This window comes from Prevotella micans F0438 (genome assembly GCF_000243035.1).
Taxonomy (GTDB): domain Bacteria; phylum Bacteroidota; class Bacteroidia; order Bacteroidales; family Bacteroidaceae; genus Prevotella; species Prevotella micans.
This window is the reverse complement of the sequence record NZ_JH594521.1, coordinates 909,504-967,174: the sequence shown is the minus strand read 5'-3', so window position 1 is coordinate 967,174 and position 57,671 is coordinate 909,504. Positions and strand designations below refer to the sequence as shown.

Annotated in this window: 52 protein-coding genes (1 of these 52 only partly in view); 22 read left to right on the top strand and 30 right to left on the bottom strand. The window is 45.2% G+C overall.

The genetic code is table 11. From position 1 onward, the window contains the following. From HMPREF9140_RS04015 to HMPREF9140_RS04000, 5 genes are all read left to right on the top strand, one after another. Positions 1–182 carry the 3' end of a hypothetical protein gene (locus tag HMPREF9140_RS04015; RefSeq protein ID WP_006951938.1) on the top strand. 1,411 nt of this gene lie to the left of the window's left edge, so the window shows 182 of its 1,593 coding nt (coding positions 1,412–1,593); its start codon lies off the left edge, out of view; it ends in the stop codon at positions 180–182. A 318-nt stretch (positions 183–500) separates the two neighbouring features. Next, positions 501–677 (top strand): hypothetical protein, encoded by a 177-nt coding sequence (locus HMPREF9140_RS10575; RefSeq protein WP_006948310.1) that lies wholly within the window; start codon positions 501–503, stop codon positions 675–677. A 90-nt stretch (positions 678–767) separates the two neighbouring features. Then, entirely contained in the window at positions 768–3,104 is a 2,337-nt protein-coding gene (locus tag HMPREF9140_RS04010) for an outer membrane beta-barrel protein (protein ID WP_004364870.1), read from the top strand. Positions 3,105–3,170: 66 nt separating this feature from the next. Continuing rightward, positions 3,171–5,384 carry a peptidase domain-containing ABC transporter gene (locus HMPREF9140_RS04005; RefSeq protein ID WP_004364871.1) on the top strand — a complete coding sequence of 738 codons (2,214 nt, stop codon included), beginning with the start codon at positions 3,171–3,173 and terminating at the stop codon, positions 5,382–5,384. Between the two features lies 1 nt (position 5,385). After that, complete coding sequence (locus tag HMPREF9140_RS04000; RefSeq protein WP_004364872.1) at positions 5,386–5,871, top strand: hypothetical protein; 486 nt, start codon at positions 5,386–5,388, stop codon at positions 5,869–5,871. Between the two features lie 16 nt (positions 5,872–5,887). On the opposite strand, the gene HMPREF9140_RS03995 is transcribed toward HMPREF9140_RS04000, so the two are convergent. The 7 genes from HMPREF9140_RS03995 to HMPREF9140_RS03965 form a co-directional block, all read right to left on the bottom strand. Next, complete coding sequence (locus HMPREF9140_RS03995; RefSeq protein ID WP_004364874.1) at positions 5,888–6,313, bottom strand: plasmid mobilization protein; 426 nt, start codon at positions 6,311–6,313, stop codon at positions 5,888–5,890. Positions 6,314–6,523: 210 nt separating this feature from the next. Then, entirely contained in the window at positions 6,524–7,030 is a 507-nt protein-coding gene (locus tag HMPREF9140_RS03990; RefSeq protein WP_004364875.1) for a DUF3408 domain-containing protein, read from the bottom strand. Then, a complete protein-coding gene (locus tag HMPREF9140_RS03985; protein ID WP_004364876.1) occupies positions 7,018–7,332 on the bottom strand; it encodes a helix-turn-helix domain-containing protein in 315 nt (104 codons plus the stop codon). The genes HMPREF9140_RS03990 and HMPREF9140_RS03985 overlap by 13 nt, the downstream gene beginning before the upstream one ends. A gap of 3 nt (positions 7,333–7,335) precedes the next feature. Then, positions 7,336–7,605, bottom strand: coding sequence for a helix-turn-helix domain-containing protein (locus HMPREF9140_RS03980; RefSeq protein WP_004364877.1), 270 nt, complete (start codon positions 7,603–7,605; stop codon positions 7,336–7,338). Positions 7,606–8,284: 679 nt separating this feature from the next. Further along, positions 8,285–8,752: a DUF1896 domain-containing protein gene (locus tag HMPREF9140_RS03975; RefSeq protein ID WP_004364878.1), complete on the bottom strand. Its 468-nt coding sequence runs from the start codon at positions 8,750–8,752 to the stop codon at positions 8,285–8,287. 52 nt (positions 8,753–8,804) lie between these two features. Further along, entirely contained in the window at positions 8,805–10,073 is a 1,269-nt protein-coding gene (locus tag HMPREF9140_RS03970; protein WP_006948290.1) for a site-specific integrase, read from the bottom strand. 4 nt (positions 10,074–10,077) lie between these two features. Further along, on the bottom strand, positions 10,078–11,298 hold the full coding sequence (locus HMPREF9140_RS03965; RefSeq protein ID WP_006951934.1) for a site-specific integrase: 1,221 nt from the start codon (positions 11,296–11,298) through the stop codon (positions 10,078–10,080). 818 nt (positions 11,299–12,116) lie between these two features. On the opposite strand from HMPREF9140_RS03965, the gene HMPREF9140_RS03960 reads away from it, so the two are divergent. After that, complete coding sequence (locus HMPREF9140_RS03960; RefSeq protein WP_006951930.1) at positions 12,117–13,199, top strand: DUF6261 family protein; 1,083 nt, start codon at positions 12,117–12,119, stop codon at positions 13,197–13,199. A gap of 126 nt (positions 13,200–13,325) precedes the next feature. Here HMPREF9140_RS03960 and HMPREF9140_RS03955 read toward each other — a convergent pair whose 3' ends face one another. The 3 genes from HMPREF9140_RS03955 to HMPREF9140_RS03945 are packed head-to-tail and all read right to left on the bottom strand — an operon-like array spanning position 13,326 to position 16,260. Then, positions 13,326–14,435 (bottom strand): glycosyltransferase family protein, encoded by a 1,110-nt coding sequence (locus HMPREF9140_RS03955; protein ID WP_006951928.1) that lies wholly within the window; start codon positions 14,433–14,435, stop codon positions 13,326–13,328. Further along, positions 14,432–15,415 carry a glycosyltransferase family 2 protein gene (locus tag HMPREF9140_RS03950; protein ID WP_006951926.1) on the bottom strand — a complete coding sequence of 328 codons (984 nt, stop codon included), beginning with the start codon at positions 15,413–15,415 and terminating at the stop codon, positions 14,432–14,434. The genes HMPREF9140_RS03955 and HMPREF9140_RS03950 overlap by 4 nt, the downstream gene beginning before the upstream one ends. Then, positions 15,364–16,260, bottom strand: coding sequence for a glycosyltransferase family 2 protein (locus HMPREF9140_RS03945; protein WP_006951924.1), 897 nt, complete (start codon positions 16,258–16,260; stop codon positions 15,364–15,366). The genes HMPREF9140_RS03950 and HMPREF9140_RS03945 overlap by 52 nt, the downstream gene beginning before the upstream one ends. Before the next feature lie 58 nt (positions 16,261–16,318). On the opposite strand from HMPREF9140_RS03945, the gene HMPREF9140_RS03940 reads away from it, so the two are divergent. The 6 genes from HMPREF9140_RS03940 (at position 16,319) to ccsA (ending at position 23,683) form a co-directional block, all read left to right on the top strand. After that, on the top strand, positions 16,319–17,818 hold the full coding sequence (locus HMPREF9140_RS03940; RefSeq protein WP_006951922.1) for an oligosaccharide flippase family protein: 1,500 nt from the start codon (positions 16,319–16,321) through the stop codon (positions 17,816–17,818). Then, positions 17,811–18,812 (top strand): glycosyltransferase family 2 protein, encoded by a 1,002-nt coding sequence (locus tag HMPREF9140_RS03935; protein WP_006951912.1) that lies wholly within the window; start codon positions 17,811–17,813, stop codon positions 18,810–18,812. Before HMPREF9140_RS03940 ends, HMPREF9140_RS03935 begins: the two co-directional genes overlap by 8 nt. Before the next feature lie 538 nt (positions 18,813–19,350). Beyond that, on the top strand, positions 19,351–19,998 hold the full coding sequence (gene nrfH / locus HMPREF9140_RS03930) for a cytochrome c nitrite reductase small subunit (protein ID WP_006951908.1): 648 nt from the start codon (positions 19,351–19,353) through the stop codon (positions 19,996–19,998). Between the two features lie 29 nt (positions 19,999–20,027). Further along, positions 20,028–21,524: an ammonia-forming cytochrome c nitrite reductase gene (gene nrfA / locus HMPREF9140_RS03925; protein ID WP_006951907.1), complete on the top strand. Its 1,497-nt coding sequence runs from the start codon at positions 20,028–20,030 to the stop codon at positions 21,522–21,524. An 84-nt stretch (positions 21,525–21,608) separates the two neighbouring features. Then, on the top strand, positions 21,609–22,901 hold the full coding sequence (locus HMPREF9140_RS03920) for a cytochrome c biogenesis protein ResB (protein WP_006951906.1): 1,293 nt from the start codon (positions 21,609–21,611) through the stop codon (positions 22,899–22,901). Beyond that, positions 22,898–23,683, top strand: a complete 786-nt coding sequence (ccsA, locus tag HMPREF9140_RS03915; protein WP_006951905.1) for a cytochrome c biogenesis protein CcsA — start codon at positions 22,898–22,900, stop codon at positions 23,681–23,683. The genes HMPREF9140_RS03920 and ccsA overlap by 4 nt, the downstream gene beginning before the upstream one ends. Before the next feature lie 427 nt (positions 23,684–24,110). Here ccsA and HMPREF9140_RS03910 read toward each other — a convergent pair whose 3' ends face one another. The 10 genes from HMPREF9140_RS03910 to HMPREF9140_RS03865 all read right to left on the bottom strand — a co-directional run bounded on the left by HMPREF9140_RS03910 (position 24,111) and on the right by HMPREF9140_RS03865 (position 34,017). After that, on the bottom strand, positions 24,111–24,332 hold the full coding sequence (locus tag HMPREF9140_RS03910; RefSeq protein ID WP_006951904.1) for a hypothetical protein: 222 nt from the start codon (positions 24,330–24,332) through the stop codon (positions 24,111–24,113). Continuing rightward, a complete protein-coding gene (locus HMPREF9140_RS03905) occupies positions 24,329–25,915 on the bottom strand; it encodes a right-handed parallel beta-helix repeat-containing protein (RefSeq protein WP_006951903.1) in 1,587 nt (528 codons plus the stop codon). The genes HMPREF9140_RS03910 and HMPREF9140_RS03905 overlap by 4 nt, the downstream gene beginning before the upstream one ends. Before the next feature lie 21 nt (positions 25,916–25,936). Then, a complete protein-coding gene (locus HMPREF9140_RS03900) occupies positions 25,937–26,818 on the bottom strand; it encodes a hypothetical protein (protein ID WP_006951902.1) in 882 nt (293 codons plus the stop codon). Positions 26,819–26,886: 68 nt separating this feature from the next. After that, positions 26,887–27,798, bottom strand: a complete 912-nt coding sequence (locus HMPREF9140_RS03895) for a hypothetical protein (protein ID WP_006951901.1) — start codon at positions 27,796–27,798, stop codon at positions 26,887–26,889. Positions 27,799–27,831: 33 nt separating this feature from the next. Continuing rightward, a complete protein-coding gene (locus HMPREF9140_RS03890) occupies positions 27,832–28,935 on the bottom strand; it encodes a hypothetical protein (protein WP_006951900.1) in 1,104 nt (367 codons plus the stop codon). A 97-nt stretch (positions 28,936–29,032) separates the two neighbouring features. Beyond that, positions 29,033–30,175 (bottom strand): SPFH domain-containing protein, encoded by a 1,143-nt coding sequence (locus tag HMPREF9140_RS03885; protein ID WP_006951899.1) that lies wholly within the window; start codon positions 30,173–30,175, stop codon positions 29,033–29,035. A 237-nt stretch (positions 30,176–30,412) separates the two neighbouring features. After that, the gene (locus tag HMPREF9140_RS03880; protein WP_006951898.1) at positions 30,413–31,867 is read right to left on the bottom strand and encodes a bifunctional metallophosphatase/5'-nucleotidase; all 1,455 of its coding nucleotides are present in this window, start codon (positions 31,865–31,867) and stop codon (positions 30,413–30,415) included. Positions 31,868–31,873: 6 nt separating this feature from the next. Then, the gene (locus HMPREF9140_RS03875) at positions 31,874–32,422 is read right to left on the bottom strand and encodes a hypothetical protein (protein WP_006951897.1); all 549 of its coding nucleotides are present in this window, start codon (positions 32,420–32,422) and stop codon (positions 31,874–31,876) included. 16 nt (positions 32,423–32,438) lie between these two features. Continuing rightward, on the bottom strand, positions 32,439–33,020 hold the full coding sequence (locus tag HMPREF9140_RS03870; RefSeq protein ID WP_006951896.1) for a hypothetical protein: 582 nt from the start codon (positions 33,018–33,020) through the stop codon (positions 32,439–32,441). 127 nt (positions 33,021–33,147) lie between these two features. Continuing rightward, entirely contained in the window at positions 33,148–34,017 is an 870-nt protein-coding gene (locus HMPREF9140_RS03865) for a DUF6261 family protein (RefSeq protein WP_006951895.1), read from the bottom strand. A gap of 773 nt (positions 34,018–34,790) precedes the next feature. Here HMPREF9140_RS03865 and HMPREF9140_RS03860 point away from each other — a divergent pair. From HMPREF9140_RS03860 to HMPREF9140_RS03850, 3 genes are read left to right on the top strand one after another with little or no spacing between them, the layout of a single operon-like run. Further along, positions 34,791–36,041: an S-adenosylmethionine:tRNA ribosyltransferase-isomerase gene (locus HMPREF9140_RS03860; protein WP_006951893.1), complete on the top strand. Its 1,251-nt coding sequence runs from the start codon at positions 34,791–34,793 to the stop codon at positions 36,039–36,041. A 28-nt stretch (positions 36,042–36,069) separates the two neighbouring features. Beyond that, positions 36,070–37,254 (top strand): DUF2027 domain-containing protein, encoded by a 1,185-nt coding sequence (locus tag HMPREF9140_RS03855; RefSeq protein WP_006951892.1) that lies wholly within the window; start codon positions 36,070–36,072, stop codon positions 37,252–37,254. An 11-nt stretch (positions 37,255–37,265) separates the two neighbouring features. After that, positions 37,266–39,188 carry an NAD(+) synthase gene (locus tag HMPREF9140_RS03850; RefSeq protein WP_006951891.1) on the top strand — a complete coding sequence of 641 codons (1,923 nt, stop codon included), beginning with the start codon at positions 37,266–37,268 and terminating at the stop codon, positions 39,186–39,188. 35 nt (positions 39,189–39,223) lie between these two features. Here the strand turns inward: HMPREF9140_RS03850 and HMPREF9140_RS03845 are convergent, their stop codons facing one another. Then, positions 39,224–40,357, bottom strand: coding sequence for a DUF4369 domain-containing protein (locus HMPREF9140_RS03845; protein ID WP_026253250.1), 1,134 nt, complete (start codon positions 40,355–40,357; stop codon positions 39,224–39,226). A gap of 100 nt (positions 40,358–40,457) precedes the next feature. Continuing rightward, positions 40,458–42,119 (bottom strand): nucleoside kinase, encoded by a 1,662-nt coding sequence (locus tag HMPREF9140_RS03840; protein WP_006951889.1) that lies wholly within the window; start codon positions 42,117–42,119, stop codon positions 40,458–40,460. Positions 42,120–42,208: 89 nt separating this feature from the next. On the opposite strand from HMPREF9140_RS03840, the gene HMPREF9140_RS03835 reads away from it, so the two are divergent. The 4 genes from HMPREF9140_RS03835 to HMPREF9140_RS03820 all read left to right on the top strand — a co-directional run bounded on the left by HMPREF9140_RS03835 (position 42,209) and on the right by HMPREF9140_RS03820 (position 46,174). Then, positions 42,209–43,924, top strand: a complete 1,716-nt coding sequence (locus HMPREF9140_RS03835) for a Na/Pi cotransporter family protein (protein ID WP_006951888.1) — start codon at positions 42,209–42,211, stop codon at positions 43,922–43,924. Between the two features lie 84 nt (positions 43,925–44,008). Then, on the top strand, positions 44,009–44,494 hold the full coding sequence (locus tag HMPREF9140_RS03830) for a regulatory protein RecX (RefSeq protein ID WP_006951887.1): 486 nt from the start codon (positions 44,009–44,011) through the stop codon (positions 44,492–44,494). Then, complete coding sequence (locus HMPREF9140_RS03825) at positions 44,469–45,191, top strand: ComF family protein (protein WP_006951886.1); 723 nt, start codon at positions 44,469–44,471, stop codon at positions 45,189–45,191. The genes HMPREF9140_RS03830 and HMPREF9140_RS03825 overlap by 26 nt, the downstream gene beginning before the upstream one ends. Positions 45,192–45,208: 17 nt before the next feature. Then, positions 45,209–46,174, top strand: coding sequence for a helix-hairpin-helix domain-containing protein (locus HMPREF9140_RS03820; RefSeq protein ID WP_006951885.1), 966 nt, complete (start codon positions 45,209–45,211; stop codon positions 46,172–46,174). Between the two features lie 103 nt (positions 46,175–46,277). Here HMPREF9140_RS03820 and dacB read toward each other — a convergent pair whose 3' ends face one another. Further along, a complete protein-coding gene (gene dacB / locus HMPREF9140_RS03815) occupies positions 46,278–47,576 on the bottom strand; it encodes a D-alanyl-D-alanine carboxypeptidase/D-alanyl-D-alanine endopeptidase (RefSeq protein WP_006951883.1) in 1,299 nt (432 codons plus the stop codon). 276 nt (positions 47,577–47,852) lie between these two features. Here dacB and HMPREF9140_RS03810 point away from each other — a divergent pair, with 276 nt between their 5' ends. From HMPREF9140_RS03810 to HMPREF9140_RS03800, 3 genes are all read left to right on the top strand, one after another. Beyond that, positions 47,853–48,710 carry an enoyl-ACP reductase FabI gene (locus HMPREF9140_RS03810; RefSeq protein WP_006951881.1) on the top strand — a complete coding sequence of 286 codons (858 nt, stop codon included), beginning with the start codon at positions 47,853–47,855 and terminating at the stop codon, positions 48,708–48,710. Positions 48,711–48,715: 5 nt separating this feature from the next. After that, positions 48,716–49,120, top strand: a complete 405-nt coding sequence (locus tag HMPREF9140_RS03805; protein WP_006951879.1) for a hypothetical protein — start codon at positions 48,716–48,718, stop codon at positions 49,118–49,120. Positions 49,121–49,348: 228 nt separating this feature from the next. After that, positions 49,349–49,777, top strand: a complete 429-nt coding sequence (locus HMPREF9140_RS03800; RefSeq protein WP_006951878.1) for a lysozyme family protein — start codon at positions 49,349–49,351, stop codon at positions 49,775–49,777. Between the two features lie 167 nt (positions 49,778–49,944). On the opposite strand, the gene glyA is transcribed toward HMPREF9140_RS03800, so the two are convergent. The 7 genes from glyA to HMPREF9140_RS03765 form a co-directional block, all read right to left on the bottom strand. Then, positions 49,945–51,225 carry a serine hydroxymethyltransferase gene (gene glyA, locus HMPREF9140_RS03795; protein ID WP_006951877.1) on the bottom strand — a complete coding sequence of 427 codons (1,281 nt, stop codon included), beginning with the start codon at positions 51,223–51,225 and terminating at the stop codon, positions 49,945–49,947. Positions 51,226–51,406: 181 nt separating this feature from the next. Next, positions 51,407–52,672: a hemolysin family protein gene (locus tag HMPREF9140_RS03790; protein WP_006951876.1), complete on the bottom strand. Its 1,266-nt coding sequence runs from the start codon at positions 52,670–52,672 to the stop codon at positions 51,407–51,409. Between the two features lie 13 nt (positions 52,673–52,685). After that, positions 52,686–53,333: an LPS export ABC transporter periplasmic protein LptC gene (gene lptC, locus HMPREF9140_RS03785; RefSeq protein ID WP_006951875.1), complete on the bottom strand. Its 648-nt coding sequence runs from the start codon at positions 53,331–53,333 to the stop codon at positions 52,686–52,688. A gap of 12 nt (positions 53,334–53,345) precedes the next feature. Beyond that, a complete protein-coding gene (locus HMPREF9140_RS03780; protein WP_006951874.1) occupies positions 53,346–54,653 on the bottom strand; it encodes a hypothetical protein in 1,308 nt (435 codons plus the stop codon). A 244-nt stretch (positions 54,654–54,897) separates the two neighbouring features. Then, the gene (locus tag HMPREF9140_RS03775; RefSeq protein ID WP_006951873.1) at positions 54,898–55,791 is read right to left on the bottom strand and encodes a DUF6261 family protein; all 894 of its coding nucleotides are present in this window, start codon (positions 55,789–55,791) and stop codon (positions 54,898–54,900) included. 297 nt (positions 55,792–56,088) lie between these two features. Beyond that, entirely contained in the window at positions 56,089–56,283 is a 195-nt protein-coding gene (locus HMPREF9140_RS03770; protein WP_025073421.1) for a hypothetical protein, read from the bottom strand. 17 nt (positions 56,284–56,300) lie between these two features. Beyond that, positions 56,301–57,566, bottom strand: a complete 1,266-nt coding sequence (locus HMPREF9140_RS03765) for a hypothetical protein (protein ID WP_006951870.1) — start codon at positions 57,564–57,566, stop codon at positions 56,301–56,303. Positions 57,567–57,671: the final 105 nt, after the last annotated feature.

Below are 57,671 nucleotides of genomic sequence, written 5' to 3'. Positions count from 1 at the left end.
CTGGTGGGCAATCTTTAGTATGGTATTTGCCTTCAATAAGTGATTGGAAAATAGCTGTTGCAGTATTGGGAAAAGTAAACCAAGAACTCAAACTGTTTAATGCTGAATACAATTTCAATAAAGGTTTTGCAAATACTGCCTTTGCCAGAAAAAGATTCAAGAATATTGTATCTTTCAGATAATCAATAAAATAAGAATGAATAAAGGGTAAATGGGTTACGAGATGGAAACGAGCGAGTTTCTTTCCCTTTCTTTATTTTGCAATGCTTCAATGAACACTTAATTTATAGTTGCAAAGATAGTCATTTCATTATGAAAAACGACACAAAATAATGGAAATCGCAAAAAACGTGGCGAAAAATTTGTTTTTCTCGTTTTCTTTTCGTAATATTGCAATTGAATGTCTGTTAATATGCACATCGTGCGAAACTCTGACATCCAAATTTTAATTAACGGTTCGGAGAATACCGAGCCAAGTATAAACTTTATTCTATTTAGTTATGAAAGCATTAGCTTTAGAAGTCTTTTCAAAAGACGAAATGGGTTTTATCAATGGTGGCGGTGATGTAACTGCAACTAAAACCATTATCAATGCAGATGGTTCAACAACCACCATTACAACAACGATTAAGGATGATGGGACTGTCATCATTGACAGAGTAACAACAAAGCCTTAAGAGTTTCTGTGTCTGACTATGCTCTTTCGTTCATAGTCAGACATTTTATTTTTATTTACAACTTTATATCTCTATAACTTTCTTGTTGTAATGTTTCGTGTTTTAATTTTAATTTTAATTTCTGTTTTCAGTTTTCAATCTCAAGCAGCAATAGTACCTCAAGATACATTGATGTTATCAGCTACCGTAGTTGATGAGGTACAAGAACCTTTACCCTATGCCACCGTACTATTAATTACAGAAGAAGGAGAAATTTTAAAAAGTACAACAACTGATTCAAAAGGGGTGTTCAATATAAGCAAAGAAGGAACTGATGGTAAATTTATTGCTGTCAGATTTATGGGATATAAACAAGCACGAGTCTCTATTCCTCTTCCAACTGTTATCCAGTTAGAACCGAATTCCAACACGTTGCAAGAGGTTATAGTTAAAGGAAAAAGAGCAGTCTATAAAGTTTCAGAAGGAACATTTGAAATAGACGTCTCAAAATCAGAGTTAAAAAAATTACCCGAAGTTGCAGATGTTCTTGCTTTTCTTCCAGGAATGTTGGCGACCGGTGGAAGAGTTGTACCTATATCAGGAGGCACACCTTTGTATATATTGAATGGAGTAGAACAAAAATCATACGATAGAATCGGTACGCTCCGTCCTGAACAAATAAAAACGGTAAATGTTAATTACTATCCACCAGCTAAATATTCGGCTCAATATGGTTGTATTATTTCTATTACAACAAACCAACAATTAACAGATTACTTTTCTGCTCAGGTGGAACATAATTCTTTGTTCGGACGGCGGTATACAGAAGAGGATGTATTGAGAATTTCTTTATCAAAAAAGAAATGGGATAATTTATTGTCTTATAATTTTTCATACCTCAATGAAGATAACACAGGTACCAATCAATACGATGTATTAAGCCCTAAAGGGAAAACGGAACGGTCTTCCATCTCTTACAATAATGAAATTCTTTCCAAGCCTGCTCACCATATTGTCGAAAGTTTCAGTTACAGACCCAATCAAAAATTTAATATAACATTTCAGGGTGATATAAATATCTCCAATAAGAAAGCGAATACCCAAGGAGATGAGTATAACTATGAATATGGTCTGAATACACTATATTCCAACACTCATCAAGATGAAAGAAGTCGTAATATTTCTGCCAATGCCGATTTGTTGGTAAATTATACAATGACAGATAAGCAACAACTATCTGTTTCTGGCGGTTATTTCTACGCTAAAACAAAATCAGAGATAGATTTAGTATCAAACAGTAAAAACCGTTCTTGGATAAATGGTAAAAATGACTATAACGCATTTAATACAAAGATAGAGTACGACTACAACTCGAAAAAGGGTTTCTCTCTAAATATGGGCTTTCAAGGAAATTCTATTCTGAACAAAGGCTATTCAAATTACATTTTTGAGAATACTACGACTCCATTCTATAATATAACGAGTAATCTTCAAGATGATGAACTCAGTTTATTTGCAACTATAAATCAAAAATGGAATAAACTCTTTATCACCGCAGGGGTTAGAGGAAGCATTTTTCATTCTGAATATGAGCAAAATAAAACAAATAGTATTACTGATACATACTTTAAACTCTTTCCTCGTATAACAGCCCAATGGCAGATAAATCCCGATTTGCTATTCATTGGAAGTATTATTACTCAGAATTCACGACCAATGTTTAGGGATATTTCCCCTCTTTTGCATTATATAAATCCTTATTTATATGAAAAAGGTAATTCATCTCTTAAATCTAATGATAGATACATTTATTCCTTATCTATGGTATGGAAGAATAAATTTGTCTTACAGGGAAGATACATACATGACGCTAATGCTGTTTTGTGGAAGTTCACCGAAAATTCTGAATTAAATGGAGCTCTATTGAATTCTCCCGTCAATGTAGATTACAATACATGGTTGTTTAATGCAAGTTATTCAGATAAATTCGGTATATATAGATTTGCTTATAATGCTTCATTTCGTTATATTCCAACAAAAATTAAATACTTAGATACTTATGCACCTAGAAATCCAAATATTGCATTTACCTTGGTCAATCAATTTGACATTACTAAGCAAATGATGGCGTCTATAGATTTATCTTACTCTTCAAAAAATGGTTTCTTGGGAGTATTGGAATCACCTAAGTATGGTTTATCTTTTTGGATACGGCAAAATTTCTTCAAAGATAATCGTTTACAAATTATCTTGAGAGGTAACGATTTATTACATAAATCTATATCAAAAACAAATGTATTCATAGATAATATCAAAGTACAAACAACTCCTGATTTCGATAGTCGCTTTCTTTTACTGACCATTAAATATACATTCAATGGATTTAAGGATACATTTAGAAGATTGAACACCAATGAAAGCAATCAGAAACGATTGAATTTGCAGTGATAATATTTTTGCAAATTTAATATTTACTTTAGTATAGTATTTTTAGTATAGTTTTATATATCATAAATGTACACCTTAGTTAGACAACGTGACGCAAAAGATTGTGGACCTTCTTGCTTAGCAATGATAGTTAAGCATTATGGTCGCGATTTTAATATTGATTCAATTAGAACAGTTTGTTCATTAAATCGAGAGGGAGTTTCTTTGCTTGGTATCAGTAAGGCTGCAGAAACTATCGGTTTCAAGACTGTTGGAGGTCGATTAAGTTTTGATACACTTGCATTTGAAGTTCCTTTGCCCTGCATTGTTCATTGGAATCAAAATCATTTTGTTGTTGTCTATAAAATAAAAAAGCACAAAAAAGGAAAATATACCGTATATGTTGCCGACCCTGGCAAAGGACTTGTTTCCTATACCCAAGAGGAGTTCTGCGAGCATTGGGTAAGTACTAAGACCAACGGTGAGGAGAAAGGTGTCGCCCTTCTTCTTGAACCGACAGAACAGTTCTATGCTCAAAACGATACAGAAACAGCACCGACTCAAAGCCGCGCGAAGTTCCTTTGGAACTATCTCAAAAAGTACAAGAGATTCTTTACGCAACTCATTCTCGGTCTGTTGCTCGGCTCGCTCCTGCAACTCATTTTCCCCTTCCTCACTCAAGCCATCGTTGATACAGGTATAGGAGGAAAGGATATAGGCTTTGTATGGTTAGTGCTCTTGGCAGAAATGATGCTACTTTTCAGCCGTACCGCCATCGACTTTATCCGCTCCAAAATACTCCTGCACATCTCCACACGTATCAATATCTCGCTCATCTCGGATTTCTTCATCAAATTGATGAAACTACCGATGAAGTTCTTCGACACCAAACTGATGGGCGACCTCTTGCAACGTATTGAAGACCACCGACGTGTGGAGCAGTTCCTCACCTCAAGCAGTCTGAGCCTGCTATTCTCGTTCTTCACCTTCCTTGTCTTCGGTGTCGTCCTTGCAGTCTATAATCTTGGCATCTTCCTTGTATTCCTCTCGGGGACATCGCTTTATGCCGGATGGATTATCCTTTTTCTCAAAAAGCGCAGGCAGTTGGACTACAAATATTTCGAGCAGGCAGGGCGAAACCGCAACGTTACCTACCAACTCATAGGTGGTATGCAGGAAATCAAGTTGCAGGGATGTGAGCAGCGCAAGCGTTGGGAATGGGAGGACGTGCAAGCCGACCTTTTCAAGGTCAATCTGCAAAGTCTTAATCTTCAGCAAATACAACAGGCAGGAAGCATCACCATCAACGAGATAAAAAATATCTTGATTACCGTTTTTGCTGCAACTTCTGTCATACAAGGCAATATGACGCTTGGTATGATGCTGGCAGTGCAGTACATCATTGGACAGCTCAACAGCCCCGTGGAACAGCTCATTCAGTTTATCTATTCTTGGCAAGACGTGAGCATCAGCCTTGACCGTATGAACGAAATTCATACAGAGACTAACGAGGAGAATGCGAAAAGAACACGGAATGCCTACATTGACGAAACACTTGAGGGACATTCCCTCAAGATAAAAGACCTCTCTTTCAAATACGACATCTACAGCCCAAAAGATATTCTCTCAGACATCAATCTCTCCATACCTAACGGCAAAGTAACCGCAATCGTGGGGGCGAGTGGAAGCGGAAAGACCACACTCGTTAAACTCTTGTTGGGGTTCTATGAACCTCTGAAAGGAAGCGTTCAAGTCGGCAGTGCCAATCTGAATGAATATAATCTCGGCTGGTGGCGAAGCCAATGCGGTGCGGTAATGCAGGAGGGGTATCTCTTCTCCGATACCATTGCGAGGAATATTGCCATATCGGATGATGAACCCGACATCGAACGTATCCGCCATGCTGCCCGTGTGGCAAACATCGCTGACTACATCGAAGCCCTGCCTTTGGCTTACAACACGATGATAGGACAGGACGGACAGGGCATCAGTCAGGGACAACGACAACGCATTTTGATAGCAAGGGTAGTCTATAAGAATCCAATGTTTGTCTTTCTGGATGAAGCGACCAATGCCCTCGATGCCAACAATGAACGAGCCATTACAGAAAACCTCTCGGAGTTCTACAAGGGAAAAACAGTTGTAGTAGTGGCACACCGCCTTTCCACTGTTCGCGATGCCGACCAAATTGTAGTTTTGGATGAAGGTAAAATTGTAGAGGTAGGTACACACGAGGATCTGACTGCTAAACGTGGTAAATATTTTGCCTTAGTGAAGAATCAATTAGAATTGGGTAACTGATATGGAAAACCAGGAAAAGAAACAGGAACGGAGTTTTGAGCTCCGCAGCGAGAAAGTACGCAGCATCGTGGGGCAGATACCCTCATCTCTCGTTCGTTATGGTATTACTGCCATAGGAGCTGTTTTGCTTTGTCTGTTAGCCGTAGCCTATTTCCTGCCTTATAAACAAGTGTATTCGGGAACGGCTACCGTACACGGAGCAACAACCGCAACACCAGCGGACAGCACAGATATAACCATCTTATTAAAGTTCGAGAATAAACGCCCCGACAATGTAAACAGACAAATGATTTATCTGCAATCTCCCTATGGAACGTTTGCAGGGCAGATACAGGACCTTTCTTCCGTCCGTGACACATTGGAGCGTCAGGAAGCCCTTTGTCGTTTCAAGCCAGCCGACATAAAAACAGTAGAAAACCAAACCATAGACTTCCAAATAACACGAACATCGGGCAATCTGCTGCAAAAAATGCTTGGGGGAATATAATTCCATCGCACATTCCTTATCTCTCCCGATAGTCAATGGTTAAACTCACTGCTTTCTCTTGGAAGGTAGTGAGTTCTTTTGTTAGTTGGATAAGTTCCTGCAACAAAGCTTTTACACTTTTCTCTGCCGTATAAAGGTGCATCAAGCGGACGACTTGATTATAGTTTATGCCAATCTTATGTACTTGGGCTGTGAGTTCAGAGAGCTTGCGGTAATACTCAACTGCGGACTTATCCACCATTATCACCTTGAATCTCTCTCCAAGGATACGGGCACGAACGAAATCGGACTTGCTCACTGCCCCCGACTTGTTGTACAGGTCGATGGCTCGCAGTTGGTCTTTCACATCTGGCATACGGGTGTCCCATCTGTCCCAGCGTGGCACTTCTTCTATCCTACGATGACCGTAGCGGTTGTTGTTGGCTATTTCTAATTTAGGCATAATCTTAACTTGTTTTGTTTGTTGTCTAATCACGACTTTGGAGTGATTTAATCCCCTTCGGGGCAAGGGTTTTTGTGGGACAAACGGTAGTTTGTCGGACAAAGACACACCTTGCTGATGTAGAAAATGGGATTATAAGCCCATGCCGTGTTACTGCATTCACTGAATACAGTAACTCAGCGTAGGCTTGCATTCGAGGAATGCAGTACTTCAGAGTTTCCGCCATCTTTCCACATCATCTTTGTATTGGTCGAGATGTTCTCGAAGCACCTGCTCCACATATCCTGAAACGCTTGCTCCCTGTTCACCGATTTTCCTCACCACGAAGTCCAACTTTCGTTGAGTTTCCTCTGATACATACACGGCTTTGCGGTGGCTGTTGCGAAAGGGCTGGAGATATTTCCCCTGAAACTCGGATAATTGCTTCCTGTCCCTTGTTTTTCCCATTCGTTGATGATTCTCTTCAGTAGAAGTAGCCCTTTCCTTTGGTGACAACTCTGTTTCTTGATTGGACGGTTGAGAATAGTCCTTGTGACTCTCCTTGTCATTTTGTTCCTCAACTTTAACAGGCTCAAATCTTTTCTTTTCCTCTTCATAATCTATGGGCTGATCAAAATCGGGCAACTCTTCTGGCTTGCGGAGCTTAACGCCATAATTGCCCATATCTCGAAGGGCTTGTTCCAGACGCTGTTTCCTTTGTTCATCTATTCTTGCCATAATTTCTTGGGTATTGCGTTATAATGCCTTTCAAGCATTGTTTGTATGTCGCTCTGTTTGTAAAGTATCTTCCCTCCGATTTTGTAGAAAGGAAGTGTTCCTAAGTTTCTGTACTCTTGGAGCGTGCGTGTGCTGAGCCGTAATTGGCTGCAAACCTCCTCGCCAGTGAGGTAAACCTCTCCGCCCAGCATCGGACGGGCGGTAGCGCAATAACGCTCCAGTTTCTTTAAGATGCCCTCCATCAGTTGTGCAAACATCTGCATCTGAGGGGCTTGCTGTGTAATGATTTCGTTCTCTGTCATAGTTCATTCATTGTTTGCGTTCAGTAACTCCGTGATGTCGCTCTCCTTGTAATAGCACTTGTGTCCAATCATTGAGAAAGGGATTTTCCCCGTATCTCTGTATGATTGCAGGGTACGTTTGCTGATGCCCAAACGCTTGCACACGGCTTCGTTGTCAAGCCATTCGTCCGTTTCGGGCGGATTGCCGATGAGTTGTTCGATACTGTGGATAAAGTCTGCAAATTCGGAGTGGTGTCGCTCCCACGCTTTGCGGTCGATGATAATGAGTTTCATTGCCTTGATTTTGTTTTGATTACTTTATTGTTACTCGGCAAACAAACTGTTATGCAGTCCATTGCCGTACTTATCGAGTGCAAAAGTAAACCCTCGGAAGCACCGCTGCAAGAAATGAGGAAAAGCAGGGAAATAGAGAGAAAACAAGAGAAAAGACCAAAGGAGATCCATCTGTGTTATTGCGGTAATGAGATGAGGTGCCGGCTCTTTCCTTTTATTATTTTGTTGTTTTATCGATAATTCGATAGTTCGACAAATCGAGATATCGAAGTGTCGATAGATAGTTTTATCGATAGATTATTTTGACGATATATAGTTTTGACAATAGATAGTCATGACAACAAATTGTACAAACAACAGATTGTCCGTATTATCGTCAGTCCTATCTGTTGTTGGTTGTTACGCCTTGCGTCCAAAGAGCCTGAGTATGCCGTATTCTTGTCGTGCCTATACTCTCTACGGCAGCCCTGCTCTGCAAGGTTGGGAGAGATGAATACAACCGCATGGCTATTGAAAATGGCAATACCACCTTGAAAAAGAAAAATCCTGCGGTGGAGATTCTTCTCTCCATCCGCAGGACTTGACCTTGTCAGGGCAGATTAGCTGCCGTTGTACCTTTGCACGATAAGAAACGGCATCAGGGACTTTGCGTGTGCCTTTGCTTACAACGCCTTTGGACTTACCCCTCCGTCTGACCGATTATTGGCAAATGATTGCTCTCGATGAGCAGCACAATCGTGCCTGTGAGTTCGGTGTAAAGACGGTCGTATTGCTCGTCAGAAGCAAATGTGTCCGTCAAACCGAACTTGTCGAATGTGGCTTGAACAGCCTCATTCGACAACAATATGGGTGCAAGCTTCTCAGGGAGTGGTGCAGGCAGTTCCCTCTCAAACTCGTTCTCTAAGACAGAAACAAGCGTGTCGTACTTGGAAAAGTGCAAACCTTGATACAACACCTCACTTGCTATGTTCTCTGCTTCGAGGTGCGAAAAACCTTGTGCCACAGCATCGCAGTAGGCAGTGAGAGCCATGTCTGCTCGTGTGGTGATAAACTCCGTGTCGTGCAATTTTTCGGGGTGATGCTCACTCATATAACTTCTTAATTTCAATCGAAAGTAAGAAAGTTCCTGTTTGTTGTTCTCTTTCATAATCGTTTGGTTTTCAATCGTGAATAATAAATGTTTGGTAATTACTTCCTTTTTATGCTTGTTGCAATGGAACGTTCTGCCGTGCTATCGACTCACAATAACCCTCAAATACAGAATGCTCCCTGTCAGTGAGTGCAGTCATATCCTCCTGTATCTTGTGGTCGGTTATCTTTCCGTAGATTTGTGTCGTACCTATATTGCTGTGTCCGAGCATCTTGCTGAGCGTTTCCATCGAAATACCATTGGAAAGGCAAATCGTGGTTGAGAATGTGTGGCGAGCCATGTGAAAAGTCAAGCCCTTATCTATCCGGCATATCTGCCCGATGTTCACACACGCAAAGGATGCTTTCCTTATTGTAAGATTGGGAAATATCAATTCGTCTGCTTTCTTGTCCTTGATATAGAGCGAAAGTATTTGTTTGGCAATGGGCAGAAGCGGAATGATGGCTTCCACGTCTGTTTTCTGCCTTTTGATGCGGATTTCCTCTGTGCCGTCTGCATTATGGATGATGTGTTTTGGTTTGAGCCGTTGCATGTCCACACGAGCCAAACCAGTGAAGGAACAGAAAAGGAAGAGTTGTCTTGCTCGCTCGAATTGTCTGTCAATGATAGGTGTTTGCAATACCCGTTGCAGTTCCTCCGTAGTGAGATAACGCCTTGTGCGGTGTGGAAGTTCTGCTTTGTAGTCTGCAAACGGATCGATGCGGATATACTTCTTCTGCTGACCTATGCCGATGAGTTTTCTAAGGAAGATGACCGCTACCTGAATAGTGGCAAGAGAAAGGTTGCGCTCTGATTTAAGGTAGAAGTCCATCCCTTCGATAAAACCATAGTCAAGCGATGAGTAGCGAATATCCTCCAGCCCCAAGCGTTCACGCAAATAAGCCTCAATGAGTTGTGTGGCATAGATGTAGTTGGCAAAGGTCGGCTTGGCAACCGTTATTCCCACACAAGGACGCTTTTCTTCAATAAATAGTTGGGCTTCCTCCAAAAGAAAACCTTTGGGCTTGTCTTCTTCCATGAGTTCACGCTTCAGTAACTCGGCGGTGATATAGCCACGTTGCCAAACTAATTCTTGGTATTTGCCTTTGGCTTGTTCCTCTTTGGTTTGTAAATAGCGGTTGATTTCCTTTGTCTCTTCGCCTATACCCTTGCACCGTCCCTTACGACTGTCCCAAAGTTCGGGAGCGATTTCCTTTCCCGTGCTGTATTGTACCTGTTCTCCGTCTATGGTGATGCGCCCCATAATCGGGCATTTTCCGTTCTTCTTCTCTTTGGAGCGGTTGATATAAAAGAGTGTCTTGAATGTACTTCGTGCCATGATGTCAAAGTTTTAGGGTGAATGTATCTTGTATTCGCTGCTGCACTATCTGCATATCCCTATGTATTCTTTCGGAGGAAACCGCTGCATATACCTGTGTTGTTCTCAGGTTGGTGTGTCCGAGCATACGGCTCACCGTTTCAATAGGTACACCTGCCGAAAGCGTGATAAGCGATGCAAAGGTGTGTCTTGCCATGTGAAAGGTCAGCGGAGTTTCCATACCGATATTTCGCTGTATATAGTGCATGCCATTGAGGATAACGTCGGTGGTTGGAACGTCAAAGACAAAGCCTGCCCTTATCCCTCTATAACGATTCATGATAGTCTGCGCAGGGGGAAGCACCTGTACACGATACGGAGTTTTGGTTTTCATTCGCCTGCCCTTGATGCAGAGTTCGCCCTCTTCCAAGACGATATTTTCCTCCCGAAGATTACGGACATCGGAGATAGCCAGCCCTGAAAAGCAGGAGAAGACGAACAAATCACGGACAATGCGGTAGTTTTCCCATTCAATCTCCAAGTCGATGATGTGCTCAAGTTCTTCCTGCGTAATGCTTCTCGGTTCGCCTTTTGGTCGCTCGTAACTGTAGCCCAAGAACGGATAGAAGTCCAGCACACCTTTCTTCACCGCCATGCGGACGATGGTCTGCAAAGTAGACACGGTACTCGATATGCTGCTGCGTTTCAGTCTGCGGTCGATGGTAAGATAATACTCAAAACCCTCGATAAATGCTTTGTCCAGCTGTGAGAGTGGAATGTCGCTTACCTTGTGCTTCTTCTGCACATACTCACGAAGCAGGGATAGCTGGTAGGTACGGAGTTTGAATGTCTTTAAAGCTCTATCAATGCCTATGCGCTCCTTTGTCTGTGTGAGATACTCCCCGAAACTCTCCAAGAGCAAGGCTTGACAGTGGATTTGCCCCTGATAGGCATCCCTCACGTCTGTGGCTGTGAAAGTTTCTTTCCTTTCACTGAGTTCGTGAAAGCGTGTGTGAATAAGTGCGGTGCATTCACCGAGTTTCTGATTGACTGACACAGCCATGCTACTCTTGCCGATAAGCCTTTGCTTACGGCTGTCCCAAAGAGCGAGCGGAGTCTTACACTTGGTGGAGAAGCCCGAATGGGTTCTGCCAACGGAGATTCGCCCAATGACAGGCACAAGTCCTTTCTTGTCGGTTCGTTTCGCCTGAACGAAGAACGATACTTTGAGTTTGTTTTCTTTCATTTTTCTGTCGTTTTTTCTAAATTTCCTTTGCTTGCAAAGGTACAGATGAACAAGTATTCCTGAGCGATGCAGAAAAATGAAAGATGAAGAATAAAAACCTATGACACAGTTGTTTACATTCAATTCGTAACCCCTTTTTGCTTTTCCCTTGATGGGTTACGATTTGGTAACGGAACTCCTGCCGCTTGATGCTCGTTTTCGCTTACTACTATAATAGCAGGAAAATGCTAAATAGTACTATTTCAAATAGTTATACTCCTTGCTTTTCCCTCTGTTTCCCTTAATTCTTAGCTACTGATTATGCGCAAGTAGGGTACCGTCCTTTATTTATGAATACATTTAATATATTCTATACAAGTACAGAGGTTCGTAATACTAAGGCTTACTCCTATCCTTTGCTATTTTTGGGTAGTGCCATAGGGTTCAAGTATGATAATAAATTCTATCTTGGAACGGCATACAAAGATGGAAGTAATGCTCAACATCAAATTCTTCCATTTGTAGCTTATTGATAGGGTATATTTAGTGGAAGGTGTGTTATTATCTATAAATAACTATCAGAAAACAGAAAAAATAACGCTTCCCCCACGAGGGAAACCTGGAAAATGGCCCTGGCAGCGTTTCCCCCTAGAGGGAAGAATAGAAAATCGAAAAAAACTATGTTTCCCCCACGAGGGAAACCTAAAAAATGGCCCTGGCAGCGTTTCCCCCTGGAGGGAAGAACAAAAAATTGAAAAAACTATGCTTCCCCCGCGAGGGAAACCTCGGAAAGCATTATCAGACAAACTTTTTACATTATAATCAAACACTTATTTCTTATGTCAGTTAAAAGCATCCACAAGCAACTGCTCCAAAACATGGAGCACCTCAACTTCGCCCAACACGTGTTGATAATGAACAAGGAGGCGAATATCGACAAAATCAAACCACTTCTTCCACCACTCGAAAAGGCTATCAAAGACGAGGAAGAAGCACTAAATCAGCCCACAAAACTCGAGGGAACACGGGAACTTATCGCACTCGACGAGGAACGCGACCGCGCATATCGAGCCATGCAATTCATGCTCAATTCGAAGCTGCTCGACGCCGATAAAGATACGGCCAAGGCGGCGCAGGATATTCAGGACGTGCTCGACCGCTACCCGGGTTTGGCCGCCGCGAACTACACAAAAGAAAGTTCGCTAATCGACAATCTCGTGGCCGACCTCAAAACGCCCGACGCGATGGCCGCCATGGGGCTTACCGGACTGACGGCTGCCATGGGACGGCTCGAGCAGGCCAACCTCGCCTTCGCCACCGAATTTCGCGCCCGATACAAGAAAGTCATCCCAGTAGGAACGTTCAACATAAAAGCCCTTCGCACGGCGGTCGACAAGGCCCTCAACGCCGTAGTTCGCCGCATGGAATCGCTAGCCGACCTCGAGCCCGAAACACCCAAACTGGCCGCGCTGATAACGGAATACAATGCCGTAATCGACGGTCGGAAGTTCATGCTCGCCCAGCGCAAAGGCACCAACAAATCGGCCCACGAGCGCGACATGGACAAATACGCCGCCCTTCTCGAGCCCCTCTTCGAAGCTCTGGAGAAAGAACGCGGCCTCTCGAGCGGTGCCCTCTCGTTCGCCCGCGAGTTCCGCGGAACAGGCAAGAAGCGCGCGTATCTACTGAACGTCGCCGGCAAGAGCCCCATCTGGGTCGTAATCTCTAAAGGCAAACTCGTCGTCGTTCCCGAGCCGAGCGGAAAATCAACCGGCTCCGGCTCTAAACACGGCGGCGGGAATGGTTCAGGCTCCGGTGGAAATGGCTCCGGCGGGAATGGTGGAAATAAACCCGGTGGCGGAACCGGCGGCGGCTCCCCCAAACCCGGACGAGAAGAAGACCCCGGAGAAGATAAAGTATAAGGGGAAATAATTCTCTCCATCCCTCCCCGAATCCGGGGAAGAAAGATAAATCGTTTATATAATCATTAAGACCTGCATCCGTCGTGACGACGCGTGCAGGTCGCTCGTTTTATACAAGCTTCAATTCTAGCAATTTTGTAGGAGGCGGAGATAGAATTGCTCGTATTGACGAGCTATTTTTTTATGGTCGTGATGCTTGACAATATAGGCTATGCTTTGTTTTTTTAGTTTAGGGATACGTTCGGGGTGGTTTATGAGTTGCTCGAGCTGATGGAGGCAACTTTCATATGTGGGTTCTACGTTTATGATTGGTCGCAAGGTGGGTTCATTGAGTATTTGGTAGTTTTCTGGTTCCCCTCCGCCTACGCATATTATTCCGCGGCTCATTGCCTCTAGGGGATTCATGGATGGTGTATAGCTGTAGAGCTGGTCGAGGATGATGTCGGCACCGTTCATCTTCTTTGTGTATTCCTCGAAGGGCAGACCTTCGGCGATAGTGAGTTTCACTTTATCGGGATATGTGGCGCGTAGGGTTTGGGCAGCGTGGAGCATGATGTCGGTGCCTTTATAGTGCGAGCGGCTGCGACTTATACCGATAAATATATTAATGGGGTAGGGGATAGATGAAAAAGTGTTTATGTGGGTGGAGTGGATGATGATGGGGTAGGGAATAAAGGTTATTTTCTGGGGATAGTGTGGAGTATAGGACACTAAATATTCATATAGTCCGGCTATGATACCGTGACATTCTCGAGCCATGAGTTTATTGAGATATTCTTTGTCGGTTCCAAGCCATTCATGTTGTTCTTTGATGGCTTCGGGGTTGTTGCGTAGTTGTTTGCCGATATTAAAGTCGCTGTATCGCAGGGGCATTTGGGTTATGTTGGTGCTAACCCAATAGTGGTCCATTCCATAGGCTCCGAGCACGAGTCGGCGGTTGTGTTTTTTTAGGTATCGGAAGATGGGTACAAGTCGGTGGGCTTTGAGTTCAAAGAATATGGGGTTGATGAATTGCACTATATCGTAGTTTCTTAGTCTGGGGAGGAGTAGGAGAACTTTTAGGAGGAGACATATTCCTCCTAGACGTCCGGGGCGACGCGCAAGATCAATATCGCGCGGATAGTTTTTCCAGAAATCGCCGTTCGATACCACGGTTACGGTATGACCGAGTTCGCGAAGCCCAATGGCGAGGGTGTTGTGAACGTTGCTGTATTCCCCGAGGAGCAGTATTCTCATTTTGCTTTGGGGAGCGCGGCGAGCAGTAGTTTCCGTCCGAGCTTATTGTTGGTGAGGAATCGAAAGTATTTGTATTTCTGGGTGTATTTCTTGTCGGGCAGCGGGAAGAGTCCTCTCTTTTCAAGTCGACGGAGTGCATGATTTAGATATTGCTCGTCGTGCGTCATGGTTATTATGTTGTAGATGTAGTCCATGGTGAGTTGAGCCACTCGTCGTTGCATGGCTGTTCGCTCTTTGCTTGGCATGAGGTCGGCTTTTTCTTGTAGTCGGATGATTATTTTCTCAGTGTCGGCAAGTCGTTTCACCTTCCATCGTTTGTCGGTTTTGTGTGTGATAGATTGGCTTCGTTCTCTGTAGAAGTAGGCTTGCGCGGGCGTTATGTAGAGATTCTCGGCTCGAATAACGAGTTGTGGTGTAAATTCTTCGTCTTCGTGGAGGAGTTCTTTTGTGAATCGTAGGTTCAGCAGCAAGCTGCGCTTGAAGATGTATCCGCATGCTGTTGCGCGAAGGTTGTTATGGCGCATGTATTCGGTTCCGGTGAGCGGTCCTTCGTACTGATGTTGTGTTTGTGCTTTGGGTATTCTGGTTTCATTGAAGAGTACGATGTCGGCTGCTTTATAGCGCACCAGGTCGAGACATTGCTCGTAGGTGTTAGGGATAAGTGCGTCGTCGCCGTCGACGAATTGAATGTAGTTTCCGGTGGCGAGTTCGATTCCAATGTTACGCGCCTGACTAAGTCCGCGGTTTGTTTGCCTGAGGTAGATGAAATCTGTTTCGTGGTCCATCAGACTTTCGAGTGGTGAAGTTTCGGAGCCGTCGTCGACGATAATTATTTCTCGTTCGCTTTTGCTCAGGGTTAGTGCGAGAATGCTTTCAAGGCATTCGCGAATCATTTCGTGAGGTTCGTTGAAGCAGGTGATGATGAAGCTCACGAGGGGTTTCTTTTCAGTCTTGCGTGTGTAAAATGATTGATCTGACATAAGCGTTTGATTCCTAAGAGTTGGAGTAATATGAGTTTCGGGGTGCTGAAGAATGGCATACGGGGTAGCCGAGGCGAAGCTTTCGTTGCATTGTATACGTCTAGCTGAATGTTGAGTAGCATTGCGTAGTAGTCCGAGTCAATGTTGGGCCATTGATTGAGGTAGCGTAGATGCGAGTCGAGTAGCTGAGTGAGTTCCTTGCCGGTTGCGGTTTGGGTTATTCCGTTGGGGTTGTGCGTATAGTAGTAGAGCCCCTTGTTTGTCGTTACCACCATCCGAGTTTCGTTTAACAGCTGGGGTAAGGTGAAGATGTCTTCAAATACTCTGCCTTCGGGATAGCGTATATTATTGAACAGTCGGCGGCGATAGATTTTGTTCCAAGCGTAAGCGTGCCGATAGGTTTGCGCTTTGAGCCAGTAAGCCGACATGTCGGTGTAGGTTGCCTCCGGGAAATTGAGGAGCTTTTCCTTAGGCGAACCATGATGCTCGAGCACGGGATATTCCAAAAGGTCAATTCCTTTTCGTGTCTCAAGAATATTCATCAGGGGAGTGAGCGTTTCGGGTGCTATGAAGTCGTCGGAGTCGATAAATGTTATATAGTTTCCCGTGGCTATTTCAATACCGGTGTTTCGGGCTGCCGATAGTCCTCGGTTCGGTTGATGAATTGCTGTGCATCTGTTGTCGGTTTCAGCGAGGGAATCAATCATCTGGCCCGACTTGTCGGTTGAGCCGTCGTCGATGAGGATTATTTCGTAGTTGGTGAATGATTGCTCGAGTACGCTCTTCACGCATCTTTGAAGTGTTTGCTCGACATTGTAAACCGGAATGATGATGCTTAGATTCATGAATTAAATGTTGATGCAAAAATAATAAAAAGTTTTAGGTGGCGTTTTAAGGCATGTGATGAAAAAAGAAGACAGCAAAGACCGTTACTCTCACATACTTCGTTACACCGGGCTCTTCGGTGGTGTACAAGGATTGAACATCCTTATCGGCATTGTTCGCAATAAACTTGTGGCAATGATTCTCGGCCCGAATGGTATGGGGTTGATTTCTCTTTTCAATTCAACCATCAAGCTTGTGAGCGATTCTACGAGCTTTGGTATTTCGATGAGCGCAGTTCGGAACATTTCCGAGGATTTCGACCGGCAGAATATTGAAAAACTCGAGGCCGACGTGGCGCTCGTGCGTTCGTGGAGCTTTCTAACGGCATTGCTTGGAATGTTTGTTTGCATAGCGTTCAGTCCGCTACTCAGCTCGTTCACCTTTTCGTGGCATGGGCACACGCTTCACTTTATTTTTCTTTCGCCCATCGTGGCAATGACGGCCATAACAGGCGGCGAGCTGGCAGTTCTCAAAGGTGTGAGAAGACTAAAGGCGCTTGCAGGCATATCGGTCTACAGTGTTATTGGTGCGCTGCTGGTTTCCGTCCCGCTTTACTATATATATAAGGAGAGGGCAATCGTACCATCACTCGTTATAATGGCCTTCATTCAGATGGCGCTCACGATTGCCGTTTCCTACAAGATTTTCCCACTCCGACTGTCGCTAAGCCGGAGTGTTTTGCGTCAGGGCTACAGCATGATTAGGCTCGGGATTGCTTTTGTCTTTGCGGGCATTCTTGGTTCGGGTGCCGACTTCGTCATCAGGAGCTACATAAGCAATGTGGCCGGAATAGATACCGTTGGCCTGTTCAACGCTGGCTATATGCTAACGATGACCTACGTAGGAACCGTTTTCTCGGCTATGGAAACCGATTTCTTTCCCCGTCTCTCGGGCGTAAGTAGTCTGGGATTCACTTTCAACCGAACGGTGAGCAATCAAATTGAGGTTATGCTTCTCTTGGTTTCGCCGCTGTTGGTTGTGTTCACCTTTACGCTGCCCATATTGCTGCCGCTGCTTTACACCGGGAAATTCCTGCCCGCCCTGGGAATGATTCAGATAATCGTGTTGGCTATGTATTTCCGCGCTTTAAAGTTGCCTGTTGAATACATTCCGCTGGCCAAGGGCGATTCTCTTTCCTATCTTTTTCTCGAAGCATTCTACGACATCGTGCTTGTAGTGCTCGTGATTATCCTTTTCAGAAAATTCGGACTCACCGGAGCCGGAGTTGCCGTAACGCTAGCCGGAATAATCGACTTTATCGTTGTGTTTATCTACGCCCGACTGCGATATGCATACAAACCCACTGCCGGGATTGTGAAATACACTCTAATCCAGCTGCCCATCGGTTTACTGGCCTATGCCAGTACATGGATTGCCGACCCTCGCCTCTATTGGAGCATCGGTGCGCTGCTTGCTATCCTCAGCATGACAGCCTCGCTTAGCATTCTCCGTAAGAAAACCCGACTTTGGGCCGCGCTGATGCGAAAACTCAACAAAGCGTTCCGTCGTGATGAGTAAGATTTCAGTACTCGTTGCAGTTTACAACACCGAGAAATATCTTCGTCAATGCCTCGATTCATTACTCGGTCAAACCCTCGACGATATAGAAATTATATGCGTAGACGACGCCTCTACCGACTCTTCGCCCGACATATTGCGAGAATATATCGCGGCCGACAATAGGATTAAACTCATAACCCTAAAAGAAAACCGCGGACAAGCACACGCCCGCAACCAGGCCCTCAAGATATCGACCGGCGAATGCATTGCCTTCCTCGACAGCGACGATTATCTCGCCTCCGACGCTCTCGAACAAATAGTCGGTACGTTCGACCGCCATCCCACAACCGACGCCGTACTCTTCAAAGTCATCAACATATTCCCCGATGCAAATGAAACGCCCTATCCCATGCCAGAGTTCGAGCAAATGAACGGTTACGACGCCTTTGTAGACAGTTTAACGTGGAAGATTCACGGCGTTTATGCTGTTAGGCGAAGCATACATCTCAAATTCCCCTACGACGAAACCGCCCGAGCCTTCAGCGACGACAATACAACCCGACTGCACTACCTCAACTCCCGCCACGTGCGTCTTTCCCGAGGGATATATTACTATCGCCAGCACCCCCAATCCGTAACCCACAGCATAAGCCTTCGCCGCTTCGACTACCTGCTGGCTAACGAAAGTATGAAACGCCAACTTCTGCAGCTCAACTCCTCCAGCGAGATACTTGATATATACGAAAACGTACGCTGGCTGAACCTCGTCGACCTCTACATGTTCTACTATCTCCACCGCCGCCATTTCTCGCTCGATGCCCGTCGCCAGGCCCTTTTCCGCCTTCGCCACACCCGATTAACCATTGAAACATCCCGTCTTCGCCCTTCACTGCGTCACAAGTTCGGCTACCGCGTCATGCCCTCTTGGCCCCTCTTCCGCCTTCAGGAAGAGCTTTATTTCTTCCTTCGTTCCCTCGTCGGCAGAAACCGCGAATCCTCTCAAGGAAGATAAGCATCACTCCGCAGGCTTGAAATCCTCTTACTTCTCCACAGCTTTCTACGAAAACGTGGGCCGGAACCGCCCCCCACGATACTACTTCTATTCTCCACGAATAGCGCTTTCGTTTCAGTCCGATATTATCTTTCGTGGGAAACGATAGCACCTTCATTTCAGCCCGATATTATCTTTCGTGGAAAACGATAGTACCTTTCGCCAAAAACGATAGTACCTTTTGCCAAAAACGATAGTACTTTTTGCCTAAAACGATAGTACTTTTTGGGCAAAACGATAGTACCTTTTTCAAGCCCTGATACAACCTTTTTATAATTAATTGTATATCAAGCGTTTAATAGTATTCTTTCGTGTGTCTTACCAAATGCTGAATACCCGGTATTTTTTTGTTTGAACAGTGTCGCCCCCGAGCCATATAATCATAATTGCTTACAAAATATGATTTGCCATATTGATATAAAATCTAGATTCATCAGCTTTTGAATATTATTCACAGTCGAATACCTATCTTTGGGGAGTCGTAAATCAGGAACCTCTTATGAATATACGCGAAATAATAGCTTGGTTCGAAAACAAGCGAAAAACTCTTCTCAAATCATTGAGCTACGGGCAGAAAATCAGTATGCTACTGGGTTTAGGAATTATCGTTGGTCTGAGTGGACTGTTTTTCTATTTGCTCCGAATGCAAACCTATATCGTGGGCGACGACCCGAAAGCATGCATAAACTGCCACATCATGTCGCCCTATTATGCAACATGGAGCCATTCGTCGCACGCCAGGAATGCAACCTGCAACGACTGTCATGTGCCTAACGGAAATATTGCAGCACACTATTTCTTTAAAGGTAAGGACGGTATGAAACACGTAGCCTATTTCGTCACCAAGAACGAACGCCAAACCATTCAAGCCGAAGAAGCGTCGGCCGAAGTTATTATGGACAACTGTATTCGTTGCCATAAACAACTCAATCAGGAGTTTGTGAACACAGGACGGATTGATTACATGATGGCCAAACGAGGCGAAGGACATGCCTGCTGGGATTGTCATCGCAATGTGCCGCATGGCGGAATGAATTCACTTTCGTCGACACCCGGTGCCGAGTTTACAGAACCGATGCCATCGAGTCCGGTTCCAAAGTGGTTGCAGAATCTGTTAGGGCATAAAGCTATCCCAAACCTTGAATAAGAAAACAAACAATCAATAAAGAATATATTATGGCAAAGCAATTGAAAAAATGGCAAGGCTGGCTGCTCTTTGCAGGAGCCATGGTAGCAGTGTTTCTGTTAGGCTTGATTTGCTCATCACTTCTTGAGCGCAGAGCCGAAGTTGCAAGCGTGTTCAATAATCGACGCGTCCAGATGAACGACTCGATAGTTGCGCAGAACGAAAAGTTCGCCGAAGACTTCCCACGGGAATATCAAACGTGGGCCATGACGGAAGACACTACTTTTAAAAGCCTCTACAACGGGTCGCAAGAGAAAGATGTACTGGAAATGTGCCCCGAAATAGTAATTATTTGGGACGGATATGCCTTCTCGCGCGAATACAATACGCCGCGCGGACACAGGCATTGTATTGAAGACTTGCGGAAGATTCTGCGTACGGGAAGTCCAGGCGTAGACGGACAAACAGATATGCAACCCGGAACATGCTGGACTTGTAAAGGGCCCGACGTACCACGACTGATGCGCGAAAAAGGAACGAACGCATTCTATGCTGCCAAATGGAGCGACTGGGGCGACCAGATGATGAACTCCGTTGGCTGCTCCGATTGTCATGATGCACGTACGATGGAATTGCGTCCAGCTCGTCCGGCACTTTATGAAGCGTGGGCTCGCGTAGGTAAGGATGTAAGAAAGGCCAGTCATCAGGAAATGCGTAGTCTTGTGTGTGCGCAATGTCATACTGAATATTATTTCGAGAAAGAGAACGGTAACTATCTGCATTTCCCGCAAGAGAAAGGACTAACTTGCGAGGCGGCAGAGCAATATTATGACAGCATAGGGTTCTACGACTACATCCATCCGCTTTCGAAGACTAAGATTCTCAAAGCCCAACATCCAGGATATGAAATGTCGCTCCAGGGAATACACGCTCAGCGCGGAGTGTCGTGTGCCGACTGTCATATGCCTTATATCTCGGAGGGTGGTGTGAAGTACACCGACCACCACATTATGAGTCCGTTGGCTCATATCGACCGTACTTGTCAAACCTGCCATCGTCAGGATGCCGAAACACTCCGGCAGAATGTCTACGAACGACAGAAGAAAGTTTATAACTTCGCCGTTCGTGTAAACAAAGAGCTAGCTTACGCTCACATCGAAGCTAAGTTTGCTTGGGATAAGGGCGCAACCGAAGCCGAGATGAAACCCGTGCTCGATGACATACGTAAGAGTCAATGGCGTTGGGATTATTCTCTGGCCAGTCATGGTGCTGCTTTCCACGCTCCGCAAGAGGTTATGAGACTTCTGGCAGCCGCAATGGAATATGCAAAGGATGCCAGATTGAACATTGCTCGCGTGGTAGCTAAGCACGGATTCACTGGTGAGATTCCTCATCCCGACATATCTACCCGTGAAAAAGCAGCTGCCTACATCGGTCTTGACATGAAGAAACTACGCTCACAGAAGAAGGATTTCATAGATACCGTTGTGCCGAAGTGGATTGAAACGGCGCGCAAGAACAAGCGGTTTATAACAAAACCAATGTAAAATTTCTCCCAATAAAATCATAAACGATGGGAGCGTCGAACGTAATGAGACGACGCTCCCATTTTCTTACGAAAAGATTTAAACATGTGGAATAAACCTTATACGCTAAAGGAAGGATTCGCCATAGCCGTCGGTTTGCTTTTAACGGGTTTAGCACTGCAAATGATGGTAGGGCCACTTGACTGGGACATCTTCGCCTGGCCGGGAAACATCGCCGTACTCTTCGGATTGATTGTCGTGTTGATTGTGATTTATTTGATGAGAAAACGATTCTATTTCTGTAGCTTTCTCACAACCATGAAGGCGGCTGTGCCGGCAATGCTTCTTGCCGTTGTGCTAACCATCGTGATGGGATTAACAAAGCAGGTACCGTCTGACAAAAATCCCGCTGACCCGATAGGTATTACAAAGATGCTCAGCTTTTGGCCGTTCGTACTCGAATATGTTTGGATGACAGTTATTGTGGGCGAAGTAACCATTCATCAACTTGTGGAATTCAAGCGTAGGCGTATACCGTCGTTCGTTAGCCACCTTGGACTCTTTATAGTTCTTACTTGCAGTACCCTTGGTAGCGCCGACATGAAACGTCTCAAAATGTTTTGCGAAATAGGTAAGCCCGAATGGCGTGGACTCGACGCATGGAATAATGTGCACGAACTCGACATAGCACTGCAACTCGAACGATTTACCATCGACGAATATCCTCCGAAATTGATGATGCTCGACCGACGCGGAACTCCTCAACCAGCCAAAAAACCGGACATGATTATTGCCGATGCAAACGGTGGACGGCTCGGAGGATGGACAATCAGAATAAAGAAATACATACCCGACGCTATGCCCGTTGCTTTATCCAAGATGATTGGTAGGATGCCCGCCGGAATGATGGCCAATATTCGCATGGACTCTCTCGGAATGTCCCGTAACAAAGCCGGCTACATTCCCAGTAAAACCCGCGGAGCCGCTTACGCTGCATTCATTGAAGCAACCCATGGAAAAGAAAAACGCAGCGGATGGGTTACATGTGGCAGTTTCCTATTTCCGCTGCAAATGCTTCATCTCGACAATAACTATAACATCGCGATGAGCAATCCCGAACCCCGTAGATATGCCTCTCTCGTTGATGTCTACACGAAAGATGGTAAAGCCGAGCAAACCGAAATAGAAGTGAACAAACCATTCGCCATTAACGGATGGAAAATCTATCAACTCAGCTTCAACGAACAAATGGGGAAGTGGAGCGAATATAGCGTGTTCGAACTCGTTGCCGATCCCTGGCAGTCGGTTGTCTATGCAGGAATATTCCTACTCTTGGCCGGCGCCATCGGCATGTTCCTCACCGCAAGTACAAATAAAAGAAAGGAGACCCAGCAATGATTTGGACTTATTTCATTCTCTTCGCCCTCACTGCTGTAGTATTATGGGCCGCCGGTGCTTTTACCGCATGGAAAGAACGCCGCCAAGTGGCAATAATATTCACAGTTGCCGGTCTTATGGTGTTTTTCGCCTATATTGTTATGATGTGGATAACCCTTGAACGTCCGCCGCTCCGAACGATGGGCGAAACAAGATTGTGGTATAGCCTCTTTCTTCCCTTTGCCGGTGTGATAGTTTACGGTCGTTGGCGATATAAATGGATTCTGGCATTCTCTACGACACTCTCCACTGTTTTCGTTTGCTTCAACATTTTCAAGCCCGAAACACATTCCAAGACTCTTATGCCTGCTCTGCAGAGTCCATGGTTTGCTCCGCATGTAATAGTCTACATGATGGCTTACGCTATTCTTGGGGCTGCGCTTGTGATGGCGATGTATCTTTTACTGTTCCGTAAAACTGACCCAACGCCGAAAGAGTGCCAGATAACCGACGACCTGGTTTACGTGGGGTTAGCCTTTCTAACCCTCGGCATGCTCATGGGTGCTCTTTGGGCCAAGGAAGCGTGGGGACATTATTGGAGTTGGGACCCGAAAGAAACCTGGGCAGCCATAACCTGGCTATTCTATCTTGTTTATATTCACTATCGCCGCTATCGTCCTACTGCCTATCGTCCTGCTCTTTGGGCATTACTCATTGGTTTTTGTCTTCTACAAATGTGTTGGTGGGGCATAAACTATCTGCCTTCGGTGAAAGGAGTCAGTGTTCACACCTATAATTTATAAGGTTAATTTAACGGTAGGGTTATGATTAGGCTCAGCTGTGTCGGAAGTGTTCAACGGGGCCGTCCTTGTATGTGTACTATCGATGTTTTTACGACTATAGTAGCAATGTGTACATTTTTACATCTGTGGTGCAAAACTCGAAAGGGTGCAATTTAGGGACGGTGCCTGTTTGGTGTTTATCTTCCCACCAATTCGAGGTTCCTTGCCCCCGAATAAAATATGTCAATTCAGCCTGTGGGCTGAATTGACATATTTTATTCGGATATTATATCCGTGAGATACCGTTTCTGTAGCCCTGCCGAGACCTTAAAGCAGATTCTCTTATTTTTTTTAGTCGAACTCACGTAATAAAGGTCTACGCGCATCCGATATGGATGCATACAGGCCTTAGTTTATAGCCTCGAGTTGAGAATGAAATGTATTCGATTTATAATTTAGATTCATTTATGGAGCGAGGTATTACTGTTATTTCTGTTGATTCGTAGAGTGGGGCATCAAGGTCAATTTCGTGCCCGTAGGAATCGTGTAGAATAATGGTGTGGAGTGTATTAAGACTCTGCCCTTGAGTTACGAGAAATCTACGTGCAGCGTCTTTGGCCGTTGCACCTTTGAATATTTCAATCAATCGCCCGTTTACTTTTATTTTCATTGGTTGAGTAGGTCCAGACCTCGTTCTTCGGATATTTTGACGGGTGAGTTGAAGCCTTGTCCATTCCAACGGTAGAGTTTATAGGTGGATTCTCCGGATTTGATAATAATGCTAACTATGTCTTTTCCTTTCCGAGGGAAATGGAGTATGTAATTATTGTCTTCTTCGAAGCGACTAGCTTGTTTCGTATCGGGGGTGAGATTACGAGTTACAGGGTCGTAGTCGTAGCAGGCAATGAATTGATTAATATCAATATCGACGCAACAACTGAGGTTTACCACAAATAGTTTATGACCGTTTGAGCGGTTCCATACACCTGCCTGGAGGGTGTAATGTTCATCTGCGATGCGAAGATATCCGTTTTGAGTATCGATTTCGATGTATTTTTCTCCGCTGGTATAAACTTTATGTGGATTGTTAGGGTTAGCGGGCTTGGTCATGTCTTCGGGGTCGCATTGTTTGAATTGTCGAGGCTTATTAACGAAGTCGAGCATTATTTTCTGTGGCGACCCATCGAGTCCTGGCCAATATCTGCAGAATCGGGTTGTCATTTCTTTGACGGTGACAGGGGCTTTTGCTGGGAGTTGCAACACTCCATTACTCCATGATTCTACGAGTGTCGAACTCCAGACTGGTTCACCGGATTCATCGTCTTCCGGTTCTTCGGTTTGGGGGATATTTACAGCTACTGATTGCCGGACGCTGGCTGTGAGATTTGCGCGGTCAGAGGGGCCGATGTTTCTGGCGGGTAGTTCCTTGTTATCACGCTTGTAGATAGTGCTTGTATAATCGTTTATGTCGATGTTTCCGAGCTGATCAGTGTGGTGTATTTCGCATTCACGAAGATCGATATTTGTATTTTCAACGACGAAGAGCGTGCTTTTGTTTTGCGAGAATCGGCAGCGCACGAAAGAGGTATTGGAGTTGTTTCGGAGGTTCACGAGTCCGTATTCTTTGCAGCGATAAAAGTCGCAGTCGGTGAATTTGAGGTTGAAACATCCTGTGGCTGTCATGATGCTGTAACTACAGTCGCGTATGATTGTTTTTGTGCAATCGAGATCGGTTGTGTTAGTTGCTGTTATGCCTTCTATTCCGCATCCGTAGAGATCGCATCGGTCTATTTGTATGTCTTGGCAATTATTGAATTCGAGCACTCCTCCTTGGCAATATCCTTCGTCGGTGTGCCCGATGGTTAGGTTGTTTATTTCGATTTCGTGACAATTGCGGAAGCTGAGAATATAGGCATATCGTGGAGCAACAATGAGAGCTGCGCCGTTTGTACCTTTGATAGTTAGGTTGACACACTGGTTGAGTACGAGTTGATAACCGTCGAAAACGTTTTCGCGCGAGGCGCGTTGGGTGGCTTCACTGCCTTCGCTAATGGTGGTGAGACCAGCCTTTTGGCTTTTTTCGTTTGATTGGAGCACATCGGAAAGGTTGATTATTCCACTAACGGTTATTACTCGGTTAGAGCCAATGGCTTTGATGAATTCTTCGGGAGTACTTACTTTGATTTCTTTCGATTTGGCGATGATGACTGTCGCTGTCATCATGAGCAATATTGTGAGGAGAAGCTTTTTCATGTTTCTATTTTGTTTTGTTGTCTAATATAATTGAGCTTCGATCATTTGTGTAGCATCACGTAGGTCATCGAATTTAAACGATGGGTCTTTGGTGTTGATAGACACTTCACAGTCGTTATCATCATCGTCGTCATATCTTTTGGTGATGGATATTGTGTAGTTATATCCGTTGATTTTTGCCGTTAGTTCGTGATATCCCCAGTCGTCGCCACTATCGAATTTGGTTTCGAAGAATGCACCTTGGGCCTGCCATTTTTTTGTGGGGTATTCCATTCGGATGGAGTAGTCGGAGGCGAGTGTCATTTTGAATCCTTCGTATTCGAACTTTGTTTGATAGCCGGATGTGTTGATAATGATAGAGTTCTCTTTTGCACCTTGGGCTTTGAAAGCATAGCCTTCTTCTAGGCTTACGACGCTTATTTTCTTGATTCCCTTGATTGTTGGTATAGGACCGCTGCAGGTGAGATCGCCTTGGGTAATCACCTTTTTAAGGCTTAGCATTGCCATGTGTCCTTTGTCAGTTAGCATGCATACGAGCCAATCGTCTTCAAATTGTATGATGGAAATATCAATGCAGCGCTCGCCGAGGCCTTTTATTTTGGCTTGATTGCGCTTGAATTTATTGCTGATTTCGTTAGACTCGATAAATTTTTCTAAGGGCTCTTTGTTAGCTTTGATTGATACGCTGCCATCGGCATGGAGTATGGCTGTGAAAGGGTCTTTCTTTGGATTACCGAAAGATTTGTCAGGTTGGTCGGCTACTTGCGTGTCGATGCTATCGGACAAGAGTGCTTGTGTGCTGTCAGCCGTACCGATACTATCGGTTGCCTTGCCGGGTTCATTTTTGTTTCCGCATGCAATGAATAGGCTTGCAATAAACAATGATGCTAGTATCTTTTTCATATTTCGAGAGTTTTAAATCAAGAGACGACAAATTCCCTTAATCATTGTCGCCTCTTGATGAGTGTTACTTATAAGTCTTTTACTACTTCAAGGATGCTTTTCGGTTCAATCTTGCCTCTGTGCTCAACCCATACACGTCCGATTTTCTGGTCTATTTTAGTGACTTTATAATCGTCGGCAAAGCCGGTTACAAATACAGCTTTTACGTGGTCACCCACTTTATATTCGGGAACGAGCGGAATAAGTTTACAGTCTGAACGCTTGTAGGCTTTAATCTTGCCGATGAACCCGATAACCAGCACCTTATCGTCTGTGACATTGAGAATAGTAGCCTTTTTCCATTCGCCGTCATCCATAACTGCTACAGTTGCTCCCGACATCCATTCGCCGTTTTTCATCACTAGGAAAGAGTTTGGCTTGAGTTGTTCGTTAGCGTGTTCGTTGGCAAATCCTTTGCCGTCGTCTTCATAATTCAGATCGAGATAGCAAACCTTGGGTATTTCGGGGTCAGAGGCGTCGGTTACTATGGCACGCTGCATTCCCGAACCGCTTTGCCACCAGGTGAGCACGATGTCTCCAACCTTTGCCTTTTGTCCCTTGGGAATTGGAATGACTAGTGGATTAGGAATCTCGAACTCGTCGCCGAACATCTTGATGAATAGAGTTTTGTCGTTAGGCACACGTGTTACTGTGAAGTTGTAGAACACGTTACTATTATCGAGTAAGTCTTTGTTTTTCTCAATGGCATTCTTGTAGCCTGATGGTGCCAAAACTTCTTGCCCGAGTTCAACACCTTCGAGCTTGAATTCTTTCGGGAAATCCCATGGGAAGAGGTCGAGCTTGCTAGCCGTACCAGAGTCGGCAGATATTTCGGTGCTGTCGGCTTTGTTGGAGTTTTCTACTTTGTTTTTGTTTCCGCAACATGTCAGTCCGAGACCAATTACGGCGGCCATGATAGCCGTGAAAAGAATCTTTTTCATTTTGGTTTTATTTTAGTTATGAATAAGGAGATCTTAATCTTTTAGAGTTGTGAGATAGATGAGCAGGCATCCCAGAATTATGCCAAATATGATGGTTATAACTACTTTAAACTTGTTTATCGGATAGTCGCCGAGTACTTCACCTGTTCGTCCGTTTACGAAAATATTAAACGTTTTTCCATTGTATTGGAATGCGCCAATCCACAGTGGCAGCATAAGCAGTTTAAACATAATGTCGGAGTATTCAGTGTGGCTATAATCTATTTCCTGCTTGTCTCCACCGATGTCTTGTTCGATGTCATATTTTATTTCGCATTCCATCTTTCCTTTGGCAGAGTCGATGGCTTCTCGAAAGTCGATGTTGTAGATTTCGGTCATGAATCCGGCGAGGAATTCGGGATTGTAGGGAACCACATTTTCCAGATCCCATTTCTCGTTTTTGCTGTTAGCGCGGGCAAAGGGTACGTTGGTGCTTGCAGGGACTATAACGTCATCGAAGCTACGAGAAACTGTTCCGCTCGCAGGAGACCAATCTGTAATAGTGGTGGTAACCCAATTTCCGTCATCGTCTTTTTCTTTTACGGTTCTATTGTCGCCTCGGCTTCCGGAGTATTCGGTTGTGGTTTCGGCGTCGTAAGTCCAGAAAGGAATATATATTCCTTTGAAGTTTTCTGTTTGGACATTGCCTTTTTTCAAAGCCGATACGGCATACCATTTACCCTTTATCCATTTCTGAAAATTACTGTTGCATTCGTCTTTGCTAATCTGAAACGGCAGCATGTAGTTGGGTTTCCAGAAGCGTTTAATCTGTGCTTCTTGCAAAATGAGCGGTGTACCGCAGAAGGCACATTTGGCCGATGATTTTGCAGGTGGCAGTGTGGTTGTTGCGCCGCATTGATGACATTTAATCTGTGCAGATTCGGTATCAGTCTCTTCATTGAGATTGTCGTCGCTCTTTGCGGCCCATTCTTCGAAGTCGTTTTCTTGTACTTCGACCGGTGTTAGGTCTAAATCTTTAGTTTTTCCGCAATACAAGCACTGTAGTTTATGGCTCTTTGGAGAAAACTCCATCATGCCTCCGCACGATGGGCACTTGGTTTGTATAGCGTCGTTAATTACTTGTGTTTCTTGTTCCATTTTCTTTTTGGTTATATGGTGAGTATTAATAGAAACAGGAGTTTCGGATAGGCCTTTTTATTCTTTGCCCATCGAAACTCCTATGTTTTATGTTTTCTTACATTGTCGGTGGAGGAGGTGGTGGTGTTCCGAATAGTGATGCTAGTGCAGGAATATTCTTAGCGGCTTCCCAACCAGACATTCCGTTTGTCCACACATAAGTGTCGGGGGTTAGCTGACCATTTTGAGCCATCTGTTGCAACTGCTGAATGGGGTAGGGACCTTGTTGCTGACCGTTCACAGATAGATGATAGACTGCAGCTTGCGGCAGTGGAGGAGGCATACCCGCACCTTGCTGTTGCATACTGGTGCCTTGTTGCATTCCCATTCCTTGCTGGTTTGCGGTCATCTGATTTGCCATCTGACCGGCCATTGCGAAGCCCATGCCCATGCCCATTGCATCGCCTGCCGGACTGCCGCCACCGTTGGCTGCCGAATCTTTAAGCGAATCGGCGAACTGCATCTGAGTGTAGGTGTTCATGTTGCCGATAACGCCCATGCTGGTACGTCTGTCGAGCGCTTGTTCCACAGCTTCGGGCAGCGAAATGTTTTCAACTAGGAATTTGGTTAATTCAAGACCGTATTCGGCGAAATCGTCCTTCAGTCCTTCGGTTAGGCTAGCCGAGAATTCGTTGAGATTAGCTGCCATATCAAGCGCGGCGATTTTACTTTCGGCGAGATGGTCGGTGAATTTCGTGATGACAAAGTTACGCAGCTGTTCTGTGATGCTTTCGGTTGTGAAATTACCATCGGTACCGGCTACGTTGAGGATGAACTTCGTTGGATCTTCGTTCACCCGGAAGCAGTAGGAACCGAAGGCGCGCATTCGGATAGGTCCGAATTCGGGGTCGCGCATCATAATTGGATTCTGGGTTCCCCAGCGGATGTTGAGGAATTGTTTAGTGTTTACGAAGTAGACATCAACTTTGAACGGTGAGTTGAAGCCATATTTCCAGCCCATAAGCGTGGTTAGAATAGGCATGTTTTCGGTATTGAGTACATGGCGACCGGGTTTATAGATATCGGCGAACTTTCCTTCGTTCACCAGTACTGCAATCTGGCTTTCACGAACCGTGAGCTGGGCTCCGTTCTTTATTTCTGACTGATAGCGCGGGAAACGCCAAATCATCGTGTCACTCGTGTTGTCGGTCCATTCGATTATATCAATGAACTCGTTTCGTAATTTGTTAAATAGTCCCATAATGAAATGTATTGATATTCATTTTTAAAGTTAATTCCGTTCACTAGTTCTTTTATTGGTACACCCTTAGTTAAAAGCGTGTCTAGCTAAAAGTATTAATGATGTTCGGTTTACAAATGTACTTGTTCTTTATAGAATTATCCATATTTTCTGAAAAAAAGTAAAGGGATACATAACTGTCTGCTTCGACGATGTATCCCTTTCTGTTATGAAGATAGGTTTCGAGAGCGGTTTCGGCTATCGGATTATGGTTTGGTTCGATTGCCCAGCATAGGAAACCTCGCCCATCTGCTTGAGATATTTCATAATCAGTTCGGCTGTGGGGATATTCATGTTGCGGCCTTGGTCTTTGCGGGGCGAATCGCAGATTGAGCTCACGTAGTTATTCATCACTACACGATAAGTTTTACGCATGTTGAGTTTATGCCCGTTTGCGTCGGTTAGCACGAGGCTTTTTATGGTGGTTGGATTATTCTTGTCGAATGTCACTGTGCTGTGGATGTTACCGGATGTGTAGGGCACGCGCATTTCGTCGTGTTTATAGCACGATAGGAACAAATCATGAAATTCTTTGCCGGTGAGATTCATTTCGATACAGTTGTTGCCGAACGGGTCGAGGGTCAGAACGGTAGCAACTGTTATCGGACCGGCGGGGAGTTCTTCCAATCTTACACCGCCAAAATTCCACAGCGCGATGTCGGCATTAGTTTGATGGCGGATGGCGTCGCACATGAAGATGCCTAGTTCGTCGGCATTACCGAACGCTGTCCGTGCCGTTCCGAGCTGTCGGTTGAACGATTCGTCACTCGTGAACATCTTAACCATCTGTGCGGCTATTTTATTTTCGTGCGGATAGTTTTCGACATCGATGTTCTCGGCTTTTTTATTTATCACTTTGTGATTGTCGACGGTTAGGGTGATGAGTGTGGCGCGTTTAAGCCGGTTGACGTTCTGCGTGATGAGTACGCCGTTGTGAATTTCGCCGCCGTTGAGCTGTGTGTGCGAGTGGCCGCCTACGATGAGGTCGAAGTCGGGATTACTCTCGGCCACCTTCACGTCGTCTTCATATCCGATGTGCGACAACAAGATGTTCACATCGCATTTCTTCCGCAGCCATTTATAATTCCTGATTGCATCGTTCACGGGTACGAACATAAACCTTTTCACATTGTCGGGATGCGTGTCGGGAATACCGTTTGCGCCGAGCTGAACCACGCCAAGAACGCCCACCGAAACTGTGCCGATATTGAAAATCTTAAAAGACAACCAGGTTTTTCTCGAGTCTAAGGGTGGATAAACATTAGCTGCCAGATATGGGAAGTTGCTCAGTGCTGTGACCTTTGCGAGTCCTGCTTCGCGCGAGTCGAATTCATGGTTGCCGAATGCCGATGCGCTGAATCCGATGAAATTCATCAGTGAAACCATCGGATAGGAGGTGGGTTCGTACTGGTCGTTGTAGGGATTGCCTGTTCGGTTGTCGCCGGCTGCGAGAACGAGGAGTTCCGGGTCGATGGCTCGCAGACTGTCTACGATGGCTGCCAGGCGTGGCATGTTTTCCAGCTTGGCGTGCATGTCGTTCACCGCCAGGATGTGAATATCTTTTCTGTCCATCACCGCTACGGCTGTTGTGGTTTGTGCCGAGGCAACCGCGCTTAGCAGTAGTAGGGACAGGATTGTTAGTTTAATCTTCATAATTTTCTAATCGTATTTAGGGATATCTCTCTCCGCATTAACGCTCACGGTGTATTCTGTTTTATCGCCGTAGTTCTCGTCTTTTACGCGAAGATTATTAATTATGAGTTTGTATTTATTGTTCTTCAAATCTCTCTCGACCCACATTTGGCCGCCATAGCAATGAACTTTTTCGACGGTTTGCCTTGTAAGGTCAAAGTAGGTTTTATAGAGTTTTCTGTAGTGTATCGACCACTCTCTATCGTCGCCGTCTTCTCGTCTGTCGGTCAGGTCGATTATTTTCTTTTGGAATCTGTCCAAGTCTATGAGGATTCTGATATGGTCGCCCACCTCGTTTTCTTTGAAGAGGACTGTAATGAAGTAGTCTGTATCATAATCGACATAGAAATGAAGTATCGGAATTTCCTTACCATTAATAATGGCTGTTTGCGGTTTGGCCACCGGAACGATATTCTCCTCGTTTTCGCTGCCCGAGCAGCTCCACAGAATAACAGAAAGAGCCATCGCCAGCATTCCGCCGGCGATGGTTCTAATTGATTTATTGAATGTTTTCATTTGTTCAGAGTGCAGTTTATTGAATCACTCCGTTGAAGTTTACGCTTAGCTTGTGGTCGGCGCCGTCGCCGAACAGTTTGGAGCCTTTCACGTGGAGATAGTCGATGATGAGTTTGAATTTTTTGTTTGGTTTGTCGACGTCGATTCTCATTAGTCCGTTTTTGCATATGCCTGTTCCCATGAGTTCGCTGACGGTGAATTTCAGGGTGTTCATTTTGTTGCTCACGATGGTCCACCTCGGAGAGGGGGTGAGTTGTTTCTTGGTCAGGTCGACGGTTTTATGGTTCAGGCTTTCACTGATTGTAATCACGATAGTTTCGGCGTGCAGTGTTTCGATTGTCGGCACGATTGTTACCAAATAGTAACCTTTAGCCTCTGTCATCGAGCCTTCGATGTCGATTTCGTTTTCTTCGACCATGGCTTTTTTCTCTTCCACTACGGGAACGAGTACGGCATCTTGGTCCACTTGGTTCGGGTCGATTTTTTCGTCCGAGCCGGAACAGGCTGTCATGAGGGTTAGCGACATCGTTGCCAGGAGGGCAACAATCATTCTGAAGGGGTGAATCGAGGGGCGACTTTTTTGAATTTTTCTATTCATATCTAAGTTATATTAATAAAATGTGTTGTTTGTTTTTTCGGAAAAAACCTCGCGACCCGTCACGGGGGGCGAGGAAATCTTTGAACTTAAAAATTAAATATGAAACATGGCCGCTGCCAATTTGGTTTTACACTTTATCTTCTCCGGGGTCTTCTTCTCGTCCGGGTTTTGGTGTTTTGCCGTCGTCGGGCTTTTTGGAGTCATCGGGTTTTTGGGGGTCGGATGGTTTCTTTCCGCCGTCGGGTTTTTTCTTATCGGCGGCCAACTTTTTCAGGGCCTTACTTTCTTTATGACGGGCCTTGGCGTCGGAATTGATTTGGTTGATGCGGTCGATGAGGTCGGAGATAATTTGGCGGTCTTCGTCGGTCGAGGCTGTGAGATAGGCTGCTTCGATGTGTCGGAAGACTTCGGTCATCGTGTCGTCGTTTTTCAGTCTGATTTTTTTCCCGTTGGGCAGCAAATCGGCTGCTTTTGTATCGTTCCGGTGGGCGAAAAGCTTTGCGAACTCTTCGTTGCTTGTTTTGAGCATGTCGGCGAGCGGTTGGAGTCCGAGGGTAGCCATATCGGCTAAGGCGGCGGGTTTTGTGAGGTCAACCAACAGGCCGCGTATGTGTGCCATTTCTTCGTCGTAGGCTTCTTTTGTGAGGCCTTTGTAGGTGTCGACGATGAGTTTCAGACGTGTTCCGGCTTCCGACCGGGCGGCGAATTGTGACCGGGCGGCTGTGCGGATTTCTATGAAGAGTGATGCGATGAGTTTATCGCGCTCGGCATCTTTTCTCTTCAGCAAGATTGCTTCTTCGGTGGATGCGATGGCTCTGGCGACGTCGCTTTCGGTTTCGATGTCTCTTTTCCAGTTGGTCAGGTCGACATCGGTTAATAACATTTTTGCTGCCGGAACTTTCGAGATGGTTTCGTGCAGTTGCATCATTAAACTCGCGTGGCGGCCGAGGGAGAAAAGAGAACTCAATGTGCCGCTGATAACTTTGCTTTTAATCATGAGGATAAAATTTAAGTATTAAAACGATTGGTCTAAATAGGAAACTTTTTATTTCGAAGGGAGATAATACATTATACTGGCTGGCAGAATCTCTGCCGGGAAGAATCCCAGACTGCGCGGAGCTGGCAGAATCTCTGCCGAGAGGAATCCCGACTGCGCGGAGCTGGCAGAATCTCTGCCGGGAAGAATCCCGACTGCGCGGAGCTGGCAGAACCTCTGCCGAGAGGAATCCGGACTGCGCGGAGCTGGCAGAACCTCTGCCGAGAGGAATCCCGACTGCGCGGGGCTGGCAGAACCTCTGCCGAGAGGAATCCTGACTGCGCGGGGCTGGCAGAATCTCTGCCGAGAGGAATCCTGACTGCGCGGGGCTGGCAGAACCTCTGCCGAGAGGAATCCCGACGGCGCGGGGCAAAATACTATTGTATTCGGCTTGTTTCGTTCTGGAGTTGTTTATGTTAATTGAATTTTTCATTCAGCCTAGGTTTCTTGTCCGGTTCATCCGGGTGGTTATCGTTGTTTTTAAAACGATTACGCTGGCAAAAATACATTTTTCAGTTGGGGGCGCAAAATCAGTTGGCGCGAAATGTGGGGCGAATCAATGTGGGGCGGCAAATCATCCCTCGGGGTCTGTCACTAAGTGCGGGCGTTCCGCCCGAGACCGACGACGACGGGCACTACGACCGACCGAAAACACACTCTGATTTTTATTGTACCTTTGTCGCACGCCAATACACAAGGATAACAGGGCATTGGCGAATAAATACAAACCGAAAATGTTGACTGATTCGAAACATATAAAGATTGTCGATTACGACTATTCTTTGCCCGAAGAACGTATTGCGAAACACCCTATCGCGCAACGCGACCGCAGTAAACTGCTGGTGTATCGGAAAGGCACAATAACCCACGACTCGTTTCGGAATCTGCCGAAATATCTGCCCAAAGGTGCGCTCATGGTTTTCAATAACACCCGAGTTATTCAGGCGCGGATGCACTTCAGGAAAGAAACCGGAGCACTAATCGAAATATTCCTCATGGAACCCGTTCGGCCGGCCGACTACGAGCGGGTGTTCCAATCGAATGGCCAATGCTCGTGGCTTTGCATGGTGGGGAATCTGAAGAAGTGGAAGGACGGTAGGCTCAAGCGAATTGTCGACATAAAAGGCACGTCGGCCGTTCTCAGTGCGTCGATTAACGGCACGTCGGGCAGCATGCAGAGTATCGATTTCGAATGGGATGGCCGGTTCTCGTTCGCCGAAGTTCTGGAAGCCGTGGGCGAACTGCCGATTCCGCCCTATCTGAACAGAGAAACACAGGAAAGCGATAAAACCGACTATCAAACCGTGTATTCGAAAATCAACGGTTCGGTTGCGGCTCCAACCGCCGGACTGCATTTCTCTTCCGAGGTGCTCGACGCACTCGACAGTCGGGGAATCGAACGCGAAGAACTAACGCTGCACGTAGGCGCGGGGACGTTCAAACCGGTCAAGTCGGCCGAAATAGCCGGTCACCAAATGCATTCCGAATATGTTGTGGTGCGCAGGCACACGCTCGAACGCCTGATAGCCCACCAGTCGCACGCCATAGCCGTCGGCACAACCAGCGTTCGCACCCTCGAAAGCCTCTACTACATGGGCGTAAAACTCGAAATCAACCCCGACACAACCCAGCACAACCTGCACGTATCGCAATGGGAACCATACGACCTCGAACACAACGAAGCCGGCCTGGTCGTGGTCAGGAATAGAGCGGTGAGCGTTGAAAAATCGCTCCGAAATCTGCTGAACTGCCTCGAGCGCGATGGCTCGGAAGCCCTGCATTCAAGCACGCAGATAATAATAGCGCCGGGGTACAGATATAAAATCGTCGACATGCTCGTAACCAATTTTCATCAGCCCAAATCAACTCTGTTGCTTCTCGTGAGCGCATTCGTGAAAGGAGATTGGCGGCAAATCTACAACTACGCACTCCGGCACGACTTCCGCTTCCTTAGCTATGGCGACAGTAGCTTGCTGATACCATAACATCATCTAATCTCAAAACAATAGAATTATGAAAATCGGAGATAAAGTTCGATTCCTGAGCGAAACCGGAGGCGGAAGAATCTCAGGATTCCAAGGAAAAAATATAGTGCTCGTTGAAGACGAAGACGGATTCGAAATCCCAACCCTCGTCTCGGAAGTAATTGTCGTTGCCGACAGTAGCGAAACCGAAAAACAAATAGCAAAAGCCGAAAAACAACAACAGGCAAGCAGCCAACCCGATAATCGCTCCATAAAACAACGACTCGCCGACAACGAAAACGATGAATACGACGATACACCCGACGACCCGTCGGTTAACTTCACCCCGCCCGTGAAAGAACGCGAAGAAGGCGAACTGCTCTCTATCTATGTAGGCTTCGTTCCGATAGACGAAAAGCAAATAACACAAACAAAATTCGAAGCATATCTCATCAACGACTCGAACTACTTCATAGCCTACAACTACCTGTTCAAAAACGGAGAAGAATGGCAAGCCGAATCGTCAGGCGAAATAGAACCGAATACAAAATTCCTACTGAATGAATTTTCGCATACCGACTTGAACTCAATGCTCAACATAGCCGTTCAGCTCATTGCCTACAAACGCGAAAAAACATTCAAAATCAAACCGGCTATCGACTCGCGATTCAAACTCGACGCAACAAAATTCTATAAACAAAACTCTTTCCGCGAAAACGACTTCTTCGAACAGTCGGCAATTATATATCCCATCGTGGAAGCCGATAAAATTATACACCAGTTCGAAATCAATGCCGATGCAATCAAGGAAAGTATGCTCACAACCCTAAAGCCCGAACCGGCGAAACCACAAACAGCACCGGCTCGCAAAGCCAATACCACACGACAAGAGAAACGTTACCCATCCGAACAAAGCAAAAGCGCAAAGGTGAAACAGATTCTCAAAGACGATAAGGTGGTAATCGACCTCCACATTGAACAACTCCTCGAAACAACCGTCGGAATGAACTCCACCGATATACTGGAATATCAGCTCGACGTGTTCCGCAACACCCTCGAACAATACAAGAATAAGCCAGGGCAGAAACTCATCTTCATCCACGGGAAAGGCGAAGGAGTACTGCGGCACGCGCTCATTCACGAGTTAAACTACAAATACAAACACTTCAGATACCAAGACGCATCGTTCCGCGAATACGGCTACGGTGCCACACAAGTAACAATTAGAAACTAGAAGAGAGAGTTATGAAACACGGATTCGTGAAAGTTGCTGCGGCCATCCCGTCGGTGAGAGTTGCCGACACAAAATTCAATCTGGCCGAAATCAAAAACCAAATCATTCACGCCGAAGAGCAGGGAGTAGAAGTTGTTGTGTTTCCCGAACTGTCAATTACAAGCTATAGCTGTCAGGATTTGTTCGGGCAGCAGCAATTGCTCGACAACGCCGAACACGCAATTTCCAAACTGCTCGAAATCATTCATAAGCTTGATGTAATTGTAATCGTCGGCGCCCCTATAAGTATAAACGCCATGCTGCTCAACTGCGCTGTCGTGATGCAACAAGGACGAATCCTCGGCGTGGTCGCCAAAACATATCTCCCGAACTATGGCGAGTTCTACGAGAAACGCTGGTTCGCATCATCGCGGAACATTCGCCAGCAAAACATCTGCTACGCCGGACAGGAAATAACCCTTACGCCCGACGCACAGATTTTCCAAACCGATGAAGGTATGCGATTCGGCATCGAAATATGCGAAGATGTATGGGCGCCTACTCCTCCGAGCAATAACCTCGCGCTGGCCGGAGCTGAAATAATCTTCAATCTCTCGGCAAGCAACGAACTCATTGGCAAGCACGCCTATCTAAAATCATTGCTCGCACAGCAAAGTGCAAGAACCATCAGTGGATATGTCTACAGCGGATGCGGATTCGGTGAAAGCACCCAAGATGTGGTGTACGGCGGCAACGCAATGCTCTTTGAAAACGGAGTAATGCTCGAAGAAGCCAACCGATTCTCGCTCGAACCGCAACTAACGATATCCGAAATCGATGTGGAGAAACTGCGTACTCAGCGGCGTATCGATAGCACATATTCATCTGCCATTAAATTAGCAACCGAAGCGCGACTCATTCAATGCGCCGCACCAAATAATCGCAATCGCAAGTTCAGACTCACACGGAAAATTAATCCTCATCCTTTTATTCCAACCGATGCCAATATGGAATTGTCGTGCAACGAGATTCTGAACATACAAGTTTGTGCCCTAGCTAAACGACTCGTTCACACGCAAGCACGAACGGCTGTTATAGGCATCAGCGGCGGGCTCGATTCTACTCTCGCTTTACTTGTTTGCGTAAAAGCTTTCGATAAACTAAAGCGCAAACGTAAAAATATCATCGGTATAACAATGCCCGGACTCGGAACCACTGATCGAACATATCACAACGCCGTGACTCTGATGAAACAACTTGGGATAAGTGTAAAAGAAATAAGCATTGCGCCAGCTGTTAAGCAACATTTCGAAGACATCAACCACAATCCTCATACGCATGACACAACTTACGAGAACTCCCAGGCGCGCGAACGAACTCAGATACTTATGGATGTTGCCAACCAGTACGGCGGACTTGTCATCGGCACGGGCGACTTGAGCGAACTGGCCCTCGGATGGTGCACTTATAACGGAGACCATATGAGTATGTATGCTGTCAATGTCGGTGTTCCGAAAACCCTCATTCGCCACCTTGTCCGCCATATTGCAGCTACTGAATCGCCCCTTGCGACAGCCTCGATTCTGCTCGATATTATCGATACTCCCATCTCGCCAGAACTCACACCGGCTGCAAAGGATGGGCAAATTGCACAGAAAACTGAAGACATAGTTGGGCCTTATGAGCTTCATGATTTCTTTCTATATCATTTTCTGCGTCACGGCTCTCGTCCCGAAAAGATTTTTTATCTGGCGACTATTGCTTTTGCCGACATTTATTCTGAAGATATTATCAAACGATGGTTAACTGTTTTTCTTCGGCGTTTCTTCGCCCAGCAGTTTAAGCGTTCGTGCTTGCCTGATGGTCCGAAAGTGGGCAGTGTGAGCCTTTCTCCTCGGGGTGATTGGCGCATGCCGTCGGATGCTGTGGTGTCTGACTGGCTCAAGTTCAGCTAAAAGAATGTAGTAATGGTAGAAATCGCCCGCTTGCTTTATAGTAGGCGGGCGATTTCGGCTTCGAGATTTGTTATTTGAGATGGATTGCGAACTACTTCGTTGTTGCGATTGATTAGATAGATTATCGGTGAAACGGTTGCGGGAGCTGTGTAGGCTTGACTTACACCGGTGTTGTCGTAGACATTTATCCAGGGTAGCGACGAGACTTGTTCTTTCCAGAAATGGGCGTTGTCGTCGAGCGACACCATATAGATTTCGAATCCACGGTTGTGGAATTTGTTGTAAATGTCGCGCAGGTGCATTATGTAGGCTGTTGAGCCTTCGGATGCAAACACATGAAAGTTTAGCAGGACTACTTTGCCTTTGAGTTCGGTTAGATGTCGGGGGTGTCCCAGATTATCGCGTAGCGGAATGTCTATCACGCCGGCTTCTTCGGCATTCATTTCCACCACTTTTTGTTTGGTTTTTCGGGCATTTGCAATGCTTTGGAGTGCTATGTTGTGGAGATTTTGGGTGCGTTCGGCTCCGGGAAAATATGTATCCCAGCTGGTTGCTACAGCTCCGAATACTTTGTTGTCTTTGGGTTCGTTTGAAGGGTCGAAGATTAGGCGTGCTTGATTGCCGATGATTATGTATTGAAAGAGTGCAAAGTAGCTGTAGGCTTTCATTGGTTCGCGGTAGATGTAGTTTCGGGTTATGTGTTGTTTGTAGTTTTCAATGAGCTGGTTTATAATGGAGTCAGCTCCGTAGGGTCTGTTTGCCATGATGTTTTGGCATTCGTTTTGGAGTGCTATTTGTTTTAGGGCCAGTTCTTTTATTTTTTGATTTTCAGGTGAATTTGCCACCTCATAGTTTGTTGCCATTCCGGGGTATGATGCTTTTATTTGTAGAGTTTCGGTTGAGTCGATGGCTAGGTTTATAATTTGGTCGGCTATTCGGAGTCTGTAGAACTCGGGGTTTGATACGGTGTCGGCTGCGAATTCGAACTGTCCTGTTTGGTCGAGTTTGAGAGAGTCTATAATTGTGATTCCGTCGAGTGTATTATGCTCGAAATAGAGTGTGGAGTCTTTTGCGTTTGTGAGTGTTCCGGTAATATGGAATTTTCGGTCGGTGCATCCAACCATAATTATTGTCCCTAATAGTAATGTGATGAGTTTTGCTTTTTTCATTCTTGTGTTGCTGTTTTTATGTTTGCAAAGGTAGTTGGTTCGATGTTTATATGGATTGATTGCAATCATTCCGAATTTTTTGGTCTGGGCTGAAGAAATATCAATATTTAAAAGACGACCCGCCTAGAAATTCGCGGAGTAAGGAGGTGGGTGGCAAGTGTCTGAAGGGGAGTGGCTTGAAATAACTGAGGAATTTCCGGAGGCGATAGGCTTCGGCGTATTCTTCGCAGTTTTCGGGTACTTGTTCGAGAATGGCTTCGGCTTGGGGCTTGATAACGGCGAGTTCGAATAGCATGGCGGTGTTGAACATCACATCGGCGTTTTCCTGATAGGGGAATATCCATTTGTTTTCGCCGGCGCGCACGCTTGGCCAGCGTTTGATGGTTTCGATGGCCGATGATGCGCGGTATTTATGGTCACGAACTATTCGGCGGAGCAGTCGGTTGTCGGTTGTGGGAATGTAGTTGTGGTCGTCCAGAAGAATGGTTGTGAGGGCGGAGGCGTAGATTTTGAAGATTCGCTCGGCGGGTACTTTTTCGGTGAGTAGTGGGTTGAGGGCGTGGATTCCTTCAACGATTAGAATATTGTTTGAATTGAGGCGCAACTTGCGACCGCTCTTCTCGCTCTGTCCGGATTGAAAATTATATTTGGGCAGTTCTACTTCCTCACCGTTAAAAAGGGCGTTGAATTGTTTGTTGATGAGGGGTATGTCGAGGCAATAGAGACTTTCGTAGTCGAACTCGCCGTGCTCGTCTCGTGGCGTTTTTTCACGGTCAACAAAATAATCGTCCAATGAAATTTGCACTGGTCGTACTCCGCTTGCCAACAGCTGCACTGAAAGTCGCTTGCTGAATGTTGTTTTTCCGCTAGACGATGGGCCTGCAATGAATACTGCCTTCAGTTCGGGTTGAGCTGCAATGGTGTCGGCAATTTGGGATATCTTTTTCTCCTGAAGGGCTTCGTTTACGTTTATCAAATCGGTTGCGAATCCTTTTTTCACAGCTTCGTTGAAATCGCCTACGGTTGAGATTCCGAGGATTCCCTGCCAGCGATGGTGCTCTTTGAATACTTCGAACATTTTGTGCTGTTTAATCATCGGTCCAAGCTGCGAAGGGTCGGCAGGTGAGGGAAGACGGAGGAGAGCTCCGTCGAAAAACGGCTCAAGACCGAAAAGACTGAGCTGGGATGTGTTGGTTAGCATCGAGCCGTAGTAGAAATCTTTGTAGTCGTCGAGAACATAGTAGGTTGTGTAGAGCGCACCCACGTTTTTGAGGAGCTTTACTTTCGAGCGGTCGCCCAGGTCGTTGAATAGCTTTACGGCTTCTTCGGTTGTCACTTCGAATCGCATAATTGGTATCTGGGCCTGGATTATCTCTTGCATCCTTCGACGAATGTTCTCCACGTCGCTTGAAGTTACGGGATGCCCCAGCTTGAGGTTGCAGAAATAACCGTTGGATACGGGAATGTCGATTATAACATTGCTTCCGGAATATAGGTCGTGCACCGCCTTGCAAAGAACCATGAACAGCGAACGGGTGTAGGTTCGCATTCCTGACGACGAGCGGAGATCGAGAAATTCTATGTCTTTGTTGCGGAAAACTCTGAAGTGCAAGCCCTCGACTTTGTTGTTTACCTTGGCACTCACAGGGCCGTGCTGCATGTGTATGTTTGCCGTTTTGAATATTTCAGAAAGGGTTGAGCCCAAAGGTACTTCTAGGTTCTTTTTATTATTTTTGCAACGTATTTTCAATATTTGTTTCATGTTTACGGGTTTTTAATTAATTGTGCATAAAGGTAAGGAAATCCCCTGTCGTAACGGAAAATGTATATTGTATCAAGGATAATAGATTTATGACAACAAGTGATTATTTAGCTATTACATTTAAAATTATCGGCTCGCTGGCCTTACTCATCTACGGCATGAAGGCAATGAGCGAAGCCCTTCAAAAAATGGCCGGTTCGCAGCTACGCCATATTCTGGGAGCAATGACAACCAACAGATTCACTGGCATGCTCACAGGAACATTTATAACCTGTGCCGTGCAGTCGTCGTCGGCTACCACGGTTATGACGGTCTCGTTTGTAAATGCCGGACTTCTGACGCTCGCACAGGCTATCTCCGTGATTATGGGCGCTAATATCGGTACAACGCTGACGGCGTGGATAATGTCGCTAGGTTATTCGGTAGACCTTAGCAATTTTGTGTTTCCGGCGTTCCTGGTAGGAATAATTTTGATTTATACACGCCGGATGCGCTACATAGGCGACTTCCTGTTCGGTTTGTCATTCATGTTCTTCAGCTTAGTTCTGCTCAGCAGTGCTGGTAGTGCTCTTCGGCTTGAAAGTAATGTTGCCATAATCCATTTCTTCCGTTCGTTTGATGTAAATAGCTATTTCACAATCATTATTTTCCTTGCCATCGGTACATTGATAACTTGCATCGTACAGTCATCGGCCGCCGTTATGGCTATAACCATAATGATGTGCTCTACAGGAGTTTTACCAATCTATCTCGGCATAGCTCTCGTTATGGGCGAAAATATCGGTACTACAATCACCGCTAATCTGGCTGCCTTAGCCGCCAATACACAGGCTCGACGAGCTGCTCTGGCTCATTTGATGTTCAATGTCATCGGAGTGATATGGGTGCTTTGTCTGTTCTATCCATTCGTCAATACAGTTTGCCGATTCGTTGGCTATGACCCGCAAACAAATAACCTTACACACCAACAACTCGCGATAAAACTACCTATAATCCTCGCCGCTTTCCACACCAGTTTCAATGTGATAAACACTGCAATGCTTATGGGGTTTATCCCACAGTTGGAAAGGATGGTTTGCCTCATTATCAAACCCCGGAAAAAGGAAGAGGACGAAGAATTCCGATTACGTTTCATCCAGGCAGGCATAATGAAAACTCCAGAACTGTCGGTTCTCGAAGCCAGCAAGGAAATACACTCTTTTGCCGAACGAATGCAGCGGATGTTCGGTATGGTGCGCGAATTGCTCGTAACAAAAGATGAGAACGCGTTCGTGAAACTATTCTCGCGAATAGAAAAATACGAAGGCATATCCGACAACATGGAAATCGAAATAGCCAAATATCTCGACGGAGTGAGCAACGCCCATCTGAGCGACGAAACAAAGGATAAGGTACGGGCTATGCTTCGCGAAATATCCGAACTCGAAAGCATTGGCGATGCCTGCTACAACATTGCTCGAACGGAGAACCGTAGAATAACTAGCAAGGAGGATTTCACAGACGAACAAATCAGCCGTATTAATCAAATGTTCGCTCTTGTGGACAACGCTCTCTCTGAAATGAACAATATTCTTGTTGGTCATAAGCAGGACAATAACGTTAATCTCTCATTCAACATAGAGAACGAAATCAATAACTATCGTAATCAGCTCAGAAGTCAGAATATAAACGATGTAAACGACCATAAATATACATATGCTATAGGCACGATGTATATGGATATAATTCAGGAGTGCGAAAAGCTAGGCGACTATATCGTAAATGTTGTCGAGGCACGTATGGGTGTTCGTCAGCAGGAAGTTTGATTATATTTCTGCGAGTTTATACTATCTCGGTTGCTATCGACTATGTGAAATATGGTGTAAAAACCTCATTCAAAGTATAAGAATATGATTCAGAAAAAACAGATAACCGAACAGCAGGCTTTACGCAAACTGGCTGACCTGTGCGCCCGTAGCGAGCATTCCGAAGGAGAGATTCGCGAAAAAATGCGCAACTGGAATCTGTCTGATGAGGCCATTCAGCGTGTACTGAATGAACTTACAGAACAGCACTACATCGACGACGCCCGATTCACCCGATTCTTTGTGCACGACAAGATTCGCTACAACAAATGGGGGCGACGGAAAATCGAACAGGCCCTTTGGCAGAAAAGAATATCGGAAGATATTGCCCACGATGTGTTTGACCAGGTTGACGACCAAGAATATATCCAAATTCTTGCACCACTACTCAAAAGTAAATTCAAAACTATAAAGGCTAAAACCGATTACGAACGATCTATGAAGCTCATTAAGTTTGCCATGGGGCGCGGCTTCGAAATGGAACTAATTAGGAAATGTATAGACAATGAAATCGAAGAAAATAACATTTAGTCTTGCCGAACGACTGCTGAATTTAATAGCTCCACGAAGCTGTGTTATGTGCGGCTCACGACTCACTATAAGTGAAAACACGCTCTGCGCTGACTGCAACATGCACTTGCCACGTACAAACTATCACCTTTCACCCACAGACAATGAACTTGTGAGAATATTTTGGGGACGATTCCCCATCACATCCGGCACATCATTTCTTCTCCACGTTCCGAGCTCGGCAAGTGCAAGAATAATCTATGAGCTTAAATATGGTAATAAGCCTCAGATTGGCTTATCGTTGGGCAAAGCAATAGCCGAAGAATATCTACCAACCGGATTCTTCAACGGCATAACCGCCCTGTTTCCCGTACCATTGTCGCGTCGCCGACTCATGCAACGAGGCTACAATCAAAGCCTCGAAATTGCTCGCGGAATAAATACTGCAACCAATCTACCGATAATCGACGGAGCCATAAAAAGAAGGAGATTCCGTTCATCGCAAACTTCGAAAAGTAGAATAGAGCGAAACGAGAATGTGGCCAATGATTTCAAACTTATTGACCAACAAAAGATAAACGGGCAGCATCTCCTAATCATTGACGACATCGTGACAACCGGAGCAACCATAGTTGCCCTAGCAACCGAACTCCTCAAAGCCCCAAATGTAGAAATTAGCGTATTTACAATTGGAGTGGCAAACAGTCTTGTTGCTTGAATCAAAATCTTTGAATTATGAAACTAAAAGATCTGTTCTATCTTCAAAAATCCGACCGAAAAGCAATTATCTTCCTTCTCGCACTTTGCGCATTCATCGTCGCCGGAATATTCTTTATTGGCAAATTAGAAATAAAAACCGACCATTCAGATCCCTTTTCTGCCGAGAAATCAATTCTTAAGCATCGCTCGGCTAATTCAAACTATTCTCCATACACTTACGAAAACCGACATATAGAACTCTTCCCCTTTGACCCCAACACCGCCGACAGTACTGCACTCCGACGACTTGGCCTAGCAAGATTCCAAATTAGAAACATTTATAGATACCGCGCAAAAGGAGGAGTATATCGCTCGCCGATGGACTTTGCACGGCTCTATGGGCTCACTCGGAAACAATTCCGCCAACTCGAACCATACATAAAAATAAGTCCCGATTATATGCCTGCCTCCACCTTACCCCAGGTTGTATCCTATAGGGAAAAACATGCTGAAGAGATTCGTCGCGCTTACGAGCAATTCAAGAAAGAAGACAACTACGAGCCTTATAAAAAATACGACCGCGACACTGTGCGCTTCCCGATTAAAATAAAGGCAGGACTGCACATTAACCTTGCCCAGACCGATACTTCACAACTTAAAAAAGTTCCAGGAATAGGTTCCGGATGGGCTCGTACCATAATCAGCTACGGTAGGCGTCTCGGCGGATATATTGCAGTTGGACAGCTACGCGAAATAGATGGATTCCCCGAAGAATCGTTGCCCTATTTCGAGATACGCAATCCGCGTATTGACAAAATCAACTTAAATCGCCTAACACTGAATCAACTTCGTCGCCATCCTTATATTAATTTCTATCAAGCCAAACAAATCTGTGAATATCGCCGTTTGAAAGGGCCACTCACGAATCTTTCTCAACTCAGTATTCTCAAAGAATTTCCTCCCGAAGCAATAAACCGCCTTAAACCTTACGTCGAATTCTAAACCCCGAGATTAAGAATAAAAGCGAATACACTGGCAAAAATTCTGCCGACAGGAATCATGACTACGCAGAGCTGGCAAAACCTCTACCGGCTCTACAAAACTTTCACTGACAGAGGGCGACGCAAATTTTGTTTTGCAGATTGCGCATCGGACTATGAGTTAATCCACCATTACTTATAATAGCAAAACAAAGCCTATTACCGTTCGACGCCGTGAGATAGCCCGCCAGAGAGCTAACACCACGTACAGTGCCGGTTTTTGCCCGAACATTTCCTTGTGCAGGAGTTGATTTCATTCGGTTTCTAAGCGTTCCGTCGACCCCGGCAATTGGGAGTGTATTCAAAAATGTGTTGTAAATGTCAGGCTTTAGAAAAGCATATCGTAAAAGCTTAACCTCGAGTTCGGCGCTCAGATAATTGTAGAGCGAAAGGCCGGAGCCGTCAGCAATAATGCAGTCCGATGGATTCATACCAATACGTTTTACTAGCTGTTTGATTTCAGCCCGTGCATGCTGTGCCTTGGCCCAACGAGCTCGTCTGGCTGCAGCAATCTGATAGAACATTGATTCGGCAAAAAGATTATCGCTTCGCTTCATCATTCGATGCATCACCTGGTCGATGGAGTGAAATCGAGTATCAAGAAGCTGAGCGGCAGACGGCAACTGTTGTTCTCCTATTCCTGAGACCTCAATACCTGCCTGGCGTAAGGCCTTTTGGAAACGTTCGACAAAATCATCACGTCGGCCAACGAGGATTGGCGACAAAGAAGGATTATCATCATCCCAGCACCAGCCCCATCCCATCTTTTCGCGTTCTTTGAAAGATAGGTCGACATATATATTTCCATCCACAGCCGAGATACCCAGTTCTTTAACTGCACTTACGAACGAGGATAAATCCGACGAGTCGAACATCGGGTCCATCCCACCTACGCAATATAGATTGCCCTGTAGCACACGTGTCGAATCAACAATACTCCCGGTGAAATAGAGTCGCGTGGAGAACTTATAATAACTTCCGAGACGGTCGAGCGCCACAATAGCAGTTACGCATTTCATAGTCGATGCTGGACGAAGGTGGAGTCGGGCATTATAACTGTAAAGGCAACTGTCACCAGTCAAATCCCACACCATCAAACCTGTTTGAATAGTTTCACTTAATTTGCCAGTCAATAAATTGTCGAGTCTAAGCCGAATATTTTCCTGCCAGCTTAACTCTGGGTTGGTGTCGAACGTGGGAATAATACTATCTAGAATACTGTCGTCCTCAAGAATTACGGTTGTTGCCTGCTGATTTTCATTGAGCAGACGCGCAATCTCAATGCTGTCGATGTATACCTGCGCTTTTAGCGGAAACGAAAAAAGAACTGCCATCATGACAATGGCAAAGAGTTTGGGTTTCATAGGTAATTCTATATGTTTTTGATGAGATAATTCGAATTTTTTGGCATGATGCTTATACTCTTCCGCCCATATTCAATGAGTACGCAATGTGCAGACCGGCGAAAATGATTATTTCGGCAAGCTCTTGGTATCTGATTTATGTGGGAAGATTCTGTTCATAAATACATCGCAAAATTACAAAAATAAGGGTGCTTTAGGAGCTTGTGGATTGAATGTGCTACTTTTGCCTACATTATCAGGATAGATAAAATTTTAATTTCATAACACAGAAACTTTATGAGTAATAACTTATTGAAAGGCAAAAGAGGTATCATTTTCGGTGCACTCAACGAAAAGTCCATTGCATGGAAAGTTGCAGAACGCGCAGTTGAAGAAGGGGCTAAAATAACCCTTTCAAATACACCTGTAGCTGTGAGAATGGGAGCTGTAAAAGCTTTAGCAAATAAATTAAACTGTGAAGTGGTTTCAGCCGATGCAACCAACGTAGCTGATCTCGAAAACGTGTTCAGAAAATCAATCGATGTACTCGGTGGGAAAATTGACTTTATACTGCATGCTATCGGAATGTCGCCTAACGTTCGGAGACGTAAAACCTACGACGACCTTGACTATAATATGCTCGACAAAACACTCGACATCTCAGCCATATCGTTCCATAAAATGATTCAAAGTGCTAAGAAGCTCGATGCTATCAATAAAAACGGCTCTATTATTGCCCTTTCCTATGTTGCTGCACAACGTACCTTTTACGGATATAATGACATGGCCGATGCAAAAGCTCTCCTGGAAAGTATCGCACGCAGTTTCGGCTACATCTATGGCCGCGAAAGTAGTGTCAGAATTAATACAATCTCTCAGTCCCCTACTATTACAACCGCCGGCGAGGGCGTTAAGGGTATGGATAAGCTCTACGATTTCGCAAATCGTATGTCGCCGCTTGGAAATGCTTCGGCTGAGGAGTGTGCAGACTATTGTATCGTAATGTTCTCTGACTTAACTAGAAAAGTGACAATGCAGAATCTCTTCCATGATGGCGGATTCTCGAACGTGGGCATGAGCCTGCGTGCAATGGCTACCTATGAACGCGGTTTAGACGAATATAGGGACGAAAATGGGAAAATAATCTACGGTTAACGAACATGATACGACAAGATTATATCCTACGACTCATCGAAGAGTTCATGGCAGCGCTCTCGCTTTTTCTGGAAAAGGAAGAACGGGAGCGCTCCGATGAAGATATACGCCTCATGTATGAAAAATATCTCGGCGACTACGATACGCTCCATAATCTTTCCTGGAGCGAAATTCTTGATTATGCTTCATCTGAATGGCCGGCCAACGAATGTATGGGCCGTATTGGTATGATAGCCGAGATCGTATATGCCGAAGCCACATTCAAGGTTGGTCCTATGCGTGACATGCTTATGGAAAAGGCTTATTTATTGTTAAACTACATCGAGACCCACGGAAAAACATTCTCAATATCACGCCGTCAGAAGATGGTCGAACTTTCAAAAGCCATTTCGAAAGACTTAGACGTTTGAGAGTTGATTTAAGATAAGAAAATAGGGTAGGGGACTCTCAAGGATTCCAAGTTTAACATGCTTTTGACCTCTTTAACTGCTAAAGGACTGATACTCAGTATGAGGATAATACCTTTGCAAACGTTAATATGGAACTGAAACACGAACTAGTCCATTCTCATATAAGTACGTGTTGCGGATAGAATTTCCATTTGGAGATTCTTCTAAGGTTTCGGAAAGTTTATAGTAATGAGATTTTTAAAAGTATTGAGTATTTCAATTCTAATGTGTTTGGTTTTTTCGGGTTCAATCAGTGCCGAAATAAGTTCTAAAAAAGAGAATTTCGATTGGCGACCGGTGATGGATGCAATCATGATGGTGGAAAGTAGGGATAATGCAAAGGCTAAAAATGGCCAATTTGTAGGTATCCTGCAAATTTCTCCGATTTTGGTTAGAGAATGTAATAACATTCTTCGTGGACGCGGTAGCAAGAAACGTTATTCACTATCTGATCGCTTTGATGCTAATAAGTCGCGTGAAATGTTTGTGATTATCCAATCTTTTCATAATCCACTGAACAGTGTCGAACGAGCCATCAGATTATGGAATGGTGGACTTGCTTACACAGTAAGGAGTACCCAACGTTATTTTGAACGCGTTATGAACCATTTGCATTAGAAAAATTTCCAATTTAAAAGTGAAGAACCCTAAGAGCTTGGCAAGCTCTTAGGGTTTATTATTTTTCTTATTTGCGAAGTAGATCTCTGTAATGTAATGGCTCTCTCATAGGTACCGAATCTTTTCTCGCTTGAAAAGATGGAGAGTCAGTCACTAAAAACATTCTCTTAATAAGCAAATAACGGATAGTCTTTCATCGTTGCATTGACTTTATCGCGAACTCGTTTAATCACTTGCTCGTTTTCAGGATCGGCAAGAACTTCGTCGATAAGATCGGCAATGAGATGCATCATGTCCTCTTTAGCTCCACGAGTTGTCATTGCAGCCGTACCTAGGCGAAGTCCACTTGTCTGGAATGCAGAGCGTCCATCGTATGGAACTTTATTCTTATTAGCTGTTATATCGGCAGCAACAAGTGCATTCTCAGCAACTTTTCCTGTGAGATCTGGATATTTTTGGCGTAAGTCAAGCAACATAGAATGGTTATCTGTTCCACCGCTCACAATACTGAATCCATGGTCTATCAGTGATTGTGCAAGTACTGTTGCATTCTTCTTGACCTGGGTTGCATATTCTTTCCAACTTGACAGAAGGTTCTCACCAAATCCAACGGCTTTAGCAGCAATTACATGCTCTAGTGGACCACCTTGGTTGCCTGGGAAAACAGCGGAATTGAGAAGCATAGACATCTTTTTCAGTTCGCCTTTCTTTGTTGTGAATCCCCAAGGATTATCAAAGTCTTTACCCATCATGATGACACCTCCACGCGGACCTCTCAATGTTTTGTGTGTTGTCGTTGTGACGATGTGCGCATGCTCTATAGGATTATTTAATAGACCTGCAGCTATCAAACCTGCAGGATGTGCCATATCAACCAATAACAAAGCACCTACTTCATCTGCAATTCTACGCATACGTACATAATCCCATTCGCGACTATAGGCAGATCCTCCACCAATGATGAGTTTTGGTTTGTGTTCGCGTGCAAGACGCTCCATTTCATCATAGTCTACGCGTCCGGTTTCAGGATTCAGTGTATAACCAATATGGTTATAAAGAATACCCGAAGTATTCACTTCGCTACCATGTGACAGGTGTCCACCTTGATCTAGGTCGAGTCCCATAAAAGTATCACCAGGTTTCAAAATAGCCAGCAATACAGCTTGGTTTGCTTGTGCACCGGAATGTGGCTGTACATTAGCAAATTCAGCACCGAAAACTTGTTTTACGCGATCAATTGCCAATGTCTCAACTTGATCTACAACTTGGCAACCTCCGTAATAGCGTTTACCGGGATAGCCCTCAGCATACTTGTTGGTGAGATAAGAGCCCATAGCTGCCATTACCTCATCACTGACAAAATTTTCAGATGCGATGAGCTCCATGCCTTTTAATTGGCGTTGATGCTCTTGCTCGATAAGAGCGAAAATCTCTTGATCTTTTCTCATGTTGTCTAGATGTTTAAGATTACTAGGTCCTGTTTCTCAATTAATATGTGAGTTCCAGTCCATAGTATTATAAAAAATGTCACGGCAAATGTACTATATTTGAGAATACCAGACAAAGAATACCAAACATATTATTCTTTCAATATAAACACAATTATGATAAATAATTGTTAGGTTTAAGCTATATGTTTTCGTGAACTGTTAACTTAACAAGCTCTATCTTTGTCATAGTGTTTTTTATAACTTTAAATTCAAACTTACCAATATGAATTATTTCATTCAGTTTAGGGAAGCTTTGATAGTTATGCAGTATGAGACCGCCAATAGTCATATAGTCGTCGTGCTCAGGTAAGTCTAAACTAAACATCTCATTCACTTTGTCGATTTCTAATCGGGCTGAAAGGATGTATTTATTTTTACCAATATTTTTTGCAATGTATTTTGAGTTGTCGTGCTCGTCTTCGATATCTCCGAATATTTCTTCGACAATGTCTTCTAAAGAAACTATGCCGCTGGTGCCACCGAATTCGTCAACAACGACGCCCAAGCTTTTCTTCTGTTGAAGGAATATTTGCATGAGTTTCTGAGCTGGCATGGTTTCGGGTATAAATGGCATTTGTTTTATATGGGTTCTCCACTGTTCGGGAGATTTGAACATTTCGGAAGAATGTATATAGCCTTTTATATGGTCTATGTCGTCTTCGTAGACGATGATTTTAGAGTTACCGCTTTCTATAAATTTCTGTTGCAATTCAGATAAGGTGCAGTTAATTTCCACGGCGTTTATTTCAGTTCGTGGTACAACGCAGTCGCGTACTTTTGTATCTGTAAAGTCGAGGGCGTTTTGAAAGATTTTTATTTCTTCGTCGATTTCATCTTCATTTCGGGCGTTGTCGATTGAGCTCTGGACAAGATAATCGAGGTCTATTTTAGTAAATGTACCATCGTTTACTTTTTCTTGCATCTTCACGCCTATCATACGAAGAATTATACGTGAAAAGAAGGTTGAAACCCGGCTTATTGGCCAGAGGATAATAAAGAATATATAAGCCAAAGGAGCGAAAATTGTGAGCAGTCGGTTAGGATTTCGTTTAAAGAATGTTTTAGGTAGAAATTCGCCTGTGAAAACCACAATAATAGTTGAGAGAATAGTGTCTAGAATCACCTGTGTGGCTGTGTCTATGCCATTGAATATGGTTTTATTGAATATTTCAGCAAAGATTATCCCATACAACACTAGAACAATATTATTTCCAACGAGCATGGTAGACACGAAGCCGTTAGGATTGCGATAGAAGATGTCAATACAGCGTTGTGACAGTGTATTCCGTTCTTTATCCATTTCTGCTAGCATTCGATTGCTCGACACGAATGCTATTTCCATTCCGGAGAAGAATGCCGAAAGAATAAGTGTGACAAGAAGACCAATGATTAAACTTATATCCAATTTCTTATTGTTTTTATCGGTTGGTTATGGTGCTGTTCAGTCTATCTGTAGGCATTGAATCTATTGGCATTGGTGGAGGAGTCATAGCAGCATTAGGTGAGAAATCGTGCTTTTGGAAGAGAGTCCATCCTTTAGTTTGCCTGATTTCATAGTGTGTCATCTGTTCATCGCTCTTGAACCAATTACCCTCCAATTCCTTATCGGGTGTGCGAAGATGAGAATATTTATACGACCAAATCTCATGGTTCTGTTCGTCCCAATACAATTCGCTACTTTGGAAATTCAGTCCTTGTGCGGTGAGAATTCTAACTCTACCTCGCATTTCCCATTTGCGTTCCTGGTCGAAATAGGTTGCAGTATCGCATTGAATATAACCTGTCACATGTTTTTTGAGGTCGAACTGCGTGAGTAGGATTCCTTTATTGAAAGTCCAGCGTGATGGACGTTTCTTTTCGTTCACCTCCCATTCTTCGGCTACGATTCGATATTTGATTATACCCGAATCGGATATTAGCGTATTCACACCATAGGTTGTCATTGTTGCCACCGAATCGCGGTCGTGAATTGCAGGTGCAGTATGTTCATGTTCTTCGCTACACGATTCTAGCAGAACAAAGAAAGCCGTAAGAAATAAAAATATAAATGATTTAGACGCCCCCATCAGGAACTGCAATTATTCAACTTTAAACTTGGCAAACCAGCGTTCATTGAATGTTAGTCCGATATTGATTCGGAAAACATTTTCTTTAATGAAATTATTTGCTTGTCGATTGAACCATTCGCAACTGATGTTCAGTAATCCACGGTTGTTATAGTTATTCATGATGGGTATTCCAACTCCTACGCTGGCTGAGATTTCCCGTGGTCCATCTTGTCCTTCAATCTTTAGATAAGGTGTTGCATAGCTAATTCCGGCGCGATAGTGCATTCGTCCTAGGAAGCTTCTATGCCGGTCGCCTTTCGTGAATTCTCCGCCTAAAGTAAAGAGCTGTCTGTCGTTAAACTGTCCTCCCACTAGCTTATAGTCGGCCACACCATTTACTACAGTAAATTGCGGCATAGCGATTTTGGCCCATTTCTGTATTTGATAATCGAAGCCCAGTTTCAATTGGTTAGAATAATTCCACGTCACTCCCCCACCGAATGTTTGCGGCAACTCCAGAGCCTTATGTATAACGTAGCTTGTAGTGTCTGAGATCAAAGTCTGCGAGTTTCTCGAAATCACATGGCATTCCGGATTGGCGTTCAACTTGTTTCCCAAGGAATAAATAAGTCCAAGTGTAACCTGATTCTTCCTGTTGATTTTCTGCGTGTATTGCAATCCAAGGTCAACTTTATAGCTTGCCACGCTGGTTATGTAGCTTTTAGAAAGCGTGCTGATGTTTTTGTCGCTGTAGCTGTTCACCACATCTCTGTTGAGTTCGCCCCAGAGATACGACGCGTTTGCACCGATAGAGAGGTTTCGAATAGGTTCCCATCCGATTCCTAAATACACCTGATGCAGACCGCCACTCCCGCTAAAAGTATTTGAGAAAGTTGCGCTTTGCGACGAGGGATTTGGGAAAGCATTTATGTTTTCAGTGTTTTGGAAGTTGTAGCCCACATTCGAGTAAGGCAGGAATCCGAAGCTTACGCCCAAGTGTTTAAAGGCTCTGAATGCGGCCACTGCATATTCAATGCTCGAGTTACGGGCGTTCTTTCGATGTCCTTTTTCTTCGAAGTTCGTTATTTGAAGGCTCACTCCGGCATCGAATATAAATGTCAAAGAGTCGATGGCCGAATAGGAGGCCGGATTTTGAAAATTAACTTTGTCGTTTTCATGGAAGCCATATGCCAAACCGTTCATTCCTCTGTTGAATCCGGCAGACTGGCGGGCCAGTATACCCAGTCCGAATTGACTGTAAGGCGAGTTGGTTCCACCTTGTGCCCAGAGAGGCAGAGAAAGAACAATCGACAGGCCTGTTGCAAATATTTTTTTCATTTGTTTGTGTTCAAATCTGAAGCGTATATACTATTTAAACGGCGCAAAGGTATGGAAAAAAATTATGCCTCTCTTTTCCGATATTATAAAAGGCTGAAAATAGGATTGCAGGTGTAATGCCTCCTTTCATGGAGAAGGTTTTTACAATACTCCCCCTACCCTATCAAACATATAAACCAAGCGACCAGCATCCGGCTCGCCGGATGCTGGTCTGAAATGATTGATATATAAACGAACTCCTCCTTTACATTTGGTCTTCGCCCGGGTCTTCCTCGCGATCGGGCTTAGGAGTACCTCCGCCGCCATCCGGTTTCTTACCACCACCGCCGTCGGGCTTCTTACCACTATCGGGTTTCTTCGGGTCGGAGGGTTTCTTGCCATCCTTACCTCCTTTCTTCTTCTTGGCCGCGGCGCGTTGTGCCGTGGTCATGTTGTGAATTTCTTTGAAGTCCGACGAGGTTTTGTTGATGTCGGTGATGAGGTGCGCGATGAAATCGCGGTCGGCATCCGTGGCGGCGAAGAGATAGGAGGCGTAGATTTGGTCGGCTACGGCGTCCCACGCCTCGTCGGTTTTCGGACGAGCTACTTTCGATGGTGGCAGTGCCGAGGCTGTTTCACTCGTGCGACGCTGGACGAGCAGTTTTTCGTATTCAGTGTTCAGCGTGCTCAGCTGCCCTATCGATGCGTTGAGCCCGAGTTGCATAACCTCAGCCGAATACTTATCCAGGTCGTGGAGCATGCCCACCACGAGTGCCGTCTCCTCAGTGAAACCCTCTTTCTGAATCTGCCGATAGGGTTTCAGCGTCAATGACAGCACCTTTGAGGCATCCTGCATGGCTTTGATGGCCGAATGGCGATTCACGTCGATGGTGCCGAAGATGAACGAGAGCACGGTGTCGCGCTCCTTGTCTTTCTCTACGAGCTGCTGTGTGTAGATAGAGGCGGCTGTCTCGCGGCTGATGTCCTCTTCCAGGCTGATGCACTGCTTCCATTCTTTCAGCATCTCGTCGGTTACGTGCAGTTTCTGTTTGTCTGCGGCCGTCACGATGTCATACAACGCACGGTGATACCCTGTGTGATGAGCATTGTCGAAGCGCACACTGTTGCTTCCGACGATTTTAAGACGTTTATTTTTCATTTTCGTTTGTATGATATTAAATGGTAGAGTTAATTAATGAATTTTCTTTTTGATGATGTCGGCGAGTGGCTCGCCGTGAGTAATCCGCCTGTCGCAGCCCTGGCGAGTGACTCGCCGCGACTAATCCATCTGTCGCAGCCCTGGCGAGTGACTCGCCGCGATTAATCCGCCTGTCGCAGCCTTGGCGAGTGGCTCGCTGCGATTAATCCACCTGTCGCAGCCTTGGCGAGTGGCTCGCTGCGATTAATCCACCTGTCGCAGCCTCGGCGAGCCACTCGCCGGCATGTTAACGCAGTCTTAATCCTCCCACACGTTATATCCCACATTATTGGTTTCCTCGGCCGCCTGGTCGTCCTCCTCCTCGAAGAAGTTGTCCTTGGCCAGTCCGCCATTCTCGGGCACGGAATGCGAACTGATTACAAATTGGGCGATGTTATTGTCGGTTACGAGCTGGATGACCTTAATACTGGGGGTGATATATCTCTGTTTCATTGTGCTGTCTTTACTACTTACCATTTCACTACTTTCTTACCGTTGACAATATAGATGCCTCTTCCCGGATTGGTGACGCGACGGCCCTGGAGGTCGTAGATGACGTCTTGACGTGGCCCGGTTGTCGGGCGACCGTTGCGAATACCGGTTGTTTCGGATTCCCGGCGGGCGGCTTCGAAGTCGACCACAAAACCTTTGGCGGGAGCTATGGCTACGGGCAATCGGAGGCCGGCGCGATGAGGTTTAAGCTTGATGGAAGCACCATTTCGAGTGCCCTGCTTATAGAAACCCAGGCCCTCGTCGCCGTTATTGGAGAAGATATAATATTTGTAACCACTTGCGTTGAACTCCTGTTCGGTGGCGGTGCCGATGAGCAGGTTGCCCGTGACGTCTTCTTCTGTTCCCGTCACGTTGGCCTGATAAATCACCGTGCTGTTAGGCGTGCCTTGCAGAATAAATCCCGTTTGCTTGGGGATGATTTTGCCTGCCGTGAATGCTTTCACGATGGCCTGGTCGGGAGTGGTGATGCTGCCGCTGGGCGTGACGCCGGTGATGATGTAGGCCGTGCAGCCCGCGGGGATGAGGAAATTCTCTGTGCCGAGGTAGTAGCTGATGTAGCCAGTGGGTCCGAACTTCACCTCTTCGCGATAGAAGTTGGCATAGTAACTCCAGGGCCAACCTGCACCTGGAGATTGAGTTACATTATTGCAATAAGCATGTGTAACATCTGTTGGTACGATTATTTTAAGGTTTTTAGCATATGTATAGCCATGGAGATCAACATTAAGACCTGGTCCTCCATCCTGTGTTGGAATGGGATTGAGCATACGAACAGTGACAGAGGATGCTTTCCAATATGGTTGAGCGAAAGACCCTCCCATACTGGTAACTGTTGACGGAATGACCAATTCACTATTACCCAAAGGAGCCTGCCAGAATGTGGTATAACCGATTTTCTCTAAGCCTTCATGGAGTGTGAGTTCTGTGATACCTCCATGCGCGGAACCAAGCATAAAGAACACATCAATGCTAACCACATTGTAGGTTATTCCGCCATTTTCCACTGTTGCAGGAACATCGAACGGCCCGTTGAAAGAATATCCGCCCCACATGCCCATGGCTCCCGGAGCATTGACAATCTCAACCCGCTTACGAATCGGATCGAGAATTTTGTAATACAGTGTGTACCCGTTCGAATTAGTTGCGCTGAAGTCGTATCCCGCCTGGGCATGACTTGTTAGTGTTGCCACTATGCAAAAGATAAGTGATAAAAGTTTCTTCATGTTTCCTTGTTTTATCGTTGAATGTTTAACCTGAATAATCGTCGTTATTTGCCTCTTGCGCGGCTTGGCAAAAGGGCACGAAAAAGCGAACAAAGGGAACTCCTT

What these genes read in the sequence shown, in the direction of transcription:
- HMPREF9140_RS03765 (WP_006951870.1), bottom strand. Translation starts at nt 57,566, where the DNA reads ATGAAGAAACTTTTATCACTTATCTTTTGCATAGTGGCAACACTAACA.
- HMPREF9140_RS03775 (WP_006951873.1), bottom strand. Translation starts at nt 55,791, where the DNA reads ATGAAAAATAAACGTCTTAAAATCGTCGGAAGCAACAGTGTGCGCTTC.
- HMPREF9140_RS03990 (WP_004364875.1), bottom strand. Translation starts at nt 7,030, where the DNA reads ATGGCAAGAATAGATGAACAAAGGAAACAGCGTCTGGAACAAGCCCTT.
- HMPREF9140_RS03965 (WP_006951934.1), bottom strand. Translation starts at nt 11,298, where the DNA reads ATGAAAGAAAACAAACTCAAAGTATCGTTCTTCGTTCAGGCGAAACGA.
- HMPREF9140_RS03805 (WP_006951879.1), top strand. Translation starts at nt 48,716, where the DNA reads ATGATACGACAAGATTATATCCTACGACTCATCGAAGAGTTCATGGCA.
- glyA (WP_006951877.1), bottom strand. Translation starts at nt 51,225, where the DNA reads ATGAGAAAAGATCAAGAGATTTTCGCTCTTATCGAGCAAGAGCATCAA.
- HMPREF9140_RS03835 (WP_006951888.1), top strand. Translation starts at nt 42,209, where the DNA reads ATGACAACAAGTGATTATTTAGCTATTACATTTAAAATTATCGGCTCG.
- HMPREF9140_RS03970 (WP_006948290.1), bottom strand. Translation starts at nt 10,073, where the DNA reads ATGGCACGAAGTACATTCAAGACACTCTTTTATATCAACCGCTCCAAA.
- HMPREF9140_RS03880 (WP_006951898.1), bottom strand. Translation starts at nt 31,867, where the DNA reads ATGAAGATTAAACTAACAATCCTGTCCCTACTACTGCTAAGCGCGGTT.
- HMPREF9140_RS03770 (WP_025073421.1), bottom strand. Translation starts at nt 56,283, where the DNA reads ATGAAACAGAGATATATCACCCCCAGTATTAAGGTCATCCAGCTCGTA.
- HMPREF9140_RS04000 (WP_004364872.1), top strand. Translation starts at nt 5,386, where the DNA reads ATGGAAAACCAGGAAAAGAAACAGGAACGGAGTTTTGAGCTCCGCAGC.
- HMPREF9140_RS03900 (WP_006951902.1), bottom strand. Translation starts at nt 26,818, where the DNA reads ATGAAAAAGATACTAGCATCATTGTTTATTGCAAGCCTATTCATTGCA.
- ccsA (WP_006951905.1), top strand. Translation starts at nt 22,898, where the DNA reads ATGATTTGGACTTATTTCATTCTCTTCGCCCTCACTGCTGTAGTATTA.
- HMPREF9140_RS03920 (WP_006951906.1), top strand. Translation starts at nt 21,609, where the DNA reads ATGTGGAATAAACCTTATACGCTAAAGGAAGGATTCGCCATAGCCGTC.
- HMPREF9140_RS03875 (WP_006951897.1), bottom strand. Translation starts at nt 32,422, where the DNA reads ATGAAAACATTCAATAAATCAATTAGAACCATCGCCGGCGGAATGCTG.
- lptC (WP_006951875.1), bottom strand. Translation starts at nt 53,333, where the DNA reads ATGGGGGCGTCTAAATCATTTATATTTTTATTTCTTACGGCTTTCTTT.
- HMPREF9140_RS04010 (WP_004364870.1), top strand. Translation starts at nt 768, where the DNA reads ATGTTTCGTGTTTTAATTTTAATTTTAATTTCTGTTTTCAGTTTTCAA.
- HMPREF9140_RS03935 (WP_006951912.1), top strand. Translation starts at nt 17,811, where the DNA reads ATGAGTAAGATTTCAGTACTCGTTGCAGTTTACAACACCGAGAAATAT.
- HMPREF9140_RS03960 (WP_006951930.1), top strand. Translation starts at nt 12,117, where the DNA reads ATGTCAGTTAAAAGCATCCACAAGCAACTGCTCCAAAACATGGAGCAC.
- HMPREF9140_RS03885 (WP_006951899.1), bottom strand. Translation starts at nt 30,175, where the DNA reads ATGGGACTATTTAACAAATTACGAAACGAGTTCATTGATATAATCGAA.
- HMPREF9140_RS03830 (WP_006951887.1), top strand. Translation starts at nt 44,009, where the DNA reads ATGATTCAGAAAAAACAGATAACCGAACAGCAGGCTTTACGCAAACTG.
- HMPREF9140_RS03945 (WP_006951924.1), bottom strand. Translation starts at nt 16,260, where the DNA reads ATGAATCTAAGCATCATCATTCCGGTTTACAATGTCGAGCAAACACTT.
- HMPREF9140_RS03865 (WP_006951895.1), bottom strand. Translation starts at nt 34,017, where the DNA reads ATGATTAAAAGCAAAGTTATCAGCGGCACATTGAGTTCTCTTTTCTCC.
- HMPREF9140_RS03840 (WP_006951889.1), bottom strand. Translation starts at nt 42,119, where the DNA reads ATGAAACAAATATTGAAAATACGTTGCAAAAATAATAAAAAGAACCTA.
- HMPREF9140_RS03855 (WP_006951892.1), top strand. Translation starts at nt 36,070, where the DNA reads ATGAAAATCGGAGATAAAGTTCGATTCCTGAGCGAAACCGGAGGCGGA.
- HMPREF9140_RS03910 (WP_006951904.1), bottom strand. Translation starts at nt 24,332, where the DNA reads ATGAAAATAAAAGTAAACGGGCGATTGATTGAAATATTCAAAGGTGCA.
- HMPREF9140_RS03825 (WP_006951886.1), top strand. Translation starts at nt 44,469, where the DNA reads ATGAAATCGAAGAAAATAACATTTAGTCTTGCCGAACGACTGCTGAAT.
- HMPREF9140_RS03810 (WP_006951881.1), top strand. Translation starts at nt 47,853, where the DNA reads ATGAGTAATAACTTATTGAAAGGCAAAAGAGGTATCATTTTCGGTGCA.
- nrfH (WP_006951908.1), top strand. Translation starts at nt 19,351, where the DNA reads ATGAATATACGCGAAATAATAGCTTGGTTCGAAAACAAGCGAAAAACT.
- HMPREF9140_RS03955 (WP_006951928.1), bottom strand. Translation starts at nt 14,435, where the DNA reads ATGAGAATACTGCTCCTCGGGGAATACAGCAACGTTCACAACACCCTC.
- HMPREF9140_RS03890 (WP_006951900.1), bottom strand. Translation starts at nt 28,935, where the DNA reads ATGGAACAAGAAACACAAGTAATTAACGACGCTATACAAACCAAGTGC.
- HMPREF9140_RS03940 (WP_006951922.1), top strand. Translation starts at nt 16,319, where the DNA reads ATGAAAAAAGAAGACAGCAAAGACCGTTACTCTCACATACTTCGTTAC.
- HMPREF9140_RS03980 (WP_004364877.1), bottom strand. Translation starts at nt 7,605, where the DNA reads ATGAAACTCATTATCATCGACCGCAAAGCGTGGGAGCGACACCACTCC.
- HMPREF9140_RS03905 (WP_006951903.1), bottom strand. Translation starts at nt 25,915, where the DNA reads ATGAAAAAGCTTCTCCTCACAATATTGCTCATGATGACAGCGACAGTC.
- HMPREF9140_RS03820 (WP_006951885.1), top strand. Translation starts at nt 45,209, where the DNA reads ATGAAACTAAAAGATCTGTTCTATCTTCAAAAATCCGACCGAAAAGCA.
- dacB (WP_006951883.1), bottom strand. Translation starts at nt 47,576, where the DNA reads ATGAAACCCAAACTCTTTGCCATTGTCATGATGGCAGTTCTTTTTTCG.
- HMPREF9140_RS03850 (WP_006951891.1), top strand. Translation starts at nt 37,266, where the DNA reads ATGAAACACGGATTCGTGAAAGTTGCTGCGGCCATCCCGTCGGTGAGA.
- HMPREF9140_RS03975 (WP_004364878.1), bottom strand. Translation starts at nt 8,752, where the DNA reads ATGAAAGAGAACAACAAACAGGAACTTTCTTACTTTCGATTGAAATTA.
- HMPREF9140_RS03995 (WP_004364874.1), bottom strand. Translation starts at nt 6,313, where the DNA reads ATGCCTAAATTAGAAATAGCCAACAACAACCGCTACGGTCATCGTAGG.
- HMPREF9140_RS03985 (WP_004364876.1), bottom strand. Translation starts at nt 7,332, where the DNA reads ATGACAGAGAACGAAATCATTACACAGCAAGCCCCTCAGATGCAGATG.
- HMPREF9140_RS10575 (WP_006948310.1), top strand. Translation starts at nt 501, where the DNA reads ATGAAAGCATTAGCTTTAGAAGTCTTTTCAAAAGACGAAATGGGTTTT.
- HMPREF9140_RS04005 (WP_004364871.1), top strand. Translation starts at nt 3,171, where the DNA reads ATGTACACCTTAGTTAGACAACGTGACGCAAAAGATTGTGGACCTTCT.
- HMPREF9140_RS03860 (WP_006951893.1), top strand. Translation starts at nt 34,791, where the DNA reads ATGTTGACTGATTCGAAACATATAAAGATTGTCGATTACGACTATTCT.
- HMPREF9140_RS03895 (WP_006951901.1), bottom strand. Translation starts at nt 27,798, where the DNA reads ATGAAAAAGATTCTTTTCACGGCTATCATGGCCGCCGTAATTGGTCTC.
- HMPREF9140_RS03950 (WP_006951926.1), bottom strand. Translation starts at nt 15,415, where the DNA reads ATGTCAGATCAATCATTTTACACACGCAAGACTGAAAAGAAACCCCTC.
- HMPREF9140_RS03780 (WP_006951874.1), bottom strand. Translation starts at nt 54,653, where the DNA reads ATGAAAAAAATATTTGCAACAGGCCTGTCGATTGTTCTTTCTCTGCCT.
- HMPREF9140_RS03870 (WP_006951896.1), bottom strand. Translation starts at nt 33,020, where the DNA reads ATGAATAGAAAAATTCAAAAAAGTCGCCCCTCGATTCACCCCTTCAGA.
- nrfA (WP_006951907.1), top strand. Translation starts at nt 20,028, where the DNA reads ATGGCAAAGCAATTGAAAAAATGGCAAGGCTGGCTGCTCTTTGCAGGA.
- HMPREF9140_RS03845 (WP_026253250.1), bottom strand. Translation starts at nt 40,357, where the DNA reads ATGAAAAAAGCAAAACTCATCACATTACTATTAGGGACAATAATTATG.
- HMPREF9140_RS03800 (WP_006951878.1), top strand. Translation starts at nt 49,349, where the DNA reads ATGAGATTTTTAAAAGTATTGAGTATTTCAATTCTAATGTGTTTGGTT.